At 52.2% G+C, this 57,671-nt stretch carries 58 protein-coding genes, 2 tRNA genes and 1 pseudogene (2 of these 61 only partly in view); 47 read left to right on the forward strand and 14 right to left on the reverse strand.

What is annotated here, in order from left to right; translation table 11 throughout:
• The 6 genes from FE788_RS06550 to FE788_RS06575 all read right to left on the reverse strand — a co-directional run.
• Positions 1-43: the 5' end (the start) of a TRAP transporter small permease subunit gene (locus FE788_RS06550; RefSeq protein WP_138379875.1), read on the reverse strand. Its footprint begins 494 nt before the window's first position; only the first 43 of its 537 coding nucleotides appear in the window; the start codon lies at positions 41-43; the stop codon falls past the left edge of the window.
• Between the two features lie 26 nt (positions 44-69).
• Positions 70-1,176: a TRAP transporter substrate-binding protein gene (locus FE788_RS06555; RefSeq protein ID WP_138379876.1), complete on the reverse strand. Its 1,107-nt coding sequence runs from the start codon at positions 1,174-1,176 to the stop codon at positions 70-72.
• A 195-nt stretch (positions 1,177-1,371) separates the two neighbouring features.
• Positions 1,372-2,136, reverse strand: coding sequence for an arginyltransferase (locus FE788_RS06560; RefSeq protein ID WP_138379877.1), 765 nt, complete (start codon positions 2,134-2,136; stop codon positions 1,372-1,374).
• Positions 2,137-2,277: 141 nt separating this feature from the next.
• Positions 2,278-4,146 carry an SLC13 family permease gene (locus FE788_RS06565; RefSeq protein WP_138379878.1) on the reverse strand — a complete coding sequence of 623 codons (1,869 nt, stop codon included), beginning with the start codon at positions 4,144-4,146 and terminating at the stop codon, positions 2,278-2,280.
• A gap of 324 nt (positions 4,147-4,470) precedes the next feature.
• The gene (motB, locus tag FE788_RS06570; RefSeq protein WP_138379879.1) at positions 4,471-5,367 is read right to left on the reverse strand and encodes a flagellar motor protein MotB; all 897 of its coding nucleotides are present in this window, start codon (positions 5,365-5,367) and stop codon (positions 4,471-4,473) included.
• A 194-nt stretch (positions 5,368-5,561) separates the two neighbouring features.
• Complete coding sequence (locus FE788_RS06575; RefSeq protein ID WP_210414178.1) at positions 5,562-6,845, reverse strand: threonine ammonia-lyase; 1,284 nt, start codon at positions 6,843-6,845, stop codon at positions 5,562-5,564.
• A gap of 438 nt (positions 6,846-7,283) precedes the next feature.
• On the opposite strand from FE788_RS06575, the gene FE788_RS06580 reads away from it, so the two are divergent.
• The 7 genes from FE788_RS06580 (at position 7,284) to motA (ending at position 12,803) form a co-directional block, all read left to right on the forward strand.
• Positions 7,284-8,261, forward strand: a complete 978-nt coding sequence (locus FE788_RS06580) for a lipid II:glycine glycyltransferase FemX (RefSeq protein ID WP_168190306.1) — start codon at positions 7,284-7,286, stop codon at positions 8,259-8,261.
• Between the two features lie 119 nt (positions 8,262-8,380).
• Positions 8,381-9,202: a M14 family metallopeptidase gene (locus FE788_RS06585; protein WP_138379881.1), complete on the forward strand. Its 822-nt coding sequence runs from the start codon at positions 8,381-8,383 to the stop codon at positions 9,200-9,202.
• A gap of 914 nt (positions 9,203-10,116) precedes the next feature.
• Entirely contained in the window at positions 10,117-10,992 is an 876-nt protein-coding gene (locus tag FE788_RS06590; protein WP_138379882.1) for a hypothetical protein, read from the forward strand.
• 16 nt (positions 10,993-11,008) lie between these two features.
• Positions 11,009-11,155, forward strand: a complete 147-nt coding sequence (locus FE788_RS14070) for a hypothetical protein (protein ID WP_168190307.1) — start codon at positions 11,009-11,011, stop codon at positions 11,153-11,155.
• A gap of 82 nt (positions 11,156-11,237) precedes the next feature.
• On the forward strand, positions 11,238-11,504 hold the full coding sequence (locus FE788_RS06595) for a hypothetical protein (protein WP_138379883.1): 267 nt from the start codon (positions 11,238-11,240) through the stop codon (positions 11,502-11,504).
• A gap of 16 nt (positions 11,505-11,520) precedes the next feature.
• Positions 11,521-11,673: a hypothetical protein gene (locus tag FE788_RS14075; RefSeq protein ID WP_168190308.1), complete on the forward strand. Its 153-nt coding sequence runs from the start codon at positions 11,521-11,523 to the stop codon at positions 11,671-11,673.
• Positions 11,674-11,927: 254 nt separating this feature from the next.
• On the forward strand, positions 11,928-12,803 hold the full coding sequence (gene motA / locus FE788_RS06600) for a flagellar motor stator protein MotA (protein ID WP_138379884.1): 876 nt from the start codon (positions 11,928-11,930) through the stop codon (positions 12,801-12,803).
• 29 nt (positions 12,804-12,832) lie between these two features.
• Here the strand turns inward: motA and hemB are convergent, their stop codons facing one another.
• Positions 12,833-13,843 (reverse strand): porphobilinogen synthase, encoded by a 1,011-nt coding sequence (gene hemB, locus FE788_RS06605; RefSeq protein ID WP_138379885.1) that lies wholly within the window; start codon positions 13,841-13,843, stop codon positions 12,833-12,835.
• A gap of 299 nt (positions 13,844-14,142) precedes the next feature.
• On the opposite strand from hemB, the gene FE788_RS06610 reads away from it, so the two are divergent.
• From FE788_RS06610 to FE788_RS06670, 13 genes are all read left to right on the forward strand, one after another.
• Positions 14,143-14,658 carry a MarR family winged helix-turn-helix transcriptional regulator gene (locus FE788_RS06610; protein WP_138379886.1) on the forward strand — a complete coding sequence of 172 codons (516 nt, stop codon included), beginning with the start codon at positions 14,143-14,145 and terminating at the stop codon, positions 14,656-14,658.
• Between the two features lie 200 nt (positions 14,659-14,858).
• Complete coding sequence (hemA, locus tag FE788_RS06615; RefSeq protein ID WP_138381319.1) at positions 14,859-16,079, forward strand: 5-aminolevulinate synthase; 1,221 nt, start codon at positions 14,859-14,861, stop codon at positions 16,077-16,079.
• Positions 16,080-16,112: 33 nt separating this feature from the next.
• Complete coding sequence (locus tag FE788_RS06620) at positions 16,113-16,301, forward strand: DUF6898 family protein (protein ID WP_138379887.1); 189 nt, start codon at positions 16,113-16,115, stop codon at positions 16,299-16,301.
• Positions 16,302-16,524: 223 nt separating this feature from the next.
• Positions 16,525-16,959 carry a ribose 5-phosphate isomerase B gene (rpiB, locus tag FE788_RS06625; protein WP_138379888.1) on the forward strand — a complete coding sequence of 145 codons (435 nt, stop codon included), beginning with the start codon at positions 16,525-16,527 and terminating at the stop codon, positions 16,957-16,959.
• 79 nt (positions 16,960-17,038) lie between these two features.
• Complete coding sequence (glyA, locus tag FE788_RS06630; RefSeq protein WP_138379889.1) at positions 17,039-18,319, forward strand: serine hydroxymethyltransferase; 1,281 nt, start codon at positions 17,039-17,041, stop codon at positions 18,317-18,319.
• A 57-nt stretch (positions 18,320-18,376) separates the two neighbouring features.
• A complete protein-coding gene (gene nrdR / locus FE788_RS06635; RefSeq protein WP_138379890.1) occupies positions 18,377-18,847 on the forward strand; it encodes a transcriptional regulator NrdR in 471 nt (156 codons plus the stop codon).
• Positions 18,848-18,942: 95 nt separating this feature from the next.
• Entirely contained in the window at positions 18,943-20,055 is a 1,113-nt protein-coding gene (gene ribD / locus FE788_RS06640) for a bifunctional diaminohydroxyphosphoribosylaminopyrimidine deaminase/5-amino-6-(5-phosphoribosylamino)uracil reductase RibD (RefSeq protein ID WP_281277194.1), read from the forward strand.
• Position 20,056: 1 nt separating this feature from the next.
• Positions 20,057-20,656 (forward strand): riboflavin synthase, encoded by a 600-nt coding sequence (locus tag FE788_RS06645; RefSeq protein WP_138379892.1) that lies wholly within the window; start codon positions 20,057-20,059, stop codon positions 20,654-20,656.
• Between the two features lie 17 nt (positions 20,657-20,673).
• Positions 20,674-21,813, forward strand: coding sequence for a 3,4-dihydroxy-2-butanone-4-phosphate synthase (gene ribB / locus FE788_RS06650; protein ID WP_138379893.1), 1,140 nt, complete (start codon positions 20,674-20,676; stop codon positions 21,811-21,813).
• A gap of 21 nt (positions 21,814-21,834) precedes the next feature.
• Positions 21,835-22,275, forward strand: a complete 441-nt coding sequence (locus FE788_RS06655) for a 6,7-dimethyl-8-ribityllumazine synthase (protein ID WP_138379894.1) — start codon at positions 21,835-21,837, stop codon at positions 22,273-22,275.
• Positions 22,275-22,733 carry a transcription antitermination factor NusB gene (nusB, locus tag FE788_RS06660; protein ID WP_138379895.1) on the forward strand — a complete coding sequence of 153 codons (459 nt, stop codon included), beginning with the start codon at positions 22,275-22,277 and terminating at the stop codon, positions 22,731-22,733. Before FE788_RS06655 ends, nusB begins: the two co-directional genes overlap by 1 nt.
• Positions 22,734-22,824: 91 nt before the next feature.
• Positions 22,825-23,820: a thiamine-phosphate kinase gene (gene thiL, locus FE788_RS06665; protein WP_138379896.1), complete on the forward strand. Its 996-nt coding sequence runs from the start codon at positions 22,825-22,827 to the stop codon at positions 23,818-23,820.
• 74 nt (positions 23,821-23,894) lie between these two features.
• Entirely contained in the window at positions 23,895-24,395 is a 501-nt protein-coding gene (locus FE788_RS06670) for a flagellar basal body-associated FliL family protein (RefSeq protein ID WP_138379897.1), read from the forward strand.
• Positions 24,396-24,486: 91 nt separating this feature from the next.
• On the opposite strand, the gene FE788_RS06675 is transcribed toward FE788_RS06670, so the two are convergent.
• On the reverse strand, positions 24,487-24,951 hold the full coding sequence (locus FE788_RS06675) for an outer membrane protein assembly factor BamE (RefSeq protein ID WP_138379898.1): 465 nt from the start codon (positions 24,949-24,951) through the stop codon (positions 24,487-24,489).
• Between the two features lie 192 nt (positions 24,952-25,143).
• Here FE788_RS06675 and FE788_RS06680 point away from each other — a divergent pair, with 192 nt between their 5' ends.
• The 7 genes from FE788_RS06680 to FE788_RS06710 all read left to right on the forward strand — a co-directional run bounded on the left by FE788_RS06680 (position 25,144) and on the right by FE788_RS06710 (position 29,583).
• A complete protein-coding gene (locus FE788_RS06680; protein ID WP_138379899.1) occupies positions 25,144-25,680 on the forward strand; it encodes a ubiquinol-cytochrome C chaperone family protein in 537 nt (178 codons plus the stop codon).
• 8 nt (positions 25,681-25,688) lie between these two features.
• Positions 25,689-26,252 (forward strand): YceD family protein, encoded by a 564-nt coding sequence (locus FE788_RS06685; RefSeq protein ID WP_138379900.1) that lies wholly within the window; start codon positions 25,689-25,691, stop codon positions 26,250-26,252.
• A gap of 164 nt (positions 26,253-26,416) precedes the next feature.
• The gene (gene plsX, locus FE788_RS06690) at positions 26,417-27,478 is read left to right on the forward strand and encodes a phosphate acyltransferase PlsX (RefSeq protein WP_210414179.1); all 1,062 of its coding nucleotides are present in this window, start codon (positions 26,417-26,419) and stop codon (positions 27,476-27,478) included.
• The gene (locus FE788_RS06695; RefSeq protein WP_138379901.1) at positions 27,475-28,452 is read left to right on the forward strand and encodes a beta-ketoacyl-ACP synthase III; all 978 of its coding nucleotides are present in this window, start codon (positions 27,475-27,477) and stop codon (positions 28,450-28,452) included. Before plsX ends, FE788_RS06695 begins: the two co-directional genes overlap by 4 nt.
• A 141-nt stretch (positions 28,453-28,593) precedes the next feature.
• On the forward strand, positions 28,594-28,896 hold the full coding sequence (locus FE788_RS06700; RefSeq protein ID WP_138379902.1) for an integration host factor subunit alpha: 303 nt from the start codon (positions 28,594-28,596) through the stop codon (positions 28,894-28,896).
• Between the two features lie 86 nt (positions 28,897-28,982).
• Positions 28,983-29,429: a MerR family transcriptional regulator gene (locus FE788_RS06705; protein ID WP_138379903.1), complete on the forward strand. Its 447-nt coding sequence runs from the start codon at positions 28,983-28,985 to the stop codon at positions 29,427-29,429.
• A 77-nt stretch (positions 29,430-29,506) separates the two neighbouring features.
• A tRNA-Pro gene (locus FE788_RS06710) sits at positions 29,507-29,583 on the forward strand.
• A gap of 57 nt (positions 29,584-29,640) precedes the next feature.
• Here the strand turns inward: FE788_RS06710 and FE788_RS06715 are convergent.
• On the reverse strand, positions 29,641-30,030 hold the full coding sequence (locus tag FE788_RS06715) for a hypothetical protein (RefSeq protein WP_138379904.1): 390 nt from the start codon (positions 30,028-30,030) through the stop codon (positions 29,641-29,643).
• A gap of 378 nt (positions 30,031-30,408) precedes the next feature.
• On the opposite strand from FE788_RS06715, the gene FE788_RS06720 reads away from it, so the two are divergent.
• From FE788_RS06720 to FE788_RS06730, 3 genes are read left to right on the forward strand one after another with little or no spacing between them, the layout of a single operon-like run.
• Positions 30,409-31,668, forward strand: coding sequence for an acyl-CoA dehydrogenase family protein (locus FE788_RS06720; RefSeq protein WP_138379905.1), 1,260 nt, complete (start codon positions 30,409-30,411; stop codon positions 31,666-31,668).
• Positions 31,665-32,708 carry a phosphotransferase gene (locus FE788_RS06725; RefSeq protein ID WP_210414180.1) on the forward strand — a complete coding sequence of 348 codons (1,044 nt, stop codon included), beginning with the start codon at positions 31,665-31,667 and terminating at the stop codon, positions 32,706-32,708. Before FE788_RS06720 ends, FE788_RS06725 begins: the two co-directional genes overlap by 4 nt.
• Positions 32,705-33,475 carry an SDR family NAD(P)-dependent oxidoreductase gene (locus tag FE788_RS06730; protein WP_138379907.1) on the forward strand — a complete coding sequence of 257 codons (771 nt, stop codon included), beginning with the start codon at positions 32,705-32,707 and terminating at the stop codon, positions 33,473-33,475. The genes FE788_RS06725 and FE788_RS06730 overlap by 4 nt, the downstream gene beginning before the upstream one ends.
• Here FE788_RS06730 and FE788_RS06735 read toward each other — a convergent pair.
• Positions 33,468-33,935, reverse strand: a complete 468-nt coding sequence (locus FE788_RS06735) for an Lrp/AsnC family transcriptional regulator (RefSeq protein ID WP_210414181.1) — start codon at positions 33,933-33,935, stop codon at positions 33,468-33,470. The two genes, FE788_RS06730 and FE788_RS06735, sit on opposite strands and share 8 nt — an antisense overlap.
• 138 nt (positions 33,936-34,073) lie before the next feature.
• Between FE788_RS06735 and ald the strand changes: the two genes are divergently transcribed.
• Positions 34,074-35,180, forward strand: a complete 1,107-nt coding sequence (gene ald, locus FE788_RS06740; protein ID WP_138379909.1) for an alanine dehydrogenase — start codon at positions 34,074-34,076, stop codon at positions 35,178-35,180.
• A 236-nt stretch (positions 35,181-35,416) separates the two neighbouring features.
• Positions 35,417-37,723 (forward strand): NADP-dependent malic enzyme, encoded by a 2,307-nt coding sequence (locus FE788_RS06745; RefSeq protein ID WP_138379910.1) that lies wholly within the window; start codon positions 35,417-35,419, stop codon positions 37,721-37,723.
• Here the strand turns inward: FE788_RS06745 and FE788_RS06750 are convergent.
• Positions 37,713-37,922, reverse strand: coding sequence for a hypothetical protein (locus FE788_RS06750; protein WP_138379911.1), 210 nt, complete (start codon positions 37,920-37,922; stop codon positions 37,713-37,715). The two genes, FE788_RS06745 and FE788_RS06750, sit on opposite strands and share 11 nt — an antisense overlap.
• A 125-nt stretch (positions 37,923-38,047) precedes the next feature.
• On the opposite strand from FE788_RS06750, the gene FE788_RS06755 reads away from it, so the two are divergent.
• Both FE788_RS06755 and cutA read left to right on the forward strand, forming a co-directional pair.
• Positions 38,048-39,073, forward strand: coding sequence for a COX15/CtaA family protein (locus FE788_RS06755; protein WP_138379912.1), 1,026 nt, complete (start codon positions 38,048-38,050; stop codon positions 39,071-39,073).
• Entirely contained in the window at positions 39,070-39,390 is a 321-nt protein-coding gene (cutA, locus tag FE788_RS06760; RefSeq protein ID WP_138379913.1) for a divalent-cation tolerance protein CutA, read from the forward strand. Before FE788_RS06755 ends, cutA begins: the two co-directional genes overlap by 4 nt.
• Positions 39,391-39,453: 63 nt before the next feature.
• Here the strand turns inward: cutA and FE788_RS06765 are convergent, their stop codons facing one another.
• Both FE788_RS06765 and FE788_RS06770 read right to left on the reverse strand, forming a co-directional pair.
• The gene (locus FE788_RS06765) at positions 39,454-39,885 is read right to left on the reverse strand and encodes a GFA family protein (protein ID WP_138379914.1); all 432 of its coding nucleotides are present in this window, start codon (positions 39,883-39,885) and stop codon (positions 39,454-39,456) included.
• An 86-nt stretch (positions 39,886-39,971) separates the two neighbouring features.
• Complete coding sequence (locus FE788_RS06770) at positions 39,972-41,258, reverse strand: O-acetylhomoserine aminocarboxypropyltransferase (protein ID WP_138379915.1); 1,287 nt, start codon at positions 41,256-41,258, stop codon at positions 39,972-39,974.
• A 319-nt stretch (positions 41,259-41,577) separates the two neighbouring features.
• On the opposite strand from FE788_RS06770, the gene rplM reads away from it, so the two are divergent.
• The 6 genes from rplM to FE788_RS06800 all read left to right on the forward strand — a co-directional run bounded on the left by rplM (position 41,578) and on the right by FE788_RS06800 (position 47,367).
• A complete protein-coding gene (gene rplM / locus FE788_RS06775) occupies positions 41,578-42,042 on the forward strand; it encodes a 50S ribosomal protein L13 (RefSeq protein ID WP_138379916.1) in 465 nt (154 codons plus the stop codon).
• A gap of 2 nt (positions 42,043-42,044) precedes the next feature.
• Complete coding sequence (rpsI, locus tag FE788_RS06780; RefSeq protein WP_138379917.1) at positions 42,045-42,542, forward strand: 30S ribosomal protein S9; 498 nt, start codon at positions 42,045-42,047, stop codon at positions 42,540-42,542.
• A gap of 172 nt (positions 42,543-42,714) precedes the next feature.
• Positions 42,715-44,124 (forward strand): hypothetical protein, encoded by a 1,410-nt coding sequence (locus tag FE788_RS06785; RefSeq protein ID WP_138379918.1) that lies wholly within the window; start codon positions 42,715-42,717, stop codon positions 44,122-44,124.
• 171 nt (positions 44,125-44,295) lie between these two features.
• The gene (locus FE788_RS06790; protein WP_138379919.1) at positions 44,296-45,513 is read left to right on the forward strand and encodes a hypothetical protein; all 1,218 of its coding nucleotides are present in this window, start codon (positions 44,296-44,298) and stop codon (positions 45,511-45,513) included.
• A 137-nt stretch (positions 45,514-45,650) separates the two neighbouring features.
• Positions 45,651-46,784 carry an N-acetyl-gamma-glutamyl-phosphate reductase gene (gene argC / locus FE788_RS06795; RefSeq protein WP_138379920.1) on the forward strand — a complete coding sequence of 378 codons (1,134 nt, stop codon included), beginning with the start codon at positions 45,651-45,653 and terminating at the stop codon, positions 46,782-46,784.
• Positions 46,785-46,812: 28 nt separating this feature from the next.
• Positions 46,813-47,367, forward strand: coding sequence for a gamma carbonic anhydrase family protein (locus FE788_RS06800; protein WP_210414182.1), 555 nt, complete (start codon positions 46,813-46,815; stop codon positions 47,365-47,367).
• A 26-nt stretch (positions 47,368-47,393) separates the two neighbouring features.
• On the opposite strand, the gene FE788_RS06805 is transcribed toward FE788_RS06800, so the two are convergent.
• A complete protein-coding gene (locus FE788_RS06805) occupies positions 47,394-49,190 on the reverse strand; it encodes a PHA/PHB synthase family protein (protein WP_210414183.1) in 1,797 nt (598 codons plus the stop codon).
• Positions 49,191-49,389: 199 nt separating this feature from the next.
• Between FE788_RS06805 and FE788_RS06810 the strand changes: the two genes are divergently transcribed.
• From FE788_RS06810 to thpR, 7 genes and pseudogenes are all read left to right on the forward strand, one after another.
• Entirely contained in the window at positions 49,390-50,604 is a 1,215-nt protein-coding gene (locus tag FE788_RS06810) for an LL-diaminopimelate aminotransferase (protein ID WP_138379921.1), read from the forward strand.
• Positions 50,605-51,897 (forward strand): homoserine dehydrogenase, encoded by a 1,293-nt coding sequence (locus FE788_RS06815; RefSeq protein WP_138379922.1) that lies wholly within the window; start codon positions 50,605-50,607, stop codon positions 51,895-51,897.
• Positions 51,898-51,986: 89 nt separating this feature from the next.
• A complete protein-coding gene (glpX, locus tag FE788_RS06820) occupies positions 51,987-52,961 on the forward strand; it encodes a class II fructose-bisphosphatase (protein WP_138379923.1) in 975 nt (324 codons plus the stop codon).
• Between the two features lie 10 nt (positions 52,962-52,971).
• Positions 52,972-54,783, forward strand: coding sequence for a single-stranded-DNA-specific exonuclease RecJ (gene recJ / locus FE788_RS06825; RefSeq protein WP_138379924.1), 1,812 nt, complete (start codon positions 52,972-52,974; stop codon positions 54,781-54,783).
• Positions 54,784-54,887: 104 nt separating this feature from the next.
• Positions 54,888-54,963: transfer RNA gene (locus FE788_RS06830), tRNA-Glu, on the forward strand.
• A gap of 340 nt (positions 54,964-55,303) precedes the next feature.
• Positions 55,304-57,069: pseudogene (gene ggt / locus FE788_RS06835) on the forward strand (gamma-glutamyltransferase).
• 50 nt (positions 57,070-57,119) lie between these two features.
• On the forward strand, positions 57,120-57,671 hold the 5' portion of the coding sequence (gene thpR, locus FE788_RS06840; protein ID WP_138379925.1) for an RNA 2',3'-cyclic phosphodiesterase. It continues 33 nt past the right edge of the window; only the first 552 of its 585 coding nucleotides appear in the window; the start codon lies at positions 57,120-57,122; its stop codon lies off the right edge, out of view.

The following is a 57,671-nucleotide window of genomic DNA, read 5'->3' on the forward strand; positions in this document are numbered from 1 at the left end:
GGTCATTGAAATGATCAATTATTCGGGTCAGTTTTGTTACCATCGGCAAAGCAAAAAGCAGGACATGTTTCAGATTTTTTCGCCAAAATTTTTCGGCAGGCGGCGATTGGCGAGATAAGGTTCATCAGCAATACCGCTCCATTGCATGGCACTACGCCGGGTTTCCATGTAGCTGTTATAAATGCGCCGGGACAGGTCATCACTCATGCCCACTTCGCGAACCACTTCTGCGGCAGTGTCCGCCAGAGCCTGCATGATTTCATCGGAAAAACGCCGCACCTTGACCCCGTGCTTTTCTTCCAGTGTGCGCAGGGCCGTGGCATTCTGGGCGTTGAATTCGGCGATGGACTGCTGATAATGATAGGCGGCTATGGCACGGATGGTGGTTTTTTGCGCCTTGGAGAAGCTGCTCCAGACGTCCTTGTTAAAGCCGAGGGCCACGGACGCGCTGGGTTCATGAAACACAGAAGTGTAATAATAAGGGGCGATCTTGTAGAAACCAAAGGCCAGATCGTTCCAGGGGCCGATCCATTCGGAAGCATCAATATTGCCCTGGCTGAGCGCCAGAAAAATTTCTCCGCCGGCTTTTGTGACGGGCGTGGCGCCGAGCCGCTTGAGGATTTCCCCTCCCATGCCGGGGATTCGCATACGCAGCCCCTTGAAGTCCTCAAGTGAATTGATTTCCTTTTTGAACCATCCGCCCATTTGCATGCTGGTATTGCCGCACAGCAGGGATTTGATCTGGAACTGCCCGGCCAGTTCGTCCCAAAGCGCCTGTCCACCGCCATAATCTATCCATTGCACCATTTCCCGGGCGGTCAGGCCAAATGGCACGGCCCCGAAAAAGGCAAAAGCCTTGTGTTTGCCCTGCCAGTAATAATCCACGCCATGATAGATGTCGGCCTTGCCGCCGGAAACCGCATCGAAGGCACCTAGCGCAGGAACCAGTTCACCGGCTGCATAAACCTTGATATCAATTTCTCCTTCCGTGGCGGCCTTGATGTCTTTGGCTATCTGTTCCGCACGGGTTCCCAGCCCCGGAAAATTTTTGGGCCAGGTGGTCACCATTTTCAGTTTGCGTTTGCTTCGGGCATAAGCCGGGGTGGCCAAAGAAGCCGTGGCAAGAGAACCGGCTCCGCCGAGAGCGGCGCTTTTAAGGAAGGAGCGGCGTTTCATGACGTGTCCCTATTTTTAAACTTTGTGTGTTCAAATTTTCTGCTGATTTTTCTTCAGGCGGCAAAGTATAAATCGCCTTTCCGTAAAGACAATAGAGGAACATGGAAAAGCCGAAAAAAGCGATGTCATCGCAAGCCCCTGAAAGAGGTGTGGCGATCCATTTTCGTTGTTCAGGGCTGGACGCGGTCAAGAAGATTATTTTTTTATAAACCACCCGTCGGGGCCGAGCATCTCGATAGGTTTGAAATTCTGTTTATAGGCCATTTTGGGGCTGTTCTGCACCCAGTATCCCAGATAAACATGGTTCATGAAATATTCCCGGGCCAGGGCGACGTGGTTAAGAATGATATAAGTGCCTAAGCTGCGCCGGCGCATGGATTTCTGCACGTCGTAAAAACTGTAGACCATGCTCAGCCCGTTCTTGAGTTCATCGGTCAGGGCCACGGCAACAAGCCGTCCCTTGTCTGCGGGGGCTTCCTGTAACGTGTTCTGGGGACAAGCTGTCGTGAGTCGGTATTCGACAAGGTGGGTATGAATGGGACTGCATTCCACCATATCCTGGTATTCCTGGTAAGACATGCCCACCATTCCCCCGTCCGGATGCCGTGCCGAGAGATATTGGTGCAAAAGGGCGTATTGTTCCTGTGTGGCCTTATTGGGAATTACCGAAACTTTGATGTCCTGGTTATAGCGAATGATTCTTTTCTGGGTGCGGTTCGGTATAAATTTCTGTACTGGGATGCGCACAGAAATGCACCGGCTACAATTTTCGCAGGTCGGGCGATAGACAATATCCTGACTGCGCCGGAACCCCACCTGGGCTAGCGAGTCGTGTAATCCTTCAGGGGCCTTGCCCTTGAGTTCCGTAAACACTTTTCGTTCCATCAAATTCGGTAGATACGGACAGGGCGAGGCAGCGGTGACGTAAAACCGCGGAAATTGTGATGACTGATCCGTCACAACACTTCTCGTTATCTGTTTACAATTTCAGAATAAAGTAGTTCAAAACCGTAAACAAGACATAAAGAAGGCCCAAAGAAGGCCCAAAGAAGACCCAAAGAAGACCTAGAGTGAATTGTGAATAGGTTGACTCAATTCACTCTAAGGCAGTTGATAATACCACGGGACCATAACGGTAAAGGCCACCCATAACAGGAGAATGAGGGGGATGCCAACCTTCATGAAATCACTGAATTTATAGTTACCGGGTCCCATCACTAAAAGATTGGTTTTGTAACTCATGGGGGTGGCAAAGGAACAGTTGGCTGCGAAAATTACGGTGGTCACAAAAATCATTGGGTCAAGGTCGAGCCTGTGCCCCAGATTAATGGCAATCGGTGTAAACAGAACAGCCGTGGCATTGTTGCTCAATACATTGGTAAAGATGGCGACGAGCAGGAAAAGTGCCGAGAGGATAACCAGAATGCTGGCGCCGGCAAAAAGATCCAGCATGCGATGCGTGAGATAGGCCGCCCCACCGGTGGCTTCCAGCGCGGCGCCCATGGCCAGGGCGGCCCCAATCAACATGAAAATCCGCCGGTCAACGGCGCGGCTGGCCTGGCGAATATTTAGACAACCGGTAAGAATCATGGCAAAGGCCCCGAGGGTGGCGGCAACGGCAATGGGCAAAATGCCGCTGGAGGCGGATGTCACGACGGCTGTAAAGATTCCCAGTGCCTTCCAGCTGTCGGTGCGTACCGGTACTTCGCTGGTGGACCATTCCATAAGCAGCACATCGCGATTGTTGCGCAGGCGGCGAATCTGATCCCGGTTGCCGACAATCAGCAGAACATCGCCCGCTTCAAGACGGATGTCTTCGATGGAAGTGCGCACCATGCGGGAACGACGCTGAATGCCAACAATATTGCAGCCCCCCTGAAGATAAAAACCCACCTGTTCAAGGGTGCGCCCGTCAAGCCGGGAGGCCGGGGCCACAATGACTTCGGCAAGATGCAGGCCTTTTGCCTCTTCCTGGCTGTCGGTTGCCTGAGGGGTGCCGTCTTCGACAAATCCTCGGGAAACGGCCAGCGCGCCTTTCATCAGATTGGGGGTCTTGGCGATTTTTTCCGTAAGCACTCTGCGGGTGGTGGCGAGGATAAGGGAATCGCCTTCGCGCAGGGTAATATCATCAAAGGGCGGCAGAAAGATTTTTCGCCCCCGTTTGATCAGCCGGGTGGTCATGCCTGAAAGGTCAGGGAACATCCCGGCGACCGCACTTTTGCCAATCAGGGCATTACCATCCACCAGATCAATCTGAACGATAAACTGTTTACCACTGGGGCGGATGGATTGTTCGGTGTTCTGATGTTTCTGGGGCAATAATTTAGGGGCAATGAACAAAACGTAGATCATGCCCACACCGGCCAGAAATAGCCCGGGAACCGTGAATTCGAAAAAGCCGATTTCCCGGCCGGTCTGTACCTTATACACCCCCGCAACCAGCAGGTTGGTGCTGGATCCGATCAGGGTGGTCATGCCGCCCAGGATGGCCACGAAACTCAGGGGCATGAGTACCAGACTGGGCGATTTATCCATCTTGTCCATCAGCATGATGATGATGGGGATAAAAATCACCACCACCGGGGTATTGTTGAGAAACGCGCTGATGGCACTGACAGCCACAAGGCACAAAAAAATCAGGGTCCGTGGGTAATTGACCCCATGTTTCACAAGAATCTGTGCCGGGGTCTCAAGAGCCCCTGTCTGGACGATGCCCTGTCCCATGACCAGAAGCGCCAGAACCGCAATCAGGGCCGGGTCGGCAAATCCGGATAACAGGGTTTTAGTGTTCAGAAGAAGTTGGCCATCTGCTGAGGTCAGCGGCATCACATGGAACAGCACCAACAAGACGGAAACTACCCCTAAAGAGGTAATCTCCAACGGAATATGGTCCATGGCGTAAAACAGGATGGCGACGCCGATCACGGCAAAGGTCAACCACATATGAAGTGAAGGGGCCATATATTCCATTCAGAATCAGTCCTGTATTTTCAGAAAAACTTCAGATCCGTTCAGAGCTCTGGACCTGCGGGAGTAGAGAAAAACACACGGTGCCACGACTTTTTTCAAATGATCTCCCCTGTGTATAAGCTTATATAAGCGGCATATAGACAGCCTATAGGGTGCATATTGTGTTATGTTTTCCTCTGGGATCATAACAATCTCTTTGATGTCTGTCCCTTAAAAATTTCCTGCAATTTTATGGTGATAAGCCGGCTGACAGGTAAAATTCCGGTCGTCCCGGCAGTAACAATCGGCAAAAAATGGAGGGAATCTGGAGCAATTCCCGAGCAATTAAAGGAAATTTTGAGGCAGGGTCGGGGCTTCCCTGAGCAGAAGAATGGTAATCCTGCGGTTTTCAGGTCTGTTGGGCCGGTCCGGCAAAAGAGGTTCTGTGGCGGCTTTGCCGAGCACCTCGGCAAAACGGTCTTGAGGAACGCCACGGGATAACAATACCCGACGGCTAGTATTGGCGCGGTCTGCGCTCAGTTCCCAGTTGGTATAGTCCGATCCGCGCCGGAACACCGTGGCATCGGTATGACCGGTTATAGAGATGCGGTTGGGCATTTTTTCGATAACCCCGGCAATATTACCGATCATTTTTTCCGCATAACCATAAAGCTCCGCCGTACCGGGCTTAAACATGGCGCGATTGTCCTTGTCCACCAGCTGGATGCGCAAGCCGTCCTCGGTAATGTCAATCAGAACCTGATCACGCAGTTCAGCCAGTTCCGGATTTTCCTGGATACTTTGACGCAGCTGTTCGGACATTTCTTCAAAAATATCCTGCTCACGCTGCGCCATCATGTCCTCAAGGGTCTTTTCCTGTTCGCTCGCGGCTGTATCTTCTTTGGCTCTCCCGTCTGACGGTTTATTCATGACCTGTTGTTGCGGGGTTGGAAGGGATACGGTTACGGCGCTGGACTGGGAGCCATCGGTATTCAATGAAACCCCGCCCAGAATATCGCCTGAGCCGGTCGAACTGCTGGTGCTGGCCGCAGTGGGAGAGAAATAATCGGCGAGCCCCTGGCGCTGTTCCTCGGTTGTGGCGTTCATCAGCCAGAGTAAAAGGAAAAACGCCATCATGGCGGTTACAAAATCCGCATAGGCCACTTTCCAGGCCCCGCCGTGATGTCCGCCGGAAACCTTTTTGATCCGTTTAATGATGATTGGGCGATTTTCTCCCGCCATTCTGCTCCACCAGTTGCGCCGAGTTTTATATTCCGTCCCATGATGGGGAGTTCTGGTTAATATAAGGTTATTAAACAGAAAAAAGTGATGTTTATTCCAAGGGCGAACTGGGGCCAGTTGCCGGGACATATTTCATTCCGCAGGCTCCTGGCCCCAAGAAATAATATAGGAAAAAATAGGGACAGATGATGTCCCTATAGGTCCTGGGACCGGTTGACATGAACAACAAAACCTTCGTCCCGCAGCGCTTGGAGGATATCCAGCAGATGCTGCCGGTCACGGGTCTCAAGGGTGACATTGGAATAAGTTTCCTTGGCCGGAAGTTCCGTAAACAGGCGGTGATGGGATACATCAATAATGTTGCCGCCAAGACGTCCGATAATACCGGAAATCTGGGCTAGGGCCCCCGGCACATCCAGCAGCTCAATCCGCAGGCGTGTGATGCGCCCTTCCCGGACCAGCCCCCGCATCAGAAGGGAGGCCAACAGACGGGGATCTATATTGCCGCCGCTGAGGACCAGACCGACCTTTTTATCCCTAAAGACTTCAGGATTCATCATCACCGCTGCAAGCGGCGCCGCACCAGCGCCTTCCGGGACGGTTTTTTCTATGGTCATCAGCATACATACGGCCTGTTCCAGGGAATCCTCATTAACCAGAAAAATATCGTCTACCAGCCGTTTACAGATCTTGCCGGTCAAGTCTCCGATGGTCTTGACCGCAATGCCTTCTGCCAAGGTCGATCCCCTGGGCTCATAGTCATATTTGTTGATGGCCCGGTGCAGAGAAGGAAAGCGTTCGGCCTGGACGCCGATAACCTTGATGTCGGGTTTCATGGATTTGGCGATGGTTGCAATGCCCGCTATCAGCCCGCCGCCGCCTACCGGCACCACCAGTATATCCAGATCCGGGCAGTCTTCCAGCATTTCCAGACCGATGGTGCCCTGCCCGGCAATCACATGGGGATCATCAAAGGGGTGCACTAGCGTATACCCCTTTTCCGCGGCAAGTTCTTTGGCATATTCGGCAGTATCATCAAAGCGTTCGCCATGCAGCACGACTTTGGCACCATGTTCTTCGGTCTGGCGAACCTTGACGAAGGGCGTGTTGACTGGCATGGCAATTGTGGTGGGGATGCCGAGCCGCGCACCGTGATAGGCAACTCCCTGTGCGTGATTACCGGCAGAAGCGGCAATAACACCGGCTTTTTTCTGCGCTTCGCTCAGGTTGATCAGTTTGTTCAGTGCCCCGCGTTCCTTGAATGATGCCGTGAACTGCAAATTTTCAAATTTGATGTAAATCTCGGCTCCGGTAATCTGGGACAGGGTAATGGAACGTGTCGTCGGCGTGCGAATAATCGCGTCCTTCAACGCTTCAGCCGCTTTTTGGACATCACCATAGGTAACGGGAGCAAAGTCTGCTACCGCTTCGGGCTTTGCTGTTTTGCCCATCTTGGAAGGGACACGTTCTGTTTTCATGATCTTTGGATCTGTGCTTTCCAGTTAAAAATTTCATTGGCTATGGTTGTTCATATATTGCGGAAAGCCGAAAATGTCCAAAATTAAATGCCAATATCCCGAAAAAATATGAAATTTAAAAATAGCAAAAAATGCCATAACAGCTGCCAAAGCCGTAACGGAAGATAAAATAGAATAAAATATCGAGGAGCAGCAAAAACACAAAAGACGGCATGCCGGCATATAGAAGAATGTACAATATGCCCCAACGTGTCATTCTGGGACGGTCGATTTTGTGCCCCATAACGGTTTGTATATGTTTTTTGCGACGAAACATAGGCGCACTATAAGAGTTTCACTTTAATTTTTAAACAGATACCGTAGTATGATAAAAAATTTCTTGAAATTCTTGCTCCCAGGATCGGAATTTACCGGATGAGACCCGGAAACGCCCAAGACATGGTGGAAATACAAGAAACGAAAATCTGCCCCCCTGATATTCACCTGGACTGGAATGGGCTGTCGCAAGTGGAATGGGAAAACCTTCTTTCTCAGGCGAAAGGCGTTTCCTTGCAACAAAGCTGGGCGTATGGGGCGGCTTTGGTGGAGCGCGGGGCAAAAGTCCGGCGCTTTGTGGCCTGTCGCAATAACAGGCCGATCGCTTTGGCCCAGGTGATTGTGCGATCATATTACGGCGTGTTCCGGATGGTCACATTAATGCGCGGGCCCGTCTGGCTGGTCGAGCTTTCCACACAGGAAAAGCTTGAGGTGTTGAGGCAGATTCGCGCCCTGTACCCACGGCGACAACGATATTTCCTTATTCTGACACCGGAGGAAGAGGCCCCCAACATGGCCCGCGCCATGATACGGCACGGATTTCATCAGGTCATTACGGGATATTCCACCTCTCTTGTGTCTCTTGAGGGGGACGGGGAACGGCTCTGGGCCGGCCTGTATGGCAAATGGCGTAATCAGGTGCGCAAGGCCCAAAAGGCCGGGCTTGTTGTTCGTTTTGGGGGATATGATCATCCGTTGACAGACTGGCTGCTGTCCCTGGAAAAAAAACAGCAGACGGAAAAAAACTACCGGGGCCTGCCGGTCAGCCTGGTGGAAGCGTTTGACCGGCACTGTCTGAAAAGTTCAGGGGTGATAACGGCATTTGTTTATGCACGATCAGAACAGGATGAGCCGCTCGCCGCTGCCATGTTTTTGGGACATGGGGCGGGAGCCACCTATCATATTGGCTGGAACAGCAAATGGGGGCGGAAATCCCATGCGCTTAACCTGCTGTTGTGGGAAAGTCTTCTGCATCTGAAAAAGGAAGGATACCGGGTTCTGGATCTGGGGGGAATGAATACGGTGGACAGCGCGGAACTCACCCGTTTTAAACTGGGGCTTGGCGGCGAGGTAAAGCGCCTGATCGGATCATATATGTAGAGAGAGATATGGAGAAACGGGCCTCCGGGAATTTCTGCAGAATGAGGCAACAAAACAGACCTGTTTTTCTGCGTCTGATGTTTTTGATCCTGTGGGGGAGTAGCCTTGGGGCATGCAGCGTGCCGCAGCGTGATGAAGTTCGCAGTCTTGATCCGTTTAGGCGGCAGCTGGAAACGCTGGACGGCTTTCCTTATGGATTGAGTATTCGGGATCTGGGACCGCTCAGATATGGCACTGTCCGGTTCCCACTTTGGTTCGTTGAGGATCCAGAGGCATATGATCCGCTGTTGTCGGTATTGGTGATTGGCGGTGTCGACGGACGTGATGAGTTTTCCATGGCCCTGATGCAGGAAAACCTGAACCGTCTGGCCCAGGAAAGGGAGGGGGAGCGGATACGCACCGATTATGTGCCGTTACTCAATCCTTATGGTTATGTCTATGCCAGCCATTTGACCGGCCAGGGACAGGACCTGTCCGGGGGAATACCGGAACGGTTGCCCCAGGAAATTGACCGGATTATGCCGTTGATACAGCAAAAAAAATATGATCTGGTGATCCTTCATATGGGACGCGACCATGCCGGGGGACTGGGCGTGGATCTCTGGCCGCCGCCCCGGTTATCCTCTGGCCAGGAAGGATCATCCAGCCAGGGATTATCTGGCCAGTCCCGGTTTCAGGAGCATCTGGCCGATCACATCAGTTTTACGTTGTCACGGGTGCGCGACCGCGGTTTTCCGGTTGAAAACCGGGGGCGGCAAATGACGGTGCAGGAACCGGCGCGACAGGACGCGCCTCTGCCGGCGGTATTATCCCTGCGGGCGGCGGCGCCGGTTGTGGTTCTTCACACGCCTCGCCATGAACAGATGGAAATCCGCATAGGCGCGCATCTTCTGGCCCAGAATACTCTGATCAGATTGTTCGCCAGAAACCAGCCCAACTGAAAACGGATTCTTGCTTGTTAAGGGCATATTGACGCCTCTAGAGTGAATTGAGCCAACCTATTTGCAATTCACTCTAAGCTGGCCATCAGCCTTCCACGCTGGGGTGTGGGGACATGAATTTGTCATTTATCCTCATGGTTTTTATGGTTTTTCTGCCGTCGCGTGTGCCAAATAAGTCCGGGGTCTTTTGGGCCAACATGAAGATCTTAAAAATAGTATATATGTGTTATTTTCAACCATAAGAACTTAATATACCCTTTAAAAAAGCCTTTTAAAAAAGATCGTGTTTTGGCTTTTGTCTTTTGGGGAGAGCTTGAAAACAGGTTTGGGACATCCCTTGAGGCTTGGGGGCAGAGCTGCGGGTTTCTGGCGGGCGTTACCGTGTAGCTTATCCTCGGGGTCAAATAAATAAGAAAGCTCGGGAACGGAAAAAGGACAAAGATGGATGGTGATGCCGCCGCTTCTTCTGGAGCAATACCGGATTTTTAGAGCCAGCCCCTCTGCGGTGGCCGGGCAGCCGACAATGTCTCCTGCCGGACAGGGAGAGACAGCGCAAGCGACAGGTGGGAATGGGGCAACATCAAATATGACGGGTCAGCCGCTGGGAAATGAAAAAATGGGGACAGGAAAAAATGGGGACAGTATACTATTTATAATCTTATTCACTACGTTCTCGATTAAATAGTATACTGTCCCCATTTTTTCCCGTGCTCGGGCTGATCGGCGGCGGCGATCTCGGCAATGAGCTGTTCGGCGACGGCGGCAACGGAAATGATCTTTACGCGGCCAATGACAATGGCCTGGTCAATAGGCGTTGGCCGAGGGAGATTGCGGCATGAGGGGGCAAGGGATGGGAAAACATCTGGCCCAAAACACCGGTCCCACAACGGGCACGCGCAAGGTGATGGAGTTGGGTGGATAAAATGATCTTATTAATTCATATCGGGGGCTTGATTGGTTGGTTTTTGATCTGTTGGGCGGCTGTTCGTCTGTGTCTTTGCGTAGCACAACGTTATAAATGGTTGAGCCGTAAAAAGAATTATTCAGTTCTGAGGAAAGTCATCCTATTCGTTGTTTTTGCAGCGCCCTTTTCATCAGATATTTTTTTCTATTTTTATCAAGCCATCACCTTTCCTTATGTCTGCGATCGTTTGGCGGGATATCAGCCCAAAAATCCACAAAAACTGACTTCTATAATCAATTCAACAGAAGATGGGGCGACATATTTTTATTATCTACCGTTGCCGGGCGTAGAATTTGTAGAGTGGAAAAAGAACACGCCCAAGGGCCAGGGAACATGGAAAGGGTTCCCCGCGGGCCTGTACCGGTTTGCCTATTATCCGCAAGGGGCCCAGGAATGTGGTGATCTTGTTGTGTTCGATACGAAAATTAATGACAGGATGGCATCATTGCAAAAGCTTTATCAGGAAAAAGAATATCCTTTGGCGGATCGGGCGGGACAGTGTATCGGCGTGGAACAGGTCGAAACATTCCAAGCAAAATATACGATCACTTCGTCGAAGGATCGCCACTACCCATCGGGTTTTGGTTATGATGTTGATTTACGTTCCATTCGACTTCTTGACCGGCGAAGCGAGCAGGTAGTGAGTATATTCAACTTGGTTAATGCCACTTATCCTGCACCGGTTCTCAATATCTTTTTGGGAATTACAGGGTTCATTGGCTGCGTAAATACTGACAGTACATATACGGAGTTTGAGCCTGTTCGCGGTCGTATCATGGAATATGACAAATTTAGTATCGAGCGTGGCTTCTTTATTTTGGACTAATTTGAAGGGGGAAAAAATGTCAAATATTATTGAAAAGCCTTGGGCAGCCGCGACTACCAAATTCAAGGTCAAAGCTTATGAATCCGCTTTAAGGGCAAAAGCTGCTTATGCCAGTTTTGATAAAAGTAGTAAAAATGTAAAAATGGGGACAGTATACTATTAATCTATATTTATAGATGGAATCGAGTTGCGCTTTGTCTGTTCTTTGAAAATGTTCAATATTTTTCTTTTGCTGTCCGGTTGGTTTGTCGGATCTTGATTTATACTTACGACGACAGCGGCAATCTCACCTCCGGCGGGGCGACTGGCTGCTTTATGCCTATGACGCGCTGGGACGAAAGGTGAGGAAGTTGCAGCAGACGGGCGGGGCCTATGGCGCCATCGGCATCACCTGTGCCGCGTCCCGGACCAATGTCTACTACGCCTATGACCTTGTGGGGCGGCAGACCCGGCTGCGGTTTGGCGACAACAGCCATGTGATCGATCACGCCTATAACGGGGCGGGCCCTTGACGACCTTTCAACCCTGATGTCCAAATATCCCGTTCCTCTGGAAGCCGGGATCGGGGGGATAGAGGCTTTGGAGTTTGCTGCCAATGAAGAATATCTTCTGGCGTATGACAGTTTGTTGGAGGCTGGTTTTGCCATTGCCGCGATAGGGTTGTCGGATACTGTTTCGTGAAGTGTACAACTCGGCATTCGTCAAAGAGGATCGTCATCCTTACCGTCCCATATGAAACTTGATGTGTTGGCTTTAGACACAAGCTTTCAGCAATAGCTGTGCATAGCCCTTAAAAACTTTCGGTTTTTAGCACTACATTAAACCTTGCTTAACGACCTTTAACTATAACTGTCTCAAATAAGGACACTGTTAGAGTCGGAAGAACCTGTACAACCAGGTGCTCCGGGTCCTCAAGGATAAAGGGTCAAGTCAGAATGCTTGTTATAATTGGTCTTATCATCGTAATTGTGATGGTTTTCGGCGGCTATGTGCTGGCCGGGGGAAAAATGGCGCCCATCCTGAAAGCCTTGCCCCTCGAAGGCATGATCATCGGGGGGGCCGGGGTCGGGGCGTTCATGGTCAGCAATGGCGGCCGGGTGATCAAAAAAGGCGTGGCCGGGCTTGGGAAAGTCATCAAGGGCCCCAAATGGAAGGCGGAAGATTACAAGGATCTTTTGAGCCTGATGTTTCTACTTACCAAGCTGATCAAGACCAAGGGCGTAATCGCCTTAGAACCGCATATTGAAAATCCGCACGACAGCAAGATTTTCAACAATTTCCCCAAACTGGCCGGTGACCATCATGTGGTGGACTTTATTTGTGATTATCTGCGGATGACCACGATGAATTTTGACGATCCGCATCAGGTTGAGGATGTCATTATGAAGGATCTGGAAAAACACCACCACGAAGCCAGCGAGGGCGCCCATGCGTTAGCGGTGCTGGGGGAATCCTTTCCGGCGTTGGGGATTGTGGCCGCGGTGATGGGCGTGATCAAGACCATGGGCAGCATCGATCAGCCTATCGAAGTTCTGGGGGCCATGATTGGCGGGGCGCTGGTGGGAACTTTCCTGGGGATTCTGCTGTCTTATTGTGTAACAAGTCCCATCGCCGCCCGGTTGCAGCAGATCATTGATGAGGAAGGCCACTTCTTCCATGTGATCAAGGATGTACTGATTGCTCATCTGCACGGCAACGCCCCCCAGATTTCTGCCGAAATCGGGCGGCGCAGCGTGCCCGCAGACATGCAGCCCAGCTTCTATGAACTTGATGAAGCGGTTCAGGAACTGCCCAATGACCTGCTGAATTAATCGGGATTGGGTCTAATTGCTATAATATATCATTCTGCAAGAAGTTTTTCGGCAACCACGGGGGCAAAATAGGTGAGCACCCCGCACGCCCCCGCGCGTTTAAAGGCCAGAAGACTTTCCATCATCACCTTTTCCAGGTCCAGCCAGCCGTTCTGTGCGGCGGCATGGAGCATGGCGTATTCGCCGCTGACCTGATAGGCAAAGGTGGGAAAACCGAATTCGTCTGTGACCCGGCGGATAATATCCAGATAGGGCAGGCCCGGTTTGATAATCAGGGAATCGGCGCCTTCCTGAATGTCGAGAGCCACTTCCCGCAACGCCTCGTCGCTGTTGGCGGGATCCATCTGATATGTCTCCTTGCCGCCCGTCTTTAAGCTTTTATTGGAGCCCACGGCATCGCGAAAGGGGCCGTAAAAGGCAGAAGCGTATTTGGCGGCATAGGCCATGATCTGAACCTGTGGCAGGCCGCATTCCTCCAGCCTGGCGCGAATAAGTCCGATCCGTCCGTCCATCATGTCCGACGGCGCCAGTATGTCACATCCTGCCTCGGCCTGAACTTCGGCCTGTCGCACCAGAATTTCATTGGTGCTGTCATTATCAACCTCACCATCAATGATCACGCCGTCCTGGCCATGTGTTGTGTAGGGATCCAGCGCCACATCACAAATGATGCCCAGTTGCGGGAACTCCTTTTTTAATACTCTGACCGTCCGACAGATCAGGTTATCCGGATTGCAGGCTTCCTGCCCCTCGGGAGTTTTCAGATCATCAGGCGTTTGGGGGAATAGGGCGATCGCCGGAATGCCCAGCCGGCAGGCGCGTTCTGCTTCGTGCACAAGAAGATCCGGGCTGAAACGGAAGACACCGGGCATTGAGGCGACTTCTGTTTTGTTTTTACTGCCCTCCTGGACAAAAACCGGCCAGATCAGATCCTTGACATGCAGGGTGTGTTCCCGGTGTAGATCCCGCGACCAGACGGTGCGGCGCAGCCGCCGCGGACGGGAAAGGGGGAAACGGCCGGTAAAGTTTCTTGGCATCATTGTTGGCTTATCCTTGTCTAGTCTGCATCTAAACCCGCAACGCAGGAGAATTGGGAGCACCATATCCAATTATTTTATAAATACAAATGCTATGCGCCCATTTTATCGAAAAACGGCGCAAAAATCTTTGAAAAAGCCTCGGGCGGGGTAGGGTATTCCTACAAACGGCATTTTTCCCGATTTGTGGTTTTTTAACGGCTATTAACAGCTTGTTAGGGGTTCTTGGGGTATATCTTGGGAGGTTTTGAGAAATCATTGCTTAAATTTTGAAATGTTAAGGACAACCCGAGGCAAGCCATATGTCAATTGCACCTCACAGCAGTACTCTGATCGGAGGGCATGAAACCCCGGAAGCGCGCACAAAACACAATTTTCTGGAGTGTCTGCGCCTGATTGAACGGTTGCACCGCCGTATGTTGGACATCGTCAAAAATCGCCTTGATAGCATGGGAATGGCCGACATTAATAGCGTCCAGGCCCTGTTGATTTACAATATTGGTGATCATGAAATGACAGCAGGAGACCTGAGAAGCCGGGGATATTATCTGGGCTCCAATGTGTCCTATAATCTCAAAAAACTGGTGGAGGGCGGATATATCATGCAGGAGCGTTCCGAACATGACCGCCGGGCACTCCGGATCTGGTTGAGCGACAAGGGCAAAGAAGTCTGCCGTCTGGTGAACGAGCTTTTTGATGAAAATTTGGATATTATCAAGGAGCGCTCCATATTTGAGGATCAGGATATTACGCAATTGCGCAATGCCCTGCGTAATCTGGAGAGTTTCTGGAGTGATATGTTGAGATTTCAGATCTGATGATTGACATAAATCATCGCCAGCGCGCGCCCTATTCTGATAAAAGAATGCTATAATGCCTCTGAACCTCCTGTTCAGGGGCATTTGATTATGTGATATGGCGGGCCGATTGTCGTGGGCGAGGGGACGGTTTTTTTCTTCCCTTGAGCGCCATTATCGGGTACCACATGAGAAGTTTCTTAAAGAAGTAAGGCATGACGATGGATTATGATCGCATTTTTTCGGACGCTCTCAAGAAAATCAAGTCAGAGGGGCGGTATCGGGTCTTTATGGACATCGAACGTCAAAAAGGCGAGTTCCCCAAAGCCATCTGGCATGTGGATGGCCAAACCCGTGAAATCGTGGTTTGGTGCGGAAATGATTATCTTGGCATGGGGCAGCATCCGGTTGTGATCAAAGCCATGGAAGACGCGCTGGACAAGGTGGGCGCCGGCGCCGGGGGCACCCGCAATATCTCTGGCACCAACCATTATCATGTTCTTCTGGAACAGGAACTTGCGGACCTTCATGGAAAGGAAGCCGGGTTGCTTTTTACCTCCGGTTATATTTCCAATGAGGCGACCTTGAGCACTATGGGCAAGCTGATGCCCGGTTGTGTGATCTTTTCCGATGAGCTGAATCACGCCTCTATGATCAGTGGCATCAGAAACAGCGGATGTGAAAAACATGTTTTCCGGCACAATGACGTGGATCATCTGGAAGATTTGCTGAAACAGACAGATCCGGAACGCCCCAAACTGATTGCCTTTGAATCCGTTTATTCCATGGATGGCGATTTTGGGCCAATCGAGGCGATCTGCGATCTGGCTGATAAATACAACGCGCTGACATATCTTGATGAAGTGCATGCCGTGGGCATGTATGGACCGCGGGGCGGCGGCGTTGCTGAGCAGTTGGGCCTGATGGACCGGCTGACTGTGATTGAGGGCACGCTGGGCAAGGCGTTTGGCCTGATGGGCGGGTATATCACTTCGACTCATAATATTGTGGATGCAGTGCGCAGTTTTGCGCCAGGATTTATTTTTACCACGTCCCTGTCGCCAGTGCTTGCGGCCGGTGCGCTGGCCAGCGTACGGCATTTAAAAATCAGCAGCACGGAACGGCAGGAGCATCAGGAGCGGGCGGCAACCCTGAAACAAATGATGCGCGACGCCAGCCTGCCGGTCATGCCGTCCACCAGTCATATTGTGCCTGTTCTGGTCGGGGATCCGGTGATCTGCAAAAAAGCTTCCGATATGCTGTTGAATGATTTTGGCATTTATGTTCAGCCGATCAATTATCCCACGGTGCCGCGCGGGACGGAACGTCTGCGCTTTACACCATCGCCGCTGCATACGGATGAAATGATGCAACATCTTGTCGAAGCATTGCGGGCGGTGTGGGACCGGCTGGATATTGACAGGGTTTCCTGCGCGGCCTGATCTCGGGCTTCTGGATACAACGGGCAACGGGCCATGAACCGTGATCATGAAGAAGAATTCCTGGTAGAGTTCATTCAGGTGGGCAATTCCGTCAAGGTATCAGCGGTTGATCCCAGAACCGGTCGGGAAGTGTCCATTGTGGGCTCCCCTCGTGCCAGTCAGGCCGAGCTTAGCCGTCTGGCCATCAATAAACTGAAATATGTTCTTTCCAGGGAACAATAAGTCTTTTGTCACTGTCCGATCATTTTCGATATCGCGAGGATACAAGGCAGAAAGCTGTCGTGTGAGTAATACGATACGCTGTTCAGGCAGGCGGGATTTGCAACAAAAGAGTCTTTTTTACCATACAGATGGTAGGCAAGCGGCAGATCATATGATATGAAGCGCCATAGAGTTTGGCACGCCACAGGCCGCCGGGCGGCCATGATCCAGGGAACTTGTCGAGATGTCCAAAGAAACCATTGCCTTAGCCAGCGATCACGGTGGTTTTACCCTGAAGAAAATCCTCAAGGAAGAATTGGAAAAAGCGGGTTATGATCCCCTTGATCTGGGATGCCACAGCCTTGAGTCGGTGGATTATCCCGATTATGCCGAAGCCATGGCGCAGTGTCTTGCCGAGGGCCGGGTGTCTCGCGGGGTTCTGATCTGTGGGTCGGGTATTGGTATCAGTATTGCCGCCAATCGCCACCGGCATGTGCGGGCGGCCCTTGTCCATGACGGTCTGACGGCACGGTTGTCCCGGGAACACAACAACGCTAATGTCCTGGTGCTGGGGGAACGTACGACAGGTGTGGATGTGGCCCGCGATTGCCTGCATATTTTTCTGAATACGGACTTTGAAGGAGGTCGGCATGAACGCCGGGTCGCCAAGATGTCCTGACGGCAGATTGCCGGTTTAAATGCTGGCACATATCCAGAAACTTACGACACAAAATTTTGAAAGGTAAGGATTGAGTTCCATGTCATCTTTTGATCTGAAAAACTTCTTCACGGCACCGCTTGCAGACACGGATCCTGAAATTCTTGAGGCTATCAATAGCGAAATGGGTCGCCAGAGAGAGCATATTGAGTTGATCGCTTCTGAAAATATTGTCAGCCGGGCCGTGCTCGAAGCGCAGGGATCAATCCTTACCAACAAATATGCCGAAGGCTATCCGGGCCGGCGTTATTATGGCGGGTGCGAATTTGTGGATGTGGCGGAAAGCCTAGCCATTGAGCGGGCGAAAAAACTGTTTAATGCGGGTTTTGTAAATGTGCAGCCCCATTCCGGGGCCCAGGCCAATGGCGCTGTTATGATGGCTTTGCTGAAACCGGGTGATACGATCATGGGGATGTCTCTTGATGCCGGGGGGCATCTGACGCATGGTGCGCCGCCAGCCCAAAGCGGGAAATGGTTCCATGCGGTTCAATATGGTGTACGCCGGGAAGACGCCCTGATTGATTTTGATCAGGTCGAGGCATTGGCCAAGGAACATCGCCCGAAACTGATTATCGCCGGCGGATCGGCTTATCCCCGGGTGATCGACTTTAAACGCTTCCGGGAGATTGCCGATGAGGTGGGGGCCTATCTCATGGTGGATATGGCGCATTTCGCCGGGCTGGTTGCCGGGGACGCGCATCCCAACCCCATGGAATTTGCACATGTGGTGACAACCACGACACACAAGACCCTTAGAGGGCCGCGGGGCGGCATGATCCTCACCAATGACGAGGCCATCGCCAAAAAGATCAATAGTGCGGTTTTTCCTGGCCTGCAGGGCGGTCCGCTGATGCATGTGATTGCAGCCAAGGCTGTTGCCTTTGGCGAGGCCCTGCGTCCTGAATTCAAACAATATGCCGCCAATGTGGTCGCCAACGCCAAGGTCCTGGCTCAAAAGCTGAAAGATGGCGGGTGCGACATTGTTTCCGGTAGTACCGATACGCATCTGATGCTGGTAGATCTGCGGCCCAAAGGGCTGACCGGTCGGGATGCAGACGCTTCACTGGGGCGGGCGCATATTACCTGCAACAAAAACGGTGTGCCGTTTGATCCCGAAAAACCCATGGTCACGTCAGGCATCCGGCTGGGAACCCCCGCCGGCACCACCCGCGGGTTCGGGACTGCCGAATTCGAAAAAATCGGCGATTATATCGTTGAGGTTCTGGACGGTCTGGTGGCCAACCGGGAAGATAATTCTGCTGTGGAAAATGCCGTACGTGAAAAAGTTGTTGCCTTGTGCCAGGAGTTCCCCATTTATTAAAAGGGAATTCATATTACAATAGGGCAGTTTTAACGGATACGTGCAGAGGAGAGCCTGATGCGGTGCCCATTTTGTGGAAATGATGACACACAGGTCAAGGACTCCCGTCCGACCGAAGATAATTCCGCAATCCGCCGCCGGCGCTCCTGTAGCGCTTGTGGCGCCCGCTTTACTACCTTTGAGCGGGTGCAGCTGCGCGAGCTTACGGTGCTGAAGAAAAACGGGCAGCGCGTTCCGTTTGAACGGGAAAAGCTGGAACGTTCCATTCGTCTGGCACTGCGCAAACGGCCTGTGGATGAAGAAAAGGTGGAACGCATGATCAATGGGATTGTGCGCCAACTGGAAAGCATGGGCGAAAGCGAGATTGAATCGAAACAGATCGGCAAACTGATCATGGAAGGTTTGGGCAATCTGGACAAGGTGGCTTATGTGAGATTTGCCTCCGTGTATAAAAACTTCCGCGAGGTCAAGGATTTCGAGGACTTTGTTGGCACCCTTGCCGGTGAGCCGGAACCCGAAAAAACCTGAGACAGACAGGCTGTAGCAGGCCGTGAAAGGGGTCGGGCAGGCCGGCAGTAACCGTCCGGCATCACACAAATCGCTTTGGAAAAGGGCTTGGGGCTTTGAAAAAACAGGAGCAACAGGACAGAGACTATATGGCTGCGGCCCTGTCACTGGCCCGGCGTGGGTTGGGGCGTGTGGCGCCCAACCCCGCGGTGGGCTGTATTATTGTGGACAGCCAGGGGCATGTGGCCGGTCGGGGCTGGACACAACCGGGCGGTCGCCCCCATGCCGAAACGATCGCCCTAAATCAGGCCGGGGACAGAGCCCGGGGCGGCTGTGCTTATGTGACGCTGGAACCCTGTGCCCATCATGGGCAGACCCCGCCCTGCGTGGAAAGTCTGATTTCTTCGGGCATCAAACGGGTTGTCGTGGCAACTACGGATCCGGACCGGCGCGTGAATGGCAAGGGACTGGACATTCTCAGACAGGCCGGCATCGAGGTGCAGAGCGGGGTTCTGAAAGAGGCCGCTGATGAGGTTAATGCCGGTTTCTTTCTCAAGGTTCAGCAGAACCGCCCTTTGGTTACAGCCAAGATTGCCTCGACCCTGGACGGCAAGATTGCGCTGGCCAATGGAAAAAGCCAATGGATCACCGGCGCCGAGTCCCGGGCGCGCGGCCATGCCTTGCGGGCCGTCCATGACGCTATTTTGACTGGAATAGGCACGGTTTTGGCAGATGATCCCGCACTCACCTGTCGTTTGCCGGGGCTCGAAGAGCGCTCGCCCATTCGCGTGGTGCTGGATAGGGAGTTACGCCTTCCCGCTGAGTGTCAACTGGCGCAGACTGCAGCTGAAATTCCGACATGGGTCATGACGGCCTGTGAAGAGCGCGAGAAAAAACAAAAACTTGCCGATTTGGGAATAGAGGTGATTAATGTCGCTGTAGGGGGCGATGGTAAGTTGTTTCTGCCCGAAGTGATGAAATCCCTGGCGCAAAGGGGAATTACCCGGCTTTTGACGGAGGGAGGCGGAAAACTTAATGCTTCCCTGATCCGGTCAAGTCTGCTAGACCGTCTTGTGTGGTTCAGGGCCTCTTCGCTGATTGGTGAAGACGGGGTATCGGCTGTTGGCCTTCTTGGTCTGGAAAAGCTGGAACATATGCCGCGCTTTACAAAAATCTTTGATGGAGTTGCAGGCGCTGATTGCTGGGAAGAATACAGGATAACGTACTGAAATGTTTACAGGAATTGTTACGGATATCGGCCGCGTCAGAGCCATTGAGCATAAAGGTGATACTCATATGGTGATTGAAACCGCCTATGACACGCACAGTATAGATATCGGGGCCTCCATCGCCTGTTCTGGTGTCTGCCTGACAGTGGTGGACAAGGGGGAGGACTGGTTTAGTGTGGATGTGTCTGCCGAAACACTATCGCGTACGGTCCTGGGAGACTGGGCCCCTGGCAGCCGGATCAATCTGGAGCGGGCCTTGAAAGTAGGGGATGAGTTGGGCGGGCACATTGTCACCGGGCATGTGGACGCCGTGGGCGAGGTCATCAGCCGTAAACCTGACGGAGAGTCGTTGCGGTTGCAGGTTTCGATACCTGAAGCGCTTGCAAAGTTTGTTGCCGAAAAGGGGTCTATTACCATTAATGGCGTTTCCCTGACCGTTAATGAAGTAACAAAGGATGAACAGGACCGCCATCTGTTTGGCGTCAACATTATCCCGCATACACAAGAAAAAACCACGTTTAACGAGATCCGCGCGGGCGATCGGGTCAATCTTGAAATTGATATTCTGGCGCGTTATGTAGCCAGAATGAATGAGCTATAATTGAAGGCCGGAATACCATGCCACACAGGTTTTTATCCCCCATTGAAGACGTTTTGGAAGATGCCAAAAATGGTCGTATGTTCATTCTTGTGGATGACGAGGACCGGGAAAACGAAGGTGATCTGATTATTCCGGCCCAAATGGCGACGCCCGAAGCGATCAATTTCATGGCCAAATATGGTCGGGGGTTGATCTGTCTGGCGCTGACCCGGGAACGGGCTGACGAGCTGGGCCTTGAAATGATGTCCAGGGACAATGGCACCCGCCATCAGACCGCGTTTACGGTTTCCATTGAAGCCGCCGAAGGGGTGACCACTGGCATTTCCGCAGCCGACAGATCCCATACTATCGCCGTGGCCATCGACCCGACCAAAGGCCGGGAGGACATCGTCACGCCCGGACATGTTTTTCCGCTTATCGCACGCCAGGGCGGGGTTTTGGTGCGGGCTGGCCATACCGAAGCTGCGGTTGATGTGGCCCGATTGGCAGGTCTTATTCCGGCCGGTGTGATTTGCGAAATTATGAATGATGATGGCACCATGGCACGGCTGCCGGATCTGGTGGAATTTGCCAAAAAACATAATTTGAAAGTGGCGACCATTGCGGACCTGATCGCCTATCGCCGCCGTTATGACAACCTGATCGAACGCACTGCGACAACCAAAATCGAGTCCGAATTTGGCGGGACTTTTGATGTTCACTCCTATGTGGTCAAGGATGACTTCAATCAGCATCTTGTGCTGACCAAAGGCAAAATTGACGGCAGCAAACCCGTCTTGGTCAGAATGCATCCGATGAATATTTTTGAAGATATTCTGGGTGAAGCAGGTCCGCGCCGTAATCAGCTGCAAAAAGCGATGGTGGAAATCGGCAGGGAAGGCAGCGGAGTGATTGTGGTGCTGAGAGAAACCAAGAGATTTTCGCTCACCGACGTGATCGAGCATAAGCAGAACGTTCTGCCTTCCCCGGTCAAGAATCTGAAAAATTATGGGATTGGCGCCCAGATACTTGTGGATCTGGGGATCAAGGACATCATTTTGCTGTCCAATTCCAACCAGCATGTGGTGGGCATTGAAGGTTATGGCCTGAACATTGTTGAACACCGCAAATTTGATGAAGCCATCGATATTCGTTTCGTGGATAAAAATACTGCATAAACCAGATTCTGAGGCCCTTATATGTCAGAAAAACTTAAATTATTAATTGTTGAAGCGCGCTTTTATGAAGATTTGGCTGATGAGCTGGTCAAGGGGGCCATGGCGGCCCTTGATGCGGCGGGCGCAGAATATGATCGGATCAGTGTGCCGGGGGCGTTTGAAATACCGGCGGCCATACGGTTTGCCGCAGACAGCGGGCAATATGATGGCTTTGTCGGACTCGGGGTTGTTATCCGAGGTGAAACGACACATTACGATTATGTCTGTGGTGAAAGCGCCCGCGGTCTACAGGACCTGGCCATCCGGGACCGTCTGGCTATTGGCTACGGTATTCTGACGGTTGAAAACAGGGAACAGGCTTGGGCGCGGGCGGCAGTTGATCGGGGCAACAAAGGTGCGGCGGCAACGGAAGCTGCGCTCAGGATGATTGAACTGAAACAACAATATGGGTTAAGTCGCTGATGACGGAAAAAGCCATGAAAGGCGGCGGGGCCAGAAGTGCCGCGCGGCTCGGCGCGGTTCAGGCCCTTTACCAGATGGAAGTCAACGGGGAGACCGCCGGCGAGGTGGTGCCGGAATTTCTCAAATACCGTCTGGGCACCGAAATTGAGGGTGATTTGTATAACGAAGCCGATCAGGAACTTTTTACGGACCTGACCAAGGGGGTAGAGCTTCGTTTGGAGGAAATTGACGCGCTGGTGGCTTCGGCGTTGAGTGATGACTGGACTCTGGACAGGATCGAGTCTGTGGCGCGGGCCATTCTGCGGGCCGGTACTTATGAACTTCTGGCCCGTCCAGATATCCCCACCAAAGTCATCATTAATGAATATGTGGATCTGGCGAAGGCTTTTTTTGAGGACAGCAAGCCCGGCTTTGTCAATGGCGTATTGGACAAGCTGGCGCGGATTACCCGAAGCTGAACCCGCGACAGCACCTTGCGAAAGGGGCCGACAAGAGCCACCAGTAAAGAAGACCCCCAGCACAGGAAAGCTCTCAGAACAGGAGAGACCTATGAGTTCCGGCGAATTCGATCTCATTTACCGGTATTTTGCTCCTTTGGCCGGGGAGGGGGCCCCTGCCTTCGGGCTTCAGGATGATGCTGCGGTTTTCCAAACGGAACCGGGACAGGAATTGGTATTGACCAAGGATGCGCTTGTCTGTTCTGTACATTTTCTGGAGACCGACGCGCCGGATATGTTGGCCCGCAAGGCGTTGCGGGTTAATCTTTCGGATCTGGCCGGCATGGGAGCTGATGCCAAAGGGTATCTTCTGGCCCTGGCGCTGCCGCAAAAGATGACGGCGGAACAGCGTCGGAACTGGGTGGCGGCTTTTACCAAAGGGCTGGCGCAGGACCAGCAGGAATTTTCCCTGACCCTTCTGGGGGGAGATACGGTGTCCACCCCAGGACCCCTGACCATCTCGCTGACGGCTCTGGGTACGGTGCCAAAGGGCAGGGCGCTGCACCGTTTCGGGGCCCGGGCAGGGGATGTGATCTATGTTTCTGGCACGCTGGGGGATAGTGCCATCGGGCTGGCCCTGCGACAGGGAACGCTGGAAGAACCGGACGTCAAATGCCGGGATTTCCTTGTCGATCGTTACCTTTTGCCGCAACCGCGTCTTGCGCTTGGACGGGCCCTTCGGGACCTGGCCAGCGCAGCCATGGACATTTCCGACGGATTGATTGCTGATCTGCGGCATATCTGCGAGGCCTCAGGTCTGGGGGCTCGTATTTTTGAATCTGATCTGCCATTCTCCCCGGCGGCGGGTAAGGTTTTTGAAAGATTCCCCGCATATAACAAAAAAGTATGGCAGGGGGGGGATGACTATGAAATGTTGTTCACCGTGCCGGAAAACCGGGAAAAGGAGGTTACGGCTCTTTCCCAGGAACTGGGACTCTCCTTGACCAGAATTGGACAAATGACGCAAAGCAGGGAACTGCATCTGCTGGATCAGGATCATCGTGATGTGTTACAGACAGGCGAGACGGAAGGTTTTAGCCACTTCTAGATTGAGTTGTGGATAGATTGTCTTAATTCACTCTAGAGTTGAGATTTAAAACCAAATAAAGGCAGGGGAACAGAATGGCTGAAGACAATATATCTGTGGGAAACGGTCAGTCAGGGGGGAAAAAATTTCTGATTGTCGGCCTTCTGGCCGGGCTTGTGATTGGCGGCGCCGCCGGGGGAGCGGCGTTTCTGTTTCTGGGTGCAGAAACAGGCGGAATGGCGCCCGGTGCTGCGCAGGAAAAGAAAGATCCTCCAAAGCCCAAAGATATTCATTATGTGAAGATGGAGCGCTTTACCGCCCCTCTGGTCCATAAGGGGCGGGTGTTGAATTATGTGGTCATGGACCTGTCCATCGAAGTGGAAAGTAATGAAAACAAGCTTCTTGTGGTCAGGAATCTGCCGTTGATTCGCAGCGCTTTGCTTCAGAGCGTTTCGGAAACACCCATTGGCCGGAAAGACAATCCCTATATGGTGGACTATCAAGCCTTTTCGGATAGAATGAAAAAAATCAGCAACGAGGTTATCGGCAAAACCGCCGTCAACAAGGTTCTCGTGGTGGAAGTCCGGGCCCATTAAAATAAACTGTAGTGACGAGACGCTGCTGAGCGGTCCGGCATATGTTCAAGTATGTGTTCAAACCGGGAAGGTGTGACGGCCTGGCCAGCTGTCAGTTGCCGGCTTGGGGTGTTGAGGGATTGCCGGCGCCAAAGCGGCCAATATTGCCGAACAGTTCCTTGAAGAAGCCAAGTTCCTTGCCATAGGTTTTGGTCTTGTCCCCGGACATAGCCACTTCCTGAAGATCCTCCAGGGTATATCGATCAACCTTAGTCACGTAGCCGTCTTCGTTAAAGCGGATGGCAATAATATCGAGTTCGGTGATGTCTTCCGAAAAGAAGGCAAGCTGCTCGGAACGCTTTGTGTAATAATACCAGTTCAGATTATCAAATGTTGATGTGGCGGTCGGACTGCCCAGCATGCTCTGTACGGAATCCTGTGTATCGACTTGGGGCCGGATGGCGGATACCATTGTCTCGTCGGCCATGTATCCCCGTACATATTTGCGAGGAGAGCAGGCACCGATTGCAAGGATAACCAGGGTCAGCAGAAAGAATGTCTTCTTTGAAAGTGTCATATGCAGTCGAGCCACCTAAATCAGTCTGTACAGTTTTGTTTGCAGTTTGGCCGCCGGCATGATACCTCAGGCGCAAATCTGCTACAAAATGGCATCAGCAGACAGTCTAGTCAAATGTTTTAGGCAAATCTTCCACTACCCTGAATGCCATTTCCAAACAGGTGAAGCAGGAAGAATTCCGGAACGACGCAAATGTTTGATTTTTTACGACGGCGAAGCAAACTGAAAAACGCAGCATATCAGCTCTTTGATGCTGTTGTGGAACAGTCCCGGCAACCTTATTTTTATACGCGCCTTAAGGTGGCGGATACGCTGGATGGACGATTCGACCTGATCTGCCTGCATATGATTCTGCTATTGCGGCGCTTGGCTGTGGAAAATGGTAAGAACAGTGCTCTCCTGCAGCGTTACCTACAGGAGGTGATGTTTGAAAATCTGGATCTGTCATTGCGCGAGATGGGGGTCGGTGATCTGAGTGTGGGCAAAAAAATCAAGGCGATGGCCGAGGCCTTTTATGGCCGCAGACAAGCCTATGAGGAAAATTTTCACGACCGGACCGCCCTGAAGCTGGCACTGTTGCGCAATATGTACCGCGGGCAGGAACCGGAATCAGAGAAGCTTGAGGCCCTTGTGGAATACATCCTGACCCTTGACGCGCACCTTGAAAACCAGACGTTGAGCAATATGTATCAAGGACAGGTCAACTTTGACGGCCTCATAGAAGGTTAAGACTAGACATGACGTCACACACACCAGTTTCTGAACTATCCCGCCCGGTTGATATTACGACATTGCCCAAATCAGGACGGGAGTTTGTGATCGAAGGCAGCCCGGAAGAATGTGCGGCTCTGGCCCGAAGATTTTCCGTTGTTGATATTCGTTCTTTGCAAAGCCACTGCCGTTTGGAACCTGCTGCGGACGGGCAGGGGGTGCGATTTGTTCTCAAAGGCAGGGTTGAAGCTGATATTGTGCAGCTCTGTTCGATCAGTCTTGAAGAAGTTGTGGAACAGGCCCAGGAAGACTTTATTATTTATTTTGTAGATGAAAAATATGCCACGATGGCCCCCGCGACAGAGATTGAAATCCGTCCGGATGAAGAGGATCTGGAGGTGATGACCTCCAGCATTATCGACATCGGGGAACAGGTTGCTCAGCAGTTGGCTCTTGCCATTAATCCTTATCCCCGTTCCGCCAGTGCAAAAGGCGATGAACTGGGATACAAAATCCTGCAGGAAGACGACCCATCGCTTGCAGAGGAAAAAAAGAATCCCTTTGCAATTTTAAAAGGTCTTAAAGATTAAGACTTGAAGATCAATGATATTTCTTTATTGTCGGGCCGTTAACAGGATAACAACAGGTACAGTATAATATGTCCAGTATACTATAATGTACTGTACTGCGTTCAGGGAATATGACGATTTGGTCGTGGGGTATGGTTGCCCCCTCATCAGGAATAAGGGTTATCTTGACACGGGAATTGATCATAGCACTGGATGCCATGGGTGGCGATGATGCGCCGGAAATCGTCGTGGAAGGGGCAAGTCTCGCTCGGGAAAGGTATCCGACAGTAAAGTTTATTTTGTTTGGCGACGAAACGGCAATTGTGCCTTTGGTCACCAGGTACCCATTATTAAAAGAAGGATGTGAAATCCGCCATACCGATAAGGTGGTTTCCGCCGAAGAAAAACCTAGCCAGGCCTTAAGACGCGGCAGGGAGTCTTCCATGGGCTGCGCCATCCAGGCGGTCAAGAATGGAGAAGCATGTGCAGCAGTGTCTGCCGGAAATACAGGGGCCCTGATGGCGATGGCCAAATTTATGTTGCGCACCATGCCGGGTATTGATCGTCCGGCACTGGCATCGCTTCTGCCAACGTCCAACGGCGAAAGCATCATGCTGGATCTTGGGGCCAATGTGGAATGTGACGAAAACAACCTGGTTCAGTTTTCGATCATGGGTGCGGCGTTTGCCAGAACGGTGCTGGGCGTGAGCAAACCTTCCGTGGCGTTATTGAATGTGGGGGTGGAAGAACTCAAAGGCAATGACGTGATCAAGAACGCCGACCGCATGTTGAAAGAAGCTGATCTGCCCATGAATTATGTGGGCTTTACCGAAGGTCACGGTCTGGCTAGCGGTGAGGTTGATGTGGTGGTAACCGATGGTTTCACCGGCAATGTGGCCCTGAAAATGGCGGAAGGAACAGCCAAGATGATTTCCGGACTTCTTTCCGCGGCCCTGAAAGATTCCATTTTCTCCAAAATTGGGTATCTCTTTGCTCGCTCTTCATTGCAGGGACTCAAGGACCACCTCGATCCCAACAATCATAATGGTGCCGTATTTATGGGGCTCAATGGTCTGGTGATCAAAAGTCATGGCAGTGCCAACGGGTCCGGTTTTGCCAGCGCCGTCGGGGTTGCTGTGGATATGGCAGTCAATGATCTGGCGGGAAAAATTACGGTTGATCTGAAAAATTTTGAAGGGCATATGCAAGGCCAAACGGAGATGTTGGCCGAGGAAAAAGTTATATGAGTGTGATACGTTCCGTCATTGCTGGCTGTGGCTCTTACCTTCCTGAAAAGGTGGTAACCAACAAACAATTGGAAGATGTTGTCGATACGAGCGATGAGTGGATCATCGAGCGTACCGGTATCCGGCAACGCCATATTGCGGCAGAAGGGGAGCTCACTTCTGACCTGGCGCTTGAGGCGTCAAAACGGGCGCTGGCCGATGCCGATATGACAGCCGATGAGCTGGATTTGATTATTCTTGCAACGGCTACCCCGGACCAGACCTTTCCCTCTACAGCCACGCGGGTTCAGGCTGCCCTGGGGATGACGCACGGTGCCGCGTTTGATGTCCAGGCAGTTTGTTCGGGGTTTGTGTATGCCCTTGCAACGGCGGATAATTTTATCAGATCGGGGCAGGCCAGAAATGTTCTGGTGATTGGAGCCGAAACCTTTTCCCGTATCCTTGACTGGGAAGATCGTACCACCTGTGTGCTTTTTGGCGACGGCGCCGGCGCCGTTATCCTGAGCGCGCATGAAGGCGAGGGGAAAAATACGGATCGTGGCATTCTCACGACCCATCTGCATTCTGACGGGCGTTATAATGACTTGTTATATGTGGATGGCGGGCCGTCATCTACCAAATCCACCGGTTATCTGCGGATGAAGGGGCGCGAAGTATTCCGGCATGCGGTGAAAAATCTGGCTGATGTGGTTGGCGAGTCGCTCCATGCTGTGGGGCTGGCAGCGGACGATGTGGATATTGTGGTGCCTCATCAGGCCAATAAACGTATTCTGGACGGAACCGCCAAAAAACTGGGTATTGATCCGGAAAAAATCGTGATGACTGTCCACAAGCATGCCAACACCTCGGCGGCGTCTATTCCGCTGGCGCTGGATGAAGCCGTCAAGCAAGGGCGAATCAGTACTGGTGATGTGGTGATTTTGGAAGCCATGGGCGGCGGATTCACCTGGGGAGCGTGTCTTCTTCGGTGGTAGAGGGCCTCTTTTTAACCGGATTACGGTCATTTTTCGCTAAAATACACATTATCCACTTCTTTAGGAATTTCTGTCATCCCTTTGATATTGACGGAATATTTAGCCTGAAGTACGCTATCTCAGCAACAAGGATGAAGTGATATGAGCGGAAAAACAATTACACGTGCCGATTTGAGCGAAGCGGTTTATCAGGAAGTGGGCTTGTCACGCAATGAGTCTGCGGAACTGGTGGAAACGGTTCTGGAAGAAATCTCCCAAAATCTGATTAACGGGGATAATGTCAAAATTTCATCTTTCGGAAGTTTTATTGTCCGGGATAAGGGAGGGCGCATTGGCCGAAATCCCAAAACAGGCGAGGAAGTCCCCATTGAACCCCGTCGGGTTCTGGTTTTCCGTCCGTCGCAGGTTCTTAAGGACCGGGTGAGCCGGCTGAAAAAAGACTGAACGCGAAGACAGCAGGGGGCACGGCCGAAACGCGCTGTTCGGCGATGGGATAGGTGCCCCCAAAAATTGAAAAGGGACCTTCCCGGATGGCGTCACGTCAGGAAAAATCACCCAACGCTTATCGTACCATCAGTGAAGTGGCGGAAGCTATGGACGTGCCCCAGCATGTTTTGCGGTTCTGGGAAAGCAAGTTCAGTCAGATCAAACCGATGAAACGCGGCGGTGGCCGACGCTATTACAGCCCCGAGGACGTTGAAGTAATTCAGGCCATTCGCACTCTGCTTCATGAAGATGGGTATACCATCAAGGGCGCCCAGAAGCTTTTGCGGGAACAAGGGGTAAAAAACATTGTGCAGCATTATGTCCAAGGGGTGGGCAGAGCTGAGAAAAAAGCTGCTGAGCAACCGGAAGCAGCCCTATCCGGGACGGCGGAAGAACCCCTGATCACCGTGTCTCTCAAAGAGGAATTAGGGCAATTACGGGAAGATTTAAAAAATATCCAAAAAAAGCTCAAAGGTGAGTTGCCCAAATAAAAAACAGGCGCTATAGTGCGCCCACTTTCGCACTTTCACAAAGTGAAAGAGGCCCCTTTGGGGTGACAAGGATTTACCGGAATGTAGCGCAGCCTGGTAGCGCACTTCACTGGGGGTGAAGGGGTCGTCGGTTCAAATCCGGCCATTCCGACCAATAAAAGGCCCTGCAATCCAACGGATTGTGGGGCTTTTTTAAAATCTTCTTTCTTTTTTAATCTTCCGGCGCTTGTCGCTCTGGATAACAGGCGTCATATTCCCAGCCCGCCCGGAGCTTGTTTTTTCCTTCCACCGACAGGGTGCGTTTCATCAGCTTGCGAAACTCCAAACAGTCCACCGTTTCTGAAAACTGATGCCCCGTCTGATCAGGATAATAGTCCCGGACGATGGTTTCCAGATCGGTCTGTCCCCGTTTATAATCCGCTTGGGAGATGGCAAAGACAAATTCTTTCCCATCCGGCTGAATGACCCGCATGACAAGACGGGGCAACTGTTGTTCTTTCTGGTATAACCAGTTGGAATAAAGCTCGCCCCCGTAAAAAACGGCAAGTACCAGCAAGAGCAGGCCAATGACGGTGAGTTGTGATTTGTTGAGACCAAACATGTTTTTCCTCCCATTCTAGAGTGAATTGTGAATAGGTTGACCCATTCTGCCGGTCAGGTCTGGCCCAGTCCCTGCGGGGGGGGGGCTGGCCGTACCCCAGAGTCAGCCCCCATTACCAGAGTCAGCCCCCATTAATTGTGTTCATTCTGCACGGCGCCTGGTTCCTTTTAATCCATAAAAAAACAATGATCAAAGCTTGATCTGCGGGATATTCTGACAGATACTGCCATACAGACAAACGTTCGTTTTGTTTTGGGATATATTTTCCGTAAGATGAACGGTGTCAGAAACCCTGGCCCGCCGTGAAATATTGTCTGGAAAATGTATAATATCCCTTCCGGCAGCGGACGATGACAATCAACAGAGGAGAGGCGGTTTATGGATTTTGACTATTCGGACAAAGTGAAACAGTTGCGGGATAAACTGACGGCTTTTATGGACGCCTATGTTTATCCGGCAGAGCAGGACTATTTCGCCCATATTGCACCGGAGTCGCGGCGCTGGACAATCCCGCCGATCATGGAGGAATTGAAGCAAAAGGCCCGGGCCGAAGGATTATGGAACTTGTTTTTGCCGGACTCTGAATATGGGGCAGGTTTAAGCAATCTGGAATACGCCCCGCTGGCGGAAATCATGGGGCGTTCCGTTATCGGAGCTGAGGTGTTTAACTGTAATGCGCCGGACACCGGTAATATGGAAGTTTTGGTGCGTTATGGCACCGAGGCACAGAAAAAAACGTGGCTTGAGCCACTGCTGGAAGGCAAAATCCGCTCAGGTTTTGCCATGACTGAACCGGATGTGGCGTCTTCTGATGCCACAAATATCCAGTGCGCCATTACTCGGGAAGGGGATGAATATGTCATCAACGGGCGCAAATGGTGGACCAGCGGTGCCATGGACCCACGCTGCAAGATCTTGATCCTTATGGGTAAAACCAATCCGGAAGCAGATATTCACCATCAGCAGTCCATGATTCTAGTGCCCATGGATACAGCGGGTGTCAAGGTTTTGCGTCCGCTGCATGTTTTTGGTGATGATGATGCCCCGCATGGTCATGCCGAAATACTTTTTGAAAATGTGCGCGTCCCGGTTGAAAACATCCTTCTGGGCGAGGGGCGAGGGTTCGAAATTGCCCAAGGGCGGTTGGGGCCTGGCCGCATTCATCACTGCATGCGTCTGATCGGGGTGGCACAACGAGCGCTCGAAGCGATGTGTGTTCGGGCCGAGGATCGGGTAGCCTTTGGCAAACCGCTGAGCGCTCAGGGGTCGGTGCGCGAGGATATCGCCCGTTCCCGCTGCGAAATTGAACAGGCCCGTCTGCTGACCCTCAAGGCGGCGGACAAGATGGATAAGGCCGGCAACAAGGCAGCGCGAGATCTGATCGCCATGATCAAGATTGTAGCGCCAAAAATGGCCCAGAACGTCATTGACCGGGCCATACAGATTCACGGTGGCGGCGGTGTCTGTCAGGACTTTTTCCTGGCCCGGGCCTTTGCCTATGCCCGCACCCTGCGACTTGCGGACGGTCCCGACCAGGTGCATATGGCGGCCCTCGCCAAACAGGTGCTGCGTGAGTATGCCCCCGCTAAAGATATACTGTTGAAAAATATGCTACTGTCTGTATGGAGGAAGGCGTGACAGCATCGATAAAACATCTTGATGAAGAAAAATTGTGCCGTTATCTGGAACAAAATCTGGCCGGGTTCCGGGGGCCTTTGAAGGCACAGAAATTTTCGGACGGTCAATCCAATCCCACTTTTAAGATCGAGGCGGCTTCCGGTTCATATGTGCTGCGCCGCAAGCCGCCGGGTAAGCTGTTGAAATCGGCCCATGCCGTGGATCGGGAATTCCGGGTTCTCAAAGCACTGGAAAAAACCGATGTGCCGGTGGCGACACCGTATCTGTTGTGTCAGGACGATAATGTTATTGGCAGCTGGTTTTATGTCATGTCTTATGAAGAGGGCCGCATTTTCTGGGATCCGGTTTTGCCGGATCTCTCCCGGGAAAAGCGGCTGGCTTATTATGATGAAATGAACCGGGTTCTGGCGGCCATTCACGGGGTGGATATTCAGGCCGTAGGACTTGAGGATTATGGCAAGCCCGGCAATTATTTTGCACGTCAGACCCGGCGCTGGTCGCAGCAATATGAGGCCAGCCGCACCGACCGGATCGAAAGTATGGAGTTTCTGATGTCGTGGCTACCGGATCATATTCCGGAAGATGAGGGGCAATGCTGCCTGATTCATGGCGATTTCCGACTGGATAATATGATTTTTCACCCCGATCGGCCAGAAGTCATTGCGGTTGTGGATTGGGAACTATCCACTTTGGGGCACCCTCTGGCAGACCTGTCTTATCAATGCATGCAATGGCGCCTGCCACAGAGTTCACCAGGTATCAAAGGTCTGGGGGGCGTGGATCGACGGGCCCAGGGATTGCCGACTGAACGGGAATATGTGCGCCAATATTGTGAGCGCCGCGGTATTGCACACATTGAAAACTGGTCCTTTTATCTGGCGTTCAATTTTTTCCGGCTCGCCGCCATCATTCAGGGGGTTTACAAGCGGGCGTTGGAGGGAAACGCTTCCAGCGATCAGGCAAAAAAACTGGGAAGCATGACCCGAATTGTGGCAGATTATGCTCTGGATGTTATTGAACAGGGGGAGGAGGTCTTATGACTTGTGAGAGTTATGCCGACAAAGTGGTGATGATTACCGGTGCTGGCTCCGGACTCGGCCGGGCGGCCGCCTGCGCCTTTGCCAAGGCCGGGGCAAAACTGGTGCTTTCAGATCTGCACCAGGCCGAACTGGAAGAGACGGCCTTTCTGGCGCGCGAAGTCGGCGGCGAGGTTCTGTGGCGTCTTTGTGACGTTCGCAATAAGGAACAGGTTATTGAGAACGTGGTTGCTGCCGAAGAAACATTCGGTCGGATTGACGTGGCGATTAATAATGCGGGTGTGGAGCATGCCCTAAAGCCCCTGGCCCAATGTGACACGGAAGAATGGGAACAGACACTGGACGTCAACCTCAAGGGGGTGTTTTATTGTATGAAATATGAGTTGCAGCAGATGATCCGGCAAAATGCCGGTGTTATTCTGAATGTAGCCTCCATTGCCGGAATCAGCGGTGCCCCGGGACTTGGTCCCTATGCGGCCAGCAAACATGGTGTCGTGGGACTGACCCGAACCGCCGCGGCCGAAAATGCCCGGTACAATATTCGCGTTAACGCCATCTGTCCGGGTGGCACTGCAACCCCTATGGTTGAACGTTATCTGAACAGGGAAGAAGACGATAATGCGGTGCGTAAGCTTATCGGCATGGTCCCCATGCGGCGTCTGGCCCGCGTCGAGGAAATTGTTGATGGCATGTTGTGGCTGTGTTCTGACCGAAACAGCTTCATGACCGGTCAGGCTGTCGTCTTCGACGGGGGACTGACGGCTATTTAAGGCCGAAAGGGATAGTGGTGTTTTTGGTCACTGTCCGCAAGGAGAAATTGGATTTGATTTGACTGACACCGGGCAGGGCGGTCAGCACATCCATATGCAGGCGTTCATAATCCGAAGCGTCAGCAACAATCACCCTGAGCAGGTAGTCCGCATCCCCGGACATCAAATAACATTCCATGATTTGCGGGCATTCCCGGACTTTGCGCTCAAATTCCGCGAGTTTTTCCTTGGTCTGTTTTTCCACTGTTATCTGAACAAAAACATTGTCCGGCAGGCCGGCAGCGCTTTGATCCACGATGGTGGAATATCCCTTGATGACATGATGCTCTTCCAGGGCCTTGACCCGGCGCAGACAGGCGGACTGGGACAGGCCGACCCGGTCGGCCAGGTCCGCATTGCTGATGCGCCCATTTTTCTGAAGCTCGTCCAGAATAGCATGATCAATCTTGTCTAATTTCACATTATCAAATTTATGTCTCATAATTATAAAATAACGCAATAATATTCGAAAAATCAACACAGATGTCATCTAATTTGCAAGGACATTCGGCCCATCTTCAGATATTCTGTCAGACAGGTGAAAAATAGGAGCTTCAGAATGATTGTCGGTGTGCCAAAGGAAATCAAAAACCATGAATATCGCGTTGGTCTGACCCCGGCCAGCGCTTCAGAATTTGTCAGGAACGGTCACAAAGTGGTGGTGGAAACCCGTGCAGGTGAAGGGGTCGGCTTTACGGACGAGGATTACCGGGCAGTAGGGGCGGAAATTCTCTCAACGCCGGAAGAAATTTTCGAGCAGGCGGAAATGATCGTCAAGGTCAAAGAACCCCAGCTTAATGAATGCGCCATGCTGAAAGAGCACCATGTGCTCTATACCTATCTGCATCTGGCGCCAGATCCGGCCCAGACCGATGCGCTACTCAAATCGGGATGTACGGCCATTGCCTATGAAACCGTCACCAATGATGCAGGCGGTTTGCCGCTGCTGGCGCCGATGAGTGAAGTCGCTGGCAGAATGTCCATTCAGGCTGGCGCGCATGCGCTGGAAAAAGCGTCTGGTGGGCGGGGTCTATTGTTGGGTGGTGTACCCGGCGTGGCGCCGGCCAAGGTAGTGATTATCGGGGGCGGCGTGTCTGGGATGAACGCCGCAGAAATGGCTGTTGGCCTCGGGGCGGATGTAAGTGTTTTTGACCGTAATCCGGATGTGTTGCGGCGGTTGGACAGCCGATTCCGTGGCAGTGTCAAAACCCGTTATTCCACGGGTCATGACCTGGAAGAGGCCGTGCTTGGCGCGGATCTCGTGATCGGGGCGGTGCTGGTGGCGGGGGCGGCTGCACCGAAACTGGTCAGCCGGGATATGGTTAGCCAGATGAAGGATGGGGCGGTGCTGGTGGATATTTCCATCGACCAGGGCGGTTGTTTCGAGACCTCCCATCCGACCACTCATGCCGATCCCACCTTTATTGTGGATGGTATAGTCCATTATTGTGTGGCCAACATGCCGGGTGCTGTGGCACGGACCTCAACCTTTGCCCTGAATAATGCGACCCTTCCTTTTGGTCTGGCTCTGGCTAACAAGGGCTGGAAACAGGCATGTAAGGATGATCCGCATCTGAAAAACGGTGTTAATGTGTCTGGCGGGTTTGTGACTTATGAAGCCGTTGCTCGCGACTTGGGCAAGGAATATCGTCCGCTGGATCTGTAAACGAATAAATCCCTCCCTTCTATAAGACCTCCCAAACCTTGAGGAAGCCGCCAGGCTTCCTCTTTTTTGTGCTTTTCCATTTTTGTTCATGACGACGCTTGCCATAAGTTTTGTTTGGAGCTTTAGAGTGAATTGCGATCAGGTTGGCCCAATTCACTCTAGGCAAATCCTTTCATCTATGCTTTATAAAGAAAAATAACGGATGAGCAGCGCAAACCTAAGGTGGACAGAAATAAATGGCCGACGATAAATTCAAGGAAACTTCCCTTCGTTATCACACGGAACCCGTTCCCGGCAAACTGGCGATTGTGCCGACGAAACCCCTGGCGAACCAGCGGGATTTGGCTCGGGCCTATTCGCCCGGGGTGGCTTTTGCCTGTGAAGCCATAGTGAAGGATCCGGCAGAGGCCGCCAATGTGACGGCCCGAGGCAATCTGGTTGGGGTGATTTCCAATGGGACAGCCGTTCTTGGGCTGGGCGATATTGGCCCGCTGGCATCGAAACCGGTCATGGAAGGAAAGGCGGTTTTGTTCAAAAAATTTGCCAATATCAATGTGTTCGACATCGAAATCAACGAGAAGGATCCGGACAAGCTGGTGGACATTATTGCCGCTCTGGAACCCACTTTCGGGGCGATCAATCTGGAAGACATCAAGGCCCCTGAATGTTTCATTGTGGAAAAGGCGCTCAAGGAACGCATGAACATTCCCGTCTTTCACGATGATCAGCATGGGACAGCTATTGTGGCCGGGGCAGCCATTTATAACGGTCTGCGCATTGTGGACAAGAAACTTGAGAACGTAAAACTCGTCTCCACGGGCGGTGGGGCCGCCTCATTGGCCTGTCTTGACCTTTTGGTGAACATGGGACTACCGCGAGAAAACATCACTCTGGTCGATAGGGAAGGGGTTGTTTATGAGGGGCGAGAGACGGATATGAATCCCTATAAGGCCCGTTACGCGCGAAAAACCAGAGAGCGCACACTGGACGAGGCGATTGTGGGGGCGGATGTCTTTTTGGGGCTTTCCGCGCCAGGAATTTTGAAACAGGAAATGGTGAAAAAGATGGCGCCGCGGCCGTTTATCCTGGCGCTGGCTAATCCGGTTCCCGAAATCCTGCCGGAAGACGCCCGTGAGGCCCGTCCCGACGCGATCATCGCCACAGGGCGGTCCGATTATCCCAATCAGGTCAATAATGTACTGTGTTTCCCGTTTTTGTTCCGGGGCGCATTGGATGTGGGCGCTACCACCATCAATGAGGAAATGAAAATTGCCGCGGTCAAGGCCATTGCGGATCTCGCCTATCAGGAATCGGAAGAACAGGTGGCCAATGCCTATCGCGGCGAGGAACTGAAATTCGGTCCGGATTACATCATCCCCAAACCGTTTGATCCACGTCTTATTCTGGAAGTGGCTCCTGCCGTTGCCAAGGCCGCCATGGATACCGGTGTGGCCACGCGGCCGCTTGTGGATGTGGAAGCGTACCGGGAAGAACTGGGCAATTTCGTATTCAAGTCAAATATGCTGTTGCAGCCGGTCATTGAAAAGGCGAAGCAGGATATTCAGCGGGTCATCTATGCCGAAGGCGAAAATGAATCCGTGCTTAGGGCGGTGCAGGCCGTGGTGGATGAAAATCTGGCCCAGCCTATTCTGATTGGCCGACCGGATGTCGTGGCCCGTCGGATAGACCGGCTGGGGCTGCGGCTCAAAGCGGGAGAGGATTATGAGTTGATCAATCCGCAACAGGATGATCGCTACCGGGAATACTGGCAGACCTATCACCGTCTGGTGGGGCGCAAGGGGGTATCCATCGAAGCCGCCAAGACCATTGTCCGGACAAATACCACAGTCATTGCCGCGCTCGCAGTCTTGCGCGGCGATGCAGATGCCATGATTTGCGGCACTTATGGGCGGTTTGATTTTCATATCCGATATATCATTGATCTGATTGGCAAGCGCAGCGACACACGGAAAATCTCGACTTTAAGCACGCTGATTCTTCCGCGCCAGACTCTGTTCCTCGCAGATGCCTTCATGGGGGTGGATCCGGATACGGACCAGATTGTAGAAACCACCATTGCCGCGGCTAAAAAGGTAGAGGATTTCGGCATTAAACCGAAAATTGCCCTGTTGTCGCATTCCAACTTTGGGTCTTCGCGTGAGCCGTCCGCCCGGAAAATGCGCAAAGCCGCCGCCATACTCAGAGAACAATATCCGGACATGGAAGTGGACGGTGAAATGCATGCCGCGGCGGCCCTGGATGAAACCCTGCGCAATCAGCTGATCACCGACAGCCGGCTGAAAGGGGCCGCTAATTTGCTGATTTTCCCCAATCTTGATGCGGCCAATATCGGTTTGGATCTTGTCAAGAATATTGACAATGGTCTTCTGGTAGGGCCCATTCTTCTGGGGACAGCGATGGCGGCCCATATTGTGACGCCGGCCACCAGCGCGCGCGGCATTCTGAACATGACCGCCATTGCCGCTGTCGATGCCCAGAAAGTCAAGGCTCGAAATCAGGCCCAGGACGGCGCTAGCGCATGAGCTGGGTATCCTGACCGGTATGCAGGGCAATGAGGTGGCGGACCATCAGCAAAATAACCAGTACAGCCACAAACTGGATGCCGTTCCACGGAATGGTCCAAGCTTTGCCGAGCGGTTTGGGGCGACGGGACATGAAATTGGCAAAGGCGGTAAGCAGCGCACATAGTGTCAAAATTACATAGGTGGTCATTTCATTCATGCAGGATGGTTCCGAACAACTTTTATGCTTCTTTTACGCTTGATGACTGCGCTATTGGTACCCGGTCCCGGAAGATTGTCAAGCTCCGCCCGGAAACTGTGAAAAACCGAAACAAAGGTGTGTCTATGCATGACAGTGTAACCCGAACAAACAACCGCCAGATCGCCGTGTGGCTTTTTTCGGTTTGTGCGCTGATCTTTCTGATGATTGTAGTGGGAGGTATTACGCGCCTGACCGAATCTGGTCTGAGCATGGTGAAATGGCATCCCATTCACGGGGTCATACCGCCCCTGAATGAAAGTCAGTGGATGGAGGAATTCGAAGCCTACAAAGCCTATCCTGAATATCAGAAGGTCAACCGGGGCATGAGCCTAGGGGAGTTCAAAGCCATCTTCTTCTGGGAGTACGGGCACCGTCTTCTGGGGCGCCTGATTGGTCTGGCATTCTTTGTGCCGTTTGTCTTCTTTTTATGGCGTAAAAAGGTTGAAGCATCATTGAAACCGCAATTGTGGCTGATGTTTTTTCTGGGGGGGCTCCAGGGACTTGTGGGATGGTGGATGGTCAAAAGCGGCCTGATTGATCAGCCGGATGTGAGCCATTATCGCCTGACTGCTCATCTCGGTCTCGCAGTGTTTATTTTTATGTATATTTTCTGGGTGGCGCTGGGTTTGGTTCAGCCGCGAGCGGAAAAGGTGGACGTGTCTCGTTCCGGTCGGCTGGCAAAGTTCCTTGTGGGACTGATTTTTATCCAAATCCTGCTGGGCGGACTGGTGGCCGGCCTGAATGCAGGATTCATCTATAATAGCTGGCCGTTAATGGAGGAGGCCCTGGTGCCAGAAGGGCTTTTCGAGCTGTCCCCTTGGTATATCAATTTTTTTGAAAATCTGTTGACGGTTCAGTTTGATCACCGAATAGGGGCTTATGTGATTTTTGCCCTGACGACTTGGTTGTGGTGGGCCTGTCGCAGGCAATTGGGCTTGACCGCTCATATCCTGATGGTGACTGTGATCATTCAGGTGCTGCTCGGCATTTTAACACTGATCTATGTGGTGCCGATTCCGTTGGCGGCATTGCACCAGGCCGGGGCCATCGTTACCCTGTCAGCCAGCCTTTATTTCTTGCATCGTCTGAAGATACAGGAGGGCTCATGACGGAATATTGCAGTCTGTATGTGACCTGCGCCCACAAGGATGAGGCGCTGATGATTGCTCGAACGTTGGTGAGGGAAAAGCTTGCCGCTTGTGGCAATATCCTTGACGGCATGACGTCCATCTATGTGTGGCAAGGCAAGTCGTGTGAAGATTCGGAGGTGGCCTTGCTTCTCAAAACGACACGGGACAGGCAGGAAGCGGCCACGACCCGAATACGGGAACTGCATTCCTATGATGTGCCTTGTGTGGTGGTCTGGCCCATCGAAGGCGGCAACCCGGAATATCTGGACTGGATCAGCAACAGTTTGAAGCCCTGAAGTGAATTGTGAATAGATTGCCCCAACCTCTTCACCATTCATTCTAAAGGATATTTCCGGGGGCTATAATGTTTCGGCCCGGCGCCAACGTTCCATGACCGCTTTGGAGTCCTCGGTGCGCTCTTCCGGCAGGCCGTCAGGCTTGTGCCAGCTCATGATGCGGCTTTCCACGCCGAAATGGCTTTGCGGCGTGAACAGGCTCGGGTCATCAAAACTGCCAACAGTGATATCCATCCTGTTGGAATCCGGGAAAGCAAAGGTGAGCGGCGTGCCACAGGTGGCACAATATCCGCGCTGTGCGATTTTGGATGAATGATAGATGTCGGGCTCTTCGCCGCTCCAGCGTACGGCATTTTTAGGAAGATTGACAAATGTCGCGAAAATATTACCAACGGCACGCTGACACATCCGGCAATGGCAATAATAGGCGTGATAGTCATCCGTTTCCACTGTGAATTTTTTAGCCCCGCATTGACATTGACCTGTTGCTTTCATTGATCTCTCCTTCAGATAAAAAGCAAGTAAGAAAAGGCCGGTGAAGATCACTCCCCCGGCCTCGACTAATCTCTTGAGCGCTCCCTTCAGGCAGTCAGCGCCTGATCCAGGTCGGCCTTGATGTCCGCCACATCCTCAATTCCGACGGACAGCCTGATTACATCCGGACCGGCGCCCGCCTTGACCTGGTCGGCTTCGGGCAACTGCCGGTGCGTGGTGGAGGAGGGGTGAATGATCAGGCTGCGGGTATCGCCGATATTGGCCAGATGTTTAAACAGCTTAACGGAACGGACCACTTTCACCCCGGCCTCATATCCACCCTTGACCCCGAAGGTCATGACTGCTCCACCGCCCTTGGGCATGTATTTCTGTTGCAGGGCGTGATACGGGTCATCCTCGAGACCAGCATAGGACACCCAATCCACCTTGTCATGATTTTTGAGGAACTTGGCCACTTCCAGCGCATTGTCGCAATGACGCTGCATCCTCAGCGGCAGGGTTTCGATACCATTGAGAATCAGAAAGGCATTCATGGGCGACAAAGCCGGCCCCAGGTCACGAAGCCCCAGCGCCCGACAGGCAATAGCAAAAGCGATATTGCCCATGGTCTCCCCAAAGGTTTCCCCGAAAGTCATGCCATGATATGCCGCACAGGGTTCACTAAGGGTTGGGTATTTTTTGCTTTTCATCCAGTCGAAGCGGCCGGAATCCACAATCACACCGCCGATGCTGTTGCCCTGGCCACCAAGGAATTTGGTGAGGCTGTGAACCACAATATCCGCACCATGTTCAATAGGGCGGCACAGATAGGGGGTTGCCAGTGTATTATCCACCACTAGAACAATGCCGGCTTCATGGGCCACGTCGGCAAGGGCGGCAATATCCGTGACGATCCCGCCGGGATTGGCCAGGCTTTCCACAAAAATGGCCTTGGTCTTGGGCGTGATGGCGGCTTTCATCAATTCCGGGTCCGGTTCGATAAAACGGGTGGACCATCCGAATTTACGGAAACTGTGGCCCATCTGGGTAATGGATCCGCCATAAAGTTTGGTCGAGGCAATGATTTCGTCACCGGGTTCCATCAACGTATGGAAGGTGATCAGCTGGGCAGCATGTCCGGAGGCGACGGCCAGAGCGGCAGTACCGCCTTCAAGGGCGGCAACACGGGCTTCAAGCACACTTACAGTCGGGTTGGTGAGTCGACTGTAAATATTACCGAACTCCTGCAGATTAAACAGCGCGGCAGCCTGTTCCGGACTTTCAAATTCAAAAGAGGCTGTCTGATAAATAGGGGTGGCACAAGCACCTGTGGCGGGATCGGAGTGCTGGCCCGCATGAACGGCCAAAGTTGAAAAGTTATAGGATTCAGTCATTTGTGATTTTCCTTTTATGGTGGCTTTTCAGAATATCGTATTATTTCTTTAATTATAACCAGTTATTTTTACGGTATTATAATACCTTTCATGTAACGCCTTGTTATTTATTGGAATTATTCCATTGACATTACATGAAAGAATGGCATATTTCGCGCCAGTGTGACCGGCAGGATCGTTAGTGATCTGTCAGGTTTTACCTGAAAGTCATAAGACATTACAAGGTCATGAAAAAAATATGGGTCTCCGTGGTGGAGGTGAGGGCACGAAAGGCCGTCAAAACATCAAGAGATCCGGATGTCCCAAGGGAAACTGAACGATGAAAACTTATTCTGCTAAACCGGCAGATATCGAGAAAAAATGGATCGTCATTGATGCCGAAAATGTTGTGCTCGGACGTCTGGCGGCCATTGTGGCTTCTCGTCTGCGCGGTAAACACAAACCGACTTTTACCCCGCATATGGATGACGGGGACAACGTCATTGTGATCAATGCTGCCAAGGTTAAGCTGACTGGCAAAAAATTAGATGACAAGATCCATTACTGGCATACCGGTTATCCGGGCGGGATCAAAAGCCGCAACGCCCGCCAGATCTTGGAAAGTGACCATCCGGAACGTCTGGTGATCAAGGCGGTTCAGCGTATGATTCCGCGTGGCCCGCTGGGGCGTCAGCAAATGCGTAACTTGCGTGTTTATGCCGGAAGTGAACATCCTCATGCCGCTCAAAATCCGGAAGTTCTGGATGTTGCGGGCATGAATGACAAAAATACAAGGAGCCGTTAATCATGGCTGATGAAAAGAAAACACTGGAAGATCTGAAAGAGATCACTTCTGGCGCGGAAGCCGCCGCGACGGCAGATAACGCTGAAGCTGCTGCCGAACCGCAACTGGATGCCCTCGGGCGGGCTTATGCGACCGGAAAACGTAAAGATGCCGTTGCCCGTGTCTGGATCAAGCCGGGTTCTGGGAAAATTACGGTTAACGGCCGGGATCAGCAGGTTTATTTCGCCCGTCCGACGCTGCGGATGATTGTTAATCAGCCGTTTGAAGTGGCGGGCCGGACTGGTCAGTTTGATGTGGAATGTACCGTTAAGGGCGGCGGGCTGTCCGGACAGGCTGGTGCCGTCCGTCATGGCATCAGTCGCGCGTTGACATTCTATGAGCCGGGCCTGCGCCCGGTGTTGAAAGCCGGTGGTTTTCTCACCCGTGATGCCCGTGTGGTTGAACGTAAAAAATATGGTAAGCGGAAAGCACGTCGGAGCTTCCAGTTCTCCAAACGTTAATCCGTTTACACAGTATCGGATCAAAGAGCCGTCCTGGGACTCTCAGGGCGGCTTTTTTGTGAAGTTATTCTGTTTATTAACAAGGTGTTAATATTTGATGGAATAATCATTGGTATACTGGTTTGTTAAGGACTTTATGACATACGGGCGAATTCCAAGGGATCATCCTGAAATGAAGCAAATAAAGCTTAAAAATATTCTGGAAAGCCTGTTTTTTGATGATGATTCGTCCCGGGCCGGAGACCAGAATTCATCTTCGACGCTGCCCAGGATGTCTCAAGTGGTCCCGTCTCGAAATCTCAGCTCCCTGACCGAAGATAAGCTTCTGAAAATCCTTACCCATAATTCCTTTCTGAATACCGGGCGTGTGCAGCTTCTTGGGCTCGAAGCACTTAAAACAAAACTTGGCGAAAAGTGGCCGGGGCTGCGGGAAAAAATTCTTGATGCCCTGCATCAGATCGTAAACAAAAGGCTGCGTGATGAAGATGTGTTTTTTTCCATCAATGATGAAGAACATCTTATTGTATTTTCTTATCTCGCAGAAGACAGCGCCCGGCTGGTCTGCGCCAAGATACTTCAGGAACTCTCGGAAAGGTTTCTGGGCTCGGCGGAGACTAGTGATATTGTCGTGCGCACGGCCATCGGAAAACTGGATGGCGAACTGCTTTTTGAACCCAGTTTTCTGGACGACATCCTTACAAAGCCACCTGTACCCCCCTCGACGTTAAAGCACGAGGAAGGCACCAATCAAAATCCAAAACCACCTTGTTCTTCTGTTTCTTCTGTCCAGGACAAAATTTCGAAAGTGGTTTCTACGAGCTGTTCTCAGGGGGGGCTGAAATGGGTTGAGCCTGTCTTTATGCCTTTGTGGGACAGCAACCATCAGGTCATTTCGACCTATGCCATGAATTGCAGGCTGAAAAGCAGGACCCTTTCCGCTGGCGGATATGCCGTTTTGTCAAAAACAATGAAACGTCAGGACAAAATCGCTCTGGATTATTTTCTGTTTGAGACCTGCCGGGAAATGATGCAGGAATTTTATGCCAATAAATTCAGGGCTATTTTTTCCATCCCGGTGAGTTATGAAACCCTTTTTACCCCGGAGTTACTGGCCTCCTATCTGCAATTATGTCGCAAAATGCCGGAGGAATTGTGTCGCTATGTTTCCTTTACCCTGGTGAATTTTCCACCGGGAATTCCTGAAGCTAAACTCAGATATATCACGGGGCTTCTCAAAAAATATTGCCGCCTTATCATTTTGCACTGTCATGAATTTATTCCTCAGGATATCGGTTTCTACAAGGAATGCCAGATCAAAGGGGTGAGCATCAACCTTGCGCCGCCGTCCCGCAACAGCGCCGTTTATTGGGCCGGGCTGGCGCGAATGACGGCCAAATGTCACCAGAAGTCGATGCAGGCCATTTTGTTGAATGTGCAAAGTTTGGAAAATCTGCTGTTGGCGCGCGAGGCCGGCTTTGATTATATTGCGGGAGCAGTGATCAGGGAAAACACCGCGATTCCCGGACATATGGTGCGTCTGTCCTGGAAGGAATTGCTGGCCGGTAAAAAACCGACATTCTAGTCAGGGGTTTATGTGTCGTGGCCTTGATGCAATGGGGAATGTTTTCGGCGCACGCGTAGTGGATGTAACGAGGGTGACTAGAAAGTGTTAAATTTTTTCAGGTCCAAAAAAAGAACTCCAAAGCCTTCGCCGCCCAGAGAAAGAACGCAAAAACCTGCGGAACAGGTTTCTGTGGCAACCTCTCCCGCCAAGATAATTTCCGAAGCCAAGTTGCAGGAAATCATGGCCAATGACGATCTGGCCCTGGCCGGGCGGGCACAGTTGATCAGTCTACACGCCATTAAAAACCGGTTGGGGGAAAAATGGGCCTCGCTCAAAGACAGGATGTTTCCTGTTTTTGAGAACTGTTTTGAAAGGCGGTTCGGAAACCGGGAAAAGATCTATAAAAAATCGGAAGTCGAATATATTGTCATTTTCTCCGGTCAATTGGCGGCCACAAAATCGTCCCGGGATATGGTGGAAATGTGCCGCACTGTGCTGGAGGAAGTCGGGCGGAAATTTACTGGGGAATATATGCCGGATCAGGAAGAGGTCAGAACCGTTTTCGGTTATGAGGACGGTGTTTTTGCCTTTACGCCTGAAGACCGCGAAAAACTGAAACAGAAGCCGGAGCAAGAGGAAGACAAGAGCCGGTTGGATCTGTTTATCAGCGGGGAAACTTTCGATATTGTTTACCGACCTCTCTGGAACGTCAAACACCAAACCATTACAACCTATACCGTCCATGCCCGCAGCACTGCGGCGGACGGCAGCATGCGATATGATTACAATGTGCTGAAGGATAAAACGTCACTGGAAGCAAAAATCGGTCTGGACTGGATTTTGCTTGAAGATGCCGCTCTTACCATGCAGGGGCTCTATGACAATAAGTTCCGCACCATCTATACCATCCCGGTTAGTTATGAAACGGTTTTCAGCAAAGAACGGCTGAAAGGATTTACAGGGCAGTGTCAGAAAATTCCTGAAGAACTGCGCAAATACGTCATCTTTAATCTGACGCTGTGTCCCGCAGGTATCCCGCAATCGAAACTGCAGATGATTGTCGTCTGGCTCAAACCCTATTGTAATTCCATCCAGATCGACCTCACGACACTTCCGCGGGATCTGCAAAAATATAAAATTCCAGGGCTCTCCTATATGAAATATGATTTGCCCAGAGTGCTGAAAGACACCAAAAAAACCTGGATGGACCTTGCGGAATTTTCCATCAAATGCCGCAAGCTTGATCTGAAGACCGTGATCGGTAATGTGAATACAGTCGATCATGCCATGCTGGCCCGGGAAATAGGTGCCAATTTTATTTCGGGTGATATAATAGGCGACTACTGTGATATCCCGGAACATATGCAACGCAGGAGTTGGCAAGAAGTCGTTGAGCGCACCGGATAACGAAATATTATTTTTATATTTCAGTATTTGAAGAATAATATTTTGTTTTTAGATGTTGAAGTTAATTTTATTTCGTTATACACACCGTTCATGACTTGTGGATATTTTGTCATACGGTTTTAACACATGAGGAAAACATGACTGAAACTACGTCAAAAATAAGAGCAGCAATTCTTGGCGCCAGCGGATATACAGGGGCAGAACTGGTACGCCTTCTTGTGCGCCACCCTCATGTGGAAATTGTTTTGATGACAGCGGACCGCAAGGCGGGGCAACCCCTCGGGGACGTCTTTCCTCATCTGGCTTATACTGATTTGCCGGACCTTATGGCGATCTCTGATGTGGAATGGCCGGGGCTGGAGCTTGATGTGGTATTTTGTGCCCTGCCACATGCCACCAGCCAGGAAATCATCAAAGGCATCCTGCATGAAACCGGTCACGGATTTATTGACGAGATGATTATCGAGTCACCAGCAGATTACGCCAATGCCATTCAGGGATCGGTCAAGGTAATTGACCTGTCGGCGGATTTCCGCCTGGAAGACCTTGAGGTTTACAGCCGGTGGTACGGGGACATTCACCGGGCGCCGGAGTTGCAGAAAGAAGCCGTATATGGTCTGAGCGAACTGAACAGGGAACGCATCAGCAAGGCGCGGCTGGTGGCCTGTCCGGGATGTTACCCGACGGCAGCGCTTCTGACACTCATCCCGTTGCTGAAACAGGGGGTGATCCGGAAGGACGGCATTATCATCGACGCCAAGTCCGGGGTCAGCGGTGCAGGACGCTCCCTCAAAGAAGGCAATCTGTTTACGGAAGTGGCCGAAGCCCTGCATCCTTACGGTATTGCCTCTCACCGGCATGCCCCTGAAATAGAGCAGGAACTGGGTAAAGTCTGCGGGGAGGGGGTCTATGTGACCTTCACCCCTCATCTCGTGCCCATGAACCGGGGCGAACTGGAAACCATTTATGTTCAATATGCCGGGAAGGCGCAGACGGCGCAGGATTTGCGGGCTGTCCTGGAAGAACAATACAGGGATGAACCCTTTGTCACCATCGCGCCCGAAGGCGTAGTGCCGGCAACCCGCCAGGTCCGAGGGTCTAATCATTGTGTGATCAATGTGTTTGAGGACCGCGTGCCGGGCCGGGCCATTCTTGTGGTGGCCATTGATAATCTGGTCAAAGGATCTTCTGGGCAGGCCATTCAGAACATGAATCTGATGTTCGGATTTGAGGAAACATTATCGCTGGAACAATTGCCGATTTTCCCGTAAGAGGGGAGTGAAATGAGGAGAAAAAGCCATGATGGCAGAGGTCGGCAAAATCGTAAATGGCGGCGGCAAAATTTATCCCCATAATGGCATATGGCCCCAAATAGACGAAACTGCATTTATTGCACCGGGTGCCAGAATTATCGGGGATGTCGAAATCGGTCCCGAAAGCAGCATCTGGTTTAATTGCGTGTTGCGGGGGGACGTCAATAAAATCCGCATCGGGGCCCGGACCAACCTTCAAGATGGCACTGTGGTGCATGTGGAAAGTGGTGGGGCTGCGACGCTGATCGGGGATGAGGTGCTGGTTGGTCACATGGCCCTGATTCATGGCACGGTGATCGAAAACGGGGGATTCGTGGGCATGGGAGCCATGACCATGGACAACTGTTATATTGAAAGTGGCGGCATGCTGGCGGCCGGGGCTTTGCTAAGCCCGGGAAAAAGGATCGGCAAGGGCGAAATGTGGCTGGGCCGCCCGGCCAAATACGTCCGAACCCTGACCGAAGAGGCGATCAAAGACTTGCGCGCCGGTACAGATCATTATGCCGCACTGGCGCAAGATTATCTCGGGGAATATCGATAGTTCACTTGGGCTCTTGCCAAAGCCCATTATTTTCCTTCGGTATCATACCGGATTTTCACATAACTGCCGGGGGCCTCTTCGATAATGCTCAGCTTGCCTTCTCCGGGCTGTCGGGCCGGAACTTTTTTCCCAGATTGGGTCCGTAGCCACTGGTGCCAGTCCGGCCACCAGGATCCGGGTTTTTCTTCCGCTTCGTTTAACCAGTCCGCCGGGTCATCAGGCAGGTTGTCATTAATCCAGTGATTGTATTTCCGGGCTTCCGGCGGATTGACGACGCCGGCAATATGTCCTGAGCCAGCCAGCATAAAACGGCGCGGACCGGAAAAAATCTGGGTTGCTTTATAGACGGAATTCCAGGGGCAGATATGGTCGGTCTGCGCGGCCTGGATATAAGCCGGGATAGTGATCTTTCGAAGGTCGATAGGGGTGCCCTTGAGCACCAGCTTGCCAGGTTTGACCAGGTTGTTTTCCAGATACATTTCCCTGAGATACTGGCTGTGGCAGGCCTTGGTCAGGCGGGTGGAATCGCTATTCCAGTACAACAGGTCAAAGGGGAAGGGGTCCCGCCCTAGAAGATAATTGTTGATGACAAAGGACCAGATTAGATCATTGGAACGCAGCATATTGAACGTCTGGGACATGATGCTGCCGTCAAGATACCCCTTTTCCTCCATAATCTTTTCCATGAATTTCAGTTGTTTTTTATCTACGAACAGTTTGAGTTCGCCGGACTCGCTGAAATCCACCTGAGTGACCAGAAAAGTTGTGCTCTTGACACGATCGGCCTTGTCGTTCGCGGCGAGATAGGCAAGCGTTGCGGCCAGCAATGTTCCTCCAATACAGTACCCCACCGTATTGACGACAGTTTCGCCGATAGCTTCCTCAATGGCATGCAGGGCCGAAAGGGGACCCAGCGCCATATAATCCCCAAAGTCCAGTTCCGCCATACTTTCGTCCGGGTTTTTCCAGGAAATGATAAAGACCGTATATCCCTTGTCCGTGAGCCACTTGACCAGAGAATTTTCTGGTCTGAGATCAAGAATATAATATTTGTTGATCCACGGCGGCACGATCAGCAGCGGGACCTTGTAGACCGTTTCAGTAGTGGGGGTATATTGAATAAGCTGAATGAGTTCGTTCTGATAGATCACTTTGCCCGGCGTGGTGGCAACATTGCGTCCGGGTTCAAAGGCCTCTTCATCAGTCATGCGAATGCGGAAAGTGCCCGTTTTCGGGTTGATGTCCCGGGCAATATTGTGCAGTCCCTGAACAAGGTTCTTGCCATTTTTTTCAATAGTTTCCCGAATGACCTGCGGGTTGGTGACAGCAAAATTTGTGGGCGACATGGCATCAATGAACTGGCGGGTAAAGAATTTCAGTTTCTGCCCTTCATGAGTTTTGGCAAGAGGGGTATCCTGAATGACATCTTCAAGCCAGCGGGAGGTCAAAAGATAGGATTGTTTGATATAATCATAAACCTCGTTTTCCTCCCATTCTTTGTCCTTGAACCGGCGATCCCCTACCTCAGGTGCAATGACCGGCTCCACTTCGTCTTCTCCCGCCATTTTTTTTACCGTGTTTTGCCACAGCGTCATGTAATCTTTCCACAGGTTGACCTGCTTTTCGACAATCTGTTGGGGGTTTTCGGCAAAATATTTGGTCATTTCCATCATGGCCTGTCCCAGATTCAGTGGGTCAAGCTCATCGGGCGGGCTATGTTCCTTCTGTTTTTCGAGAAATTCAGCGGCGATTTTCTGGAACTGTTCCGCATATTCCTTCATATTGGCAGCAAACTGTTCCATGTCCGGTTTGTCGTTGTCCATCTTGCCTCCTTAATTTCGCGAAGTTGAGAAGAGGTCCTTTAATTATAGTAGTTTTCTTATCAGGATTATGACAGGATTTTTTTGGCCGGTTTTTTTACTTTTTAGCAGAAAGCCTGTTTGCCTATGGGCAAATTGCTGCTAAAGAATTGATCCCGGCTGGCATCAGCCGTTGAACAGAAATTTTTCAGGTGAGAGATCAATGGAGTCAGAATTTTACCGGATCAAGCGATTACCGCCCTATGTGTTTGCCGAAGTCAACGCAATGAAGGCGCGGGCGCGGGCGGCCGGAGAGGACATTATTGATCTGGGGATGGGCAACCCTGATCTCTCTCCACCGCAACATGTCCTGGACAAGCTTGTCGCCACATTGCCGGATCCCAAAGCGCACCGCTATTCCGCCTCCAAAGGGATTCCGGGATTACGTAAGGCGCTAGCGGCCTATTACCAGCGGCGTTTCGATGTAGAAATTGATCCGGACAGGGAAGCCATTGTTACTCTGGGATCAAAGGAGGGACTGGCCAATCTGGCGCAGGCCATCACCGCCCCGGGTGATGTGATTCTGGTGCCGAACCCCAGTTATCCCATTCATCATTTCGGGTTTATTATCGCCGGAGCGACCATTCGCCATTTGCCGCCGAACAGCCGTCAGAATTTTATGGAAAGCCTGTCCCTGGCCGTCAAGCACAGTGTTCCAAAACCTCTGGCCTTGGTGTTGAATTATCCCGCCAACCCAACGGCAGAGGTTGTGGATCTTGACTTTTATGCAGAAGTTGTGGATTTCGCCCGCAAGTATGGCATTTATGTCCTCTCAGACCTGGCCTATGCGGAAATTTATTTTGATGATAGTCCGCCGCCATCCATTCTCCAGGTGCCGGGAGCAAAGGATATTGCGGTCGAATTCACCTCCATGAGCAAGACCTACTCCATGGCGGGCTGGCGTATCGGGTTTGCGGCTGGAAATGAAAAACTGATTGGAGCGTTGACCCGCGTGAAGTCCTATCTGGATTATGGGGCGTTTACCCCCATCCAGGTCGCGGCGACAGCCGCTCTGAACGGACCGCAGGATTATATTGACGAGGTCCGCGCCATCTATAAGGCCCGACGGGATGTTCTGGTGCAAGGACTGGAGCAGGCCGGCTGGCCGATCCCGGCGCCGCGGGCCACCATGTTTGCCTGGGCGCCGATCCCGGAAGAATGGAAAGAAGTCGGCTGCATGGCCTTCGCCAAGCAATTACTGACCCATGCCAAGGTGGCTGTGTCGCCGGGGGTAGGGTTTGGCGAATATGGAGAGGGCTATGTCCGCATCGCGCTTGTTGAAAATGAGCAGCGGATACGCCAGGCAATACGTAATATCAAACGGTTTATGGCCCGTAGCCATGATTATCTTGAAGAAGCAAAAAAACAGGAAAGCTAAGTGAGCACATCATTGAAAATTGCCATCGCCGGTTTGGGAACGGTCGGGGTCGGCGTTCTGAAAATTCTTGAGGCTCAGAAAGAATTGATTGCCGCGCGTTGCGGCCGTCCAATTGAAATTGTCGCAGTCGCTGCCAACAACCGGCATCGTGACCGGGGGGTAGATATCTCTGGCTACCGGTGGGTTGATAATGCGCTGGATTTTGCGGAACAGGATGATGTCGACCTTGTGGTCGAATTGATCGGCGGCTCCGACGGAGTTGCCAAGGAGCTGGCGCAAAAAACATTACAGGCCGGGAAATCTTTTGTCACGGCAAATAAGGCCCTGATTGCTCATCATGGCACGATGTTGGCCCGAACCGCCCATGAAAATGGCGCAGCTTTGCGGTTTGAGGCCGCTGTGGCCGGGGGCATTCCGATCATCAAATCCATTGGGGAAGGACTTGCTGCGAACCGGCTGAACCGGGTTTACGGCATCATGAACGGAACTTGCAATTACATCCTGACTCAGATGGAAGCCAAGGGAGAAAGCTTTGAGGACGTTCTGAGCGAAGCCCAGCTTCTGGGTTATGCCGAGGCCGACCCCACCTTTGATGTGGACGGTATTGATACGGCACATAAACTCGCCATTCTCAGCAGCGTTGCCTTTGGCGTAGAAACCGATTTCGATAATATTTACACCGAAGGCATCCGGCATATTGCTGCTGTGGACATTGATTATGCGGATGAAATTGGCTATCGCATCAAGCTCTTGGGTATTTCCAGTTATTCGGAAGGAAAGCTGGAACAGCGGGTACATCCCGTACTGGTCCAAAAAAACCTGCCAATTGCCCAGGTCAGCGACGCCTTTAATGCCATTGTGGCGGAAGGTGATTTTATCGGCCGGACTTTTTATGAAGGGCAGGGTGCCGGAGAGGGCCCCACAGCGTCGGCCGTGGTCGCAGATCTTGTTGATATCGCCCGGGGGCATAACGGGGCAGCATTTTTTGTTCCGGCAGACAAGCTTGTCAAAGCCGAACCCGTGCTGATCGACGATCATGAAGGGGCGTATTACATGCGGCTTCACGTGGCGGAAAAGCCCGGCGTGATTGCCGATATTACCTCGATTCTCAAGGAGCAGAACGTTTCGCTCGATGTGATGTTGCAAAAAGGGCATGAACTGGACGGATCGGTTTATGTGGTGATGGTGACCCATAAAACCCGGGAAAATGTTCTGATGCAGGCATTGAACAAGATTGATGCCTTGCCGATCGTGCTGGAAAAACCCGTGGCGATCCGCATCGAAAACCTGTAATCTTTCCGACAGAATGCGGGCTCAACTACCGCGTGCAGAAATATTGAAGCAATCGAATATAAAGGCAAATACAAAAGGAATTTTATAGAATGAGCTTTGACTCGAATATGGACCGTCTTTTTGTTCTTGAACTTGTTCGTGTCACAGAAGCCGCGGCTGTAGCGGCCGCCAAGCTTGTGGGCATGGGGGATGAAAAAGCCGCCGATGCAGCAGCGGTGGACGCCATGCGGCGGGCTCTGAATGAGATGGATATTCAGGGCCGTGTGGTCATTGGAGAAGGCGAGCGCGATGAAGCACCGATGCTTTTTATCGGTGAAGAAGTTGGCACCGGAAAGGGGCCGCGTGTGGATATTGCGCTGGATCCGCTGGAAGGCACCACCATCGCTGCCAAAGCCATGCAAAACTCGCTGGCGGTGATTGCTCTGGCCGAAGAAGGACATCTTCTGAATGCACCGGACGTTTATATGGACAAGATTGCCGTTGGTCCGGGATTGCCGGAAGGGGTCATTGACCTGGATAAAACGCCAGAGGAAAACATCAGGGATGTGGCCGAGGCCAAAGGGTGTGCCGTGAGCGACCTTCTGGTTTGTATTCTGGACCGTCCGCGCCATGCGGAGCTGATCAAGGCAGTGCGTGAAGCAGGTGCACGGATCAAGCTGATCGGCGATGGCGATGTGGCCGGCGTAATTGCCACCACCAACCCGGAAACCAGTGTGGACATCTATATGGGGTCTGGCGGAGCACCGGAAGGGGTTTTGGCGGCGGCGGCGTTGCGGTGTATCGGTGGACAGATTCAAGGACGGCTGTTGTTCCGCAATGATGACGAGAGAGCCCGCGCCCGAAAATGGGGCATTGAAGACCTGAACCGCAAATACAGCACCATGGACATGGCCAGCGGGGATGTGATTTTTGCGGCAACCGGGGTCACTGACGGCACCATGCTGCGCGGCGTTCACAGTTCCCCGGATGGCCAGAAATATACAACGGATTCCGTTGTCATGCGCTCCAAGTCCGGCACAGTGCGTTGGATCAAGGGCGAACATTTGCGCAAGAAAGCCGAATGACATCTCACAGATGAGACAAAATGCTGCCACAGGGCAGGAGGACTTCCTGCTCGGCGTGGAAAAATCCGTCACCGGGCGCGCCTGGAAAACCCGGCCTGCCGAATTTCGCGTTGTGCAGGCCATCGCCCAGGCGCAAGGCGTGCCGGAAATTGTGGCGCGGGTGGTGGCCGGACGAGGGATTGGTATTGAAGAGGCAGAAGCCTTCCTGAATCCTACCCTCAGAGCCGCCCTCCCGGACCCTTCCCTGTTCCAGGATATGGACAAGGCCTGCGCCCGGCTGGCCGATGCAGTCATCAAGAATGAAAAAATTGCTGTTTTCGGGGATTATGATGTGGACGGGGCCACGTCATCTGCCTTGTTCAAAAGGTTTTTACGGGCCGTGGGGCGGGACTGCCTGATTTATATTCCCGACCGGTTGCGTGAAGGCTATGGGCCCAACAGCGCCGCTCTGCTTGGGTTGAAAGAACAGGGCGTTGATCTTGTTGTCACCGTGGATTGCGGCATTGTTTCTTTTGAACCGCTCCAGGCCGCCCAAGAGGCGGGACTGGAGGTCATTGTTGTGGATCACCATCAGGCAGAACCCCACCTGCCGGCTGCCGTCGCCGTGGTAAACCCGAACCGCCTTGACGAACCGGGCGGCTATGGCCAACTGGCGGCCATTGGGGTGTCGTTTCTGGTTATTGTGGGACTCAACCGGGAACTGCGCCGGCGCAACTGGTATGCTCAGCAAGGCTTTCCGGAACCCGATCTAATGCAATGGCTGGATCTTGTAGCACTGGGAACAATTTGTGACGTGGTGCCGCTGACTGGTGTTAACAGGGCGCTGGTCGCCCAAGGACTGAAGGTCATGGCGCGACGGGACAACCCGGGTTTGCGGGCGCTTGCGGATGTGGCAGGCCTTCGGGAAACGCCGGGGACCTATCATGCCGGCTTCTTGATAGGGCCGCGGGTTAATGCCGGGGGGCGTGTGGGACGGTGTGACGCCGGAAGCCGTATTCTCAGCACCGATGACGAAGAAGAGGCCCGGCAATTGGCCGACGAATTGCACCATTATAACATGGAACGACAGGCTATTGAGCAGGCGGTGCTCGAACAGGCCCAGAATCAGATTGCCGCACGAATTGGCCCGGCGGGAGAAGTGCCGCCGGTGATCATCACTCACGGGCAGGGGTGGCATCCGGGCGTGATTGGCATTGTCGCCGGTCGCTTGAAGGAATTTTATCAGCGCCCCACCTTTGTCATCGGCCTGGATGATGAGGGAATCGGCAAAGGATCAGGGCGGTCGATTCCCGGAGTGGACCTGGGAGCGGTTGTCACCGCAGCGCGCCAGCAGGGGATTCTGATCAATGGCGGCGGCCATGCCATGGCTGCAGGATTAACCCTGGCCTCGACCCGGCTGAAGGAATTGGAAACTTTTCTTGCGAGCCGTCTGGCGGCTCATGTAACAGAGGCATTGAGTGGCTTGTCCCTGAAGTTAGACGGGGCGCTGGCTGCCGAAGCGGTCAAACCGGAATTGGTGGAACTTTTGCAGCAGGTTGGCCCCTACGGACAGGGCAATCCCCAGCCACGCTTTGCGCTGGCACAGATGAAGGTGCGTTTTGCAACGGTGGTGGGCCAGAATCATGTCAAATGTGCCCTTCAAGGCCCGGACGGCGCCACCGTTAAGGCAATCGCCTTCCGTTGCGCTGACCAGCCGCTCGGGCAGTTGATTCTGAATAAGGTCGGCCAGCGGATCCATGTGGCCGGAACCCTAAAAAATTCCCATTGGAATGGGCAGGTTTCGGCGGAGCTGTTTATTGAAGATGCGGCTGAAACGCTTTGAAAATTAAAACCTTGCGGGCCTTTTGCGGAAAAAATTATTTTTTTGGGAAAAAGGTGTTGACCATCGGCGAGGATATGTTTAGAAACCACCTCACCGAACACGACGGCCCCTTCGTCTAGCGGTCTAGGACGCCGCCCTTTCACGGCGGAAACACGGGTTCGAGTCCCGTAGGGGTCACCAACTTTTTGTAAAAGAATGAAAAACAGGCTCAATCTGGAGTCTGTTTTCTTTTTTTATAAAGACTTAAAAAAACTCTCTCACATTTTGCTTTAACTCTACTATCTCCTTAGAATGAATTGAGCCAACCTCTTCACAATTCACTCTAAAAAAATAATAATTCCTGAACCAAAGCGGCGATCAAAAAAATTCCGAAAAACCGTAAAGGGAAAAAGGGGATGTTGTCGGCGTGTGGTTTTGTGGTTAAGTTAGGCAAATTTTACTGTAGAGTGAATTGAGCCAATCTATCCACAATTCACTCTAATCATCACACTATCCCGTTCATCACAGGACAGGCGACACAATGTTTTTTTTCCTGAAAGATAACAAGTTCACCAGAACACTTTCCTCATTTCTTACGGTTTTTGGTTTTTCCCTTGTTTTTGGCTTTATGCCTGCCGGACAGCTTCTCGCAGAGCGTCAGGCTGCAATTATTGATTATTCCTCGATTCATCATCCTGTGGTGGGTCGTGAGGGCATGGTGGTCAGTCAAAGCCGCCTGGCCAGTGAAGTTGGGGCAGAAATCCTGCGCAAGGGGGGAATGCAGTGGATGCCGCCGTTGCCGTAGGGCTGGCGTTGGCGGTCACTTTGCCGCGGGCCGGCAATCTGGGCGGCGGCGGATTCATGATGGTCTATCTGGCTGAAGAACAGAAAACCATTGCCATTGATTACCGCGAAATGGCACCCAAAGCCGCACACCGGGATTTGTTTCTCAATAAAAACGGCAATGTGGACCATAAAAAGGCCCGTTTCAGTCTGTTGTCTGCCGGTGTCCCGGGAACCCCGGCCGGCCTGCATCATGCACTTCAAAACTATGGCACGATGAGTTGGCAGGAAGTAATCGAACCGGCCATTGAGCTAGCCGAAAAAGGTATCACGGTAAGTTTTGACCTGGCCCATAATCTGAAAAGCCGTTTGCATCTGCGGTTTTATAAAGCCACATGTGAGGCGTATTTCAAAACGGATTGTGCCCCTTATGAGGCCGGCGAAACGCTGATTCAGGAAGAACTGGCCTGGTCACTGACCCAGTTGCGCGATCATGGCCCTGACGCCTTTTACAAAGGTGCCATTGCTGATAAGATTGTGGCGGAAATGAAACGTTCGGGCGGTTTGATCACCAAAGAGGATCTGGCCGCCTATACCGTACGGGAAAGGGAGCCGGTGCAGGGAACCTTCCACGGTTATGACATTATATCCATGCCGCCCCCAAGCTCTGGCGGGGTGCATATTATTCAGATGCTCAACATGCTGGAACAGTTTGATCTGGAAAAAACCGGCCCCAACAGTGCCGCCACCATTCATATCCTGGCCGAAGTCATGAAACGGGCCTATGCAGACCGCAGCAAATACCTGGGGGATCCGGATTTCACGGAAGTGCCAGTAAAGGGCCTGACACACAAGGCTTATGCCAGGGAACTTGCCGCCCAAATCAGGGCCTGCTGTATCACGCCATCTTCAGACATTCAGCCGGGGGCGGCATCAAAATATGAAAGCCCCGACACCACCCATTATTCCGTCATGGATAAATGGGGCAATGTGGTCTCCAACACCTATACCCTGAACTTTTCCTATGGCTCCGGCATTACTATTCCGGGCACGGGGATTTTGATGAATAATGAAATGGATGATTTCTCCGCCAAACCGGGCGTGCCGAACGCGTTCGGCCTTCTTGGGGGAGACGCCAACGCCATAGAACCCGGCAAAAGACCACTCAGTTCCATGACCCCCACCATTGTGCTCAAGGACGGCAAACCCTATCTGGTGACCGGCAGTCCCGGCGGCAGTCGCATTATTTCGACCGTATTGCAGACGCTGATTAATGTTTTGGTGTATGATATGAATGTGGCTGAAGCCGTTTCCCGGCCGCGGATGCATCATCAGTGGATGCCGGATATATTGTTTGTGGAGCCGGGATTCAATCCGGACACACTCCATTTGCTTGAAAAAATGGGGTATACTTTAAGACAGACATCCACTATGGGCAGCGTACAATCCATCCAGTACAGGGACGGATTGTTCTTCGGTGGATCCGATCCCCGCCGGCCCGGTGCGGGGGCTGTTGCTCCCTGACCCGGGATAGGCCCATCTGGTCATCAATTTTGTCTGAACTGTCAATACCAATGCCGGAACAGCCCCCCGTCAGGGAGAGCACTATCAGAGCCTTCATCGCCATCCCGCTAGCGGATCAGGCAAGGGAGATTCTGAAACAACATGTTCTGCCGGCCAAAAAGACGCTGAAGGACAAGAATATTCGTTGGGTCCCGCCGGCCAACTATCATGTGACACTGGCATTTCTGGGGTCAGTTCCGGAAGCTGGGCAGGAGGATATTGAGGCAGTTATAGAAAAAGTTTGTCATGGGCGGGAGGTATTTAACGTGCACGTCAATGCTGCCCGGCCGTTTCCCAGCGAACGGAAAGCCCGGCTTTTTGCAGCGGAAATTACGCCTTCTGACCCGTTATCTCGGCTTCAGGCTGCGCTCCGTTGCGCGCTTGACGCCCACGGCTACAAGATGGAAGACAAACGTTTCCGGCCCCATGTCACCCTCGCCCGTCTGAAACGGCCAATGGCTCTGTCAGGAGCAGTGGGAGATGCAGGATTTCCCATTGCCTTGGCTGTTAACAGGGTCTGTCTGTATAAAAGTGAGACCCACCAAACCGGCGCGGTTTATACT

The organism is Luteithermobacter gelatinilyticus, assembly GCF_005849285.1.
Classification (GTDB): Bacteria; Pseudomonadota; Alphaproteobacteria; order Sphingomonadales; family Emcibacteraceae; genus Luteithermobacter; species Luteithermobacter gelatinilyticus.

Coding starts and splice junctions, on each gene's coding strand:
- FE788_RS06555 (WP_138379876.1), bottom strand. CDS start 1,176: ATGAAACGCCGCTCCTTCCTTAAAAGCGCCGCTCTCGGCGGAGCCGGT.
- FE788_RS06565 (WP_138379878.1), bottom strand. CDS start 4,146: ATGGAATATATGGCCCCTTCACTTCATATGTGGTTGACCTTTGCCGTG.
- motB (WP_138379879.1), bottom strand. CDS start 5,367: ATGGCGGGAGAAAATCGCCCAATCATCATTAAACGGATCAAAAAGGTT.
- FE788_RS06575 (WP_210414178.1), bottom strand. CDS start 6,845: ATGAAAACAGAACGTGTCCCTTCCAAGATGGGCAAAACAGCAAAGCCC.
- FE788_RS06580 (WP_168190306.1), top strand. CDS start 7,284: ATGGTGGAAATACAAGAAACGAAAATCTGCCCCCCTGATATTCACCTG.
- FE788_RS14070 (WP_168190307.1), top strand. CDS start 11,009: ATGTCAAATATTATTGAAAAGCCTTGGGCAGCCGCGACTACCAAATTC.
- FE788_RS14075 (WP_168190308.1), top strand. CDS start 11,521: ATGTCCAAATATCCCGTTCCTCTGGAAGCCGGGATCGGGGGGATAGAG.
- motA (WP_138379884.1), top strand. CDS start 11,928: ATGCTTGTTATAATTGGTCTTATCATCGTAATTGTGATGGTTTTCGGC.
- hemB (WP_138379885.1), bottom strand. CDS start 13,843: ATGATGCCAAGAAACTTTACCGGCCGTTTCCCCCTTTCCCGTCCGCGG.
- FE788_RS06610 (WP_138379886.1), top strand. CDS start 14,143: ATGTCAATTGCACCTCACAGCAGTACTCTGATCGGAGGGCATGAAACC.
- hemA (WP_138381319.1), top strand. CDS start 14,859: ATGGATTATGATCGCATTTTTTCGGACGCTCTCAAGAAAATCAAGTCA.
- FE788_RS06620 (WP_138379887.1), top strand. CDS start 16,113: ATGAACCGTGATCATGAAGAAGAATTCCTGGTAGAGTTCATTCAGGTG.
- rpiB (WP_138379888.1), top strand. CDS start 16,525: ATGTCCAAAGAAACCATTGCCTTAGCCAGCGATCACGGTGGTTTTACC.
- glyA (WP_138379889.1), top strand. CDS start 17,039: ATGTCATCTTTTGATCTGAAAAACTTCTTCACGGCACCGCTTGCAGAC.
- nrdR (WP_138379890.1), top strand. CDS start 18,377: ATGCGGTGCCCATTTTGTGGAAATGATGACACACAGGTCAAGGACTCC.
- FE788_RS06645 (WP_138379892.1), top strand. CDS start 20,057: ATGTTTACAGGAATTGTTACGGATATCGGCCGCGTCAGAGCCATTGAG.
- ribB (WP_138379893.1), top strand. CDS start 20,674: ATGCCACACAGGTTTTTATCCCCCATTGAAGACGTTTTGGAAGATGCC.
- FE788_RS06655 (WP_138379894.1), top strand. CDS start 21,835: ATGTCAGAAAAACTTAAATTATTAATTGTTGAAGCGCGCTTTTATGAA.
- nusB (WP_138379895.1), top strand. CDS start 22,275: ATGACGGAAAAAGCCATGAAAGGCGGCGGGGCCAGAAGTGCCGCGCGG.
- thiL (WP_138379896.1), top strand. CDS start 22,825: ATGAGTTCCGGCGAATTCGATCTCATTTACCGGTATTTTGCTCCTTTG.
- FE788_RS06670 (WP_138379897.1), top strand. CDS start 23,895: ATGGCTGAAGACAATATATCTGTGGGAAACGGTCAGTCAGGGGGGAAA.
- FE788_RS06675 (WP_138379898.1), bottom strand. CDS start 24,951: ATGACACTTTCAAAGAAGACATTCTTTCTGCTGACCCTGGTTATCCTT.
- FE788_RS06680 (WP_138379899.1), top strand. CDS start 25,144: ATGTTTGATTTTTTACGACGGCGAAGCAAACTGAAAAACGCAGCATAT.
- FE788_RS06685 (WP_138379900.1), top strand. CDS start 25,689: ATGACGTCACACACACCAGTTTCTGAACTATCCCGCCCGGTTGATATT.
- FE788_RS06695 (WP_138379901.1), top strand. CDS start 27,475: ATGAGTGTGATACGTTCCGTCATTGCTGGCTGTGGCTCTTACCTTCCT.
- FE788_RS06700 (WP_138379902.1), top strand. CDS start 28,594: ATGAGCGGAAAAACAATTACACGTGCCGATTTGAGCGAAGCGGTTTAT.
- FE788_RS06705 (WP_138379903.1), top strand. CDS start 28,983: ATGGCGTCACGTCAGGAAAAATCACCCAACGCTTATCGTACCATCAGT.
- FE788_RS06715 (WP_138379904.1), bottom strand. CDS start 30,030: ATGTTTGGTCTCAACAAATCACAACTCACCGTCATTGGCCTGCTCTTG.
- FE788_RS06720 (WP_138379905.1), top strand. CDS start 30,409: ATGGATTTTGACTATTCGGACAAAGTGAAACAGTTGCGGGATAAACTG.
- FE788_RS06730 (WP_138379907.1), top strand. CDS start 32,705: ATGACTTGTGAGAGTTATGCCGACAAAGTGGTGATGATTACCGGTGCT.
- ald (WP_138379909.1), top strand. CDS start 34,074: ATGATTGTCGGTGTGCCAAAGGAAATCAAAAACCATGAATATCGCGTT.
- FE788_RS06745 (WP_138379910.1), top strand. CDS start 35,417: ATGGCCGACGATAAATTCAAGGAAACTTCCCTTCGTTATCACACGGAA.
- FE788_RS06750 (WP_138379911.1), bottom strand. CDS start 37,922: ATGAATGAAATGACCACCTATGTAATTTTGACACTATGTGCGCTGCTT.
- FE788_RS06755 (WP_138379912.1), top strand. CDS start 38,048: ATGCATGACAGTGTAACCCGAACAAACAACCGCCAGATCGCCGTGTGG.
- cutA (WP_138379913.1), top strand. CDS start 39,070: ATGACGGAATATTGCAGTCTGTATGTGACCTGCGCCCACAAGGATGAG.
- FE788_RS06765 (WP_138379914.1), bottom strand. CDS start 39,885: ATGAAAGCAACAGGTCAATGTCAATGCGGGGCTAAAAAATTCACAGTG.
- FE788_RS06770 (WP_138379915.1), bottom strand. CDS start 41,258: ATGACTGAATCCTATAACTTTTCAACTTTGGCCGTTCATGCGGGCCAG.
- rplM (WP_138379916.1), top strand. CDS start 41,578: ATGAAAACTTATTCTGCTAAACCGGCAGATATCGAGAAAAAATGGATC.
- rpsI (WP_138379917.1), top strand. CDS start 42,045: ATGGCTGATGAAAAGAAAACACTGGAAGATCTGAAAGAGATCACTTCT.
- FE788_RS06785 (WP_138379918.1), top strand. CDS start 42,715: ATGAAGCAAATAAAGCTTAAAAATATTCTGGAAAGCCTGTTTTTTGAT.
- argC (WP_138379920.1), top strand. CDS start 45,651: ATGACTGAAACTACGTCAAAAATAAGAGCAGCAATTCTTGGCGCCAGC.
- FE788_RS06800 (WP_210414182.1), top strand. CDS start 46,813: ATGATGGCAGAGGTCGGCAAAATCGTAAATGGCGGCGGCAAAATTTAT.
- FE788_RS06805 (WP_210414183.1), bottom strand. CDS start 49,190: ATGGACAACGACAAACCGGACATGGAACAGTTTGCTGCCAATATGAAG.
- FE788_RS06810 (WP_138379921.1), top strand. CDS start 49,390: ATGGAGTCAGAATTTTACCGGATCAAGCGATTACCGCCCTATGTGTTT.
- glpX (WP_138379923.1), top strand. CDS start 51,987: ATGAGCTTTGACTCGAATATGGACCGTCTTTTTGTTCTTGAACTTGTT.
- recJ (WP_138379924.1), top strand. CDS start 52,972: ATGAGACAAAATGCTGCCACAGGGCAGGAGGACTTCCTGCTCGGCGTG.